This window comes from Paractinoplanes atraurantiacus (genome assembly GCF_900215205.1).
In the GTDB taxonomy this organism is placed as follows: domain Bacteria; phylum Actinomycetota; class Actinomycetes; order Mycobacteriales; family Micromonosporaceae; genus Actinoplanes; species Actinoplanes atraurantiacus.
In genome coordinates this window covers 1-56889 of sequence record NZ_OBDY01000033.1, presented here as the reverse complement: position 1 = coordinate 56889, position 56889 = coordinate 1, and the positions used below count along the sequence as shown (strand labels likewise).

51 protein-coding genes and 1 pseudogene (1 of these 52 only partly in view) are annotated in these 56889 nt (G+C 70.4%); 24 read left to right on the top strand and 28 right to left on the bottom strand.

What is annotated here, in order from left to right; translation table 11 throughout:
- Positions 1-686 carry the start of an MFS transporter gene (locus CRP55_RS43770; RefSeq protein WP_179855604.1) on the bottom strand. It extends 706 nt beyond the left edge of the window, so only the first 686 of its 1392 coding nucleotides appear in the window; the start codon lies at positions 684-686; its stop codon lies off the left edge, out of view.
- Between the two features lie 61 nt (positions 687-747).
- On the opposite strand from CRP55_RS43770, the gene CRP55_RS43765 reads away from it, so the two are divergent.
- From CRP55_RS43765 to CRP55_RS43735, 7 genes are all read left to right on the top strand, one after another.
- Complete coding sequence (locus tag CRP55_RS43765; protein WP_097327951.1) at positions 748-2364, top strand: ABC transporter substrate-binding protein; 1617 nt, start codon at positions 748-750, stop codon at positions 2362-2364.
- A gap of 2 nt (positions 2365-2366) precedes the next feature.
- Positions 2367-3269 (top strand): ABC transporter permease, encoded by a 903-nt coding sequence (locus CRP55_RS43760; protein ID WP_097328052.1) that lies wholly within the window; start codon positions 2367-2369, stop codon positions 3267-3269.
- 1 nt (position 3270) lies between these two features.
- Positions 3271-4116: an ABC transporter permease gene (locus CRP55_RS43755; protein ID WP_097327950.1), complete on the top strand. Its 846-nt coding sequence runs from the start codon at positions 3271-3273 to the stop codon at positions 4114-4116.
- A complete protein-coding gene (gene nikE, locus CRP55_RS55330) occupies positions 4113-5906 on the top strand; it encodes a nickel ABC transporter ATP-binding protein NikE (protein WP_097327948.1) in 1794 nt (597 codons plus the stop codon). Before CRP55_RS43755 ends, nikE begins: the two co-directional genes overlap by 4 nt.
- Positions 5903-6940: an LLM class flavin-dependent oxidoreductase gene (locus CRP55_RS43745; protein ID WP_097327946.1), complete on the top strand. Its 1038-nt coding sequence runs from the start codon at positions 5903-5905 to the stop codon at positions 6938-6940. Before nikE ends, CRP55_RS43745 begins: the two co-directional genes overlap by 4 nt.
- Entirely contained in the window at positions 6937-8055 is a 1119-nt protein-coding gene (locus CRP55_RS43740) for an LLM class flavin-dependent oxidoreductase (RefSeq protein WP_097327945.1), read from the top strand. Before CRP55_RS43745 ends, CRP55_RS43740 begins: the two co-directional genes overlap by 4 nt.
- 228 nt (positions 8056-8283) lie before the next feature.
- On the top strand, positions 8284-8922 hold the full coding sequence (locus tag CRP55_RS43735; RefSeq protein ID WP_097327943.1) for a trypsin-like serine peptidase: 639 nt from the start codon (positions 8284-8286) through the stop codon (positions 8920-8922).
- A gap of 4 nt (positions 8923-8926) precedes the next feature.
- On the opposite strand, the gene CRP55_RS43730 is transcribed toward CRP55_RS43735, so the two are convergent.
- The gene (locus CRP55_RS43730) at positions 8927-9268 is read right to left on the bottom strand and encodes an ankyrin repeat domain-containing protein (RefSeq protein WP_097327941.1); all 342 of its coding nucleotides are present in this window, start codon (positions 9266-9268) and stop codon (positions 8927-8929) included.
- Between the two features lie 144 nt (positions 9269-9412).
- Here CRP55_RS43730 and CRP55_RS54155 point away from each other — a divergent pair, with 144 nt between their 5' ends.
- Complete coding sequence (locus CRP55_RS54155; RefSeq protein WP_218854969.1) at positions 9413-9820, top strand: hypothetical protein; 408 nt, start codon at positions 9413-9415, stop codon at positions 9818-9820.
- Between the two features lie 83 nt (positions 9821-9903).
- Here the strand turns inward: CRP55_RS54155 and CRP55_RS43720 are convergent, their stop codons facing one another.
- Positions 9904-10491: a TetR/AcrR family transcriptional regulator gene (locus CRP55_RS43720; RefSeq protein ID WP_097327940.1), complete on the bottom strand. Its 588-nt coding sequence runs from the start codon at positions 10489-10491 to the stop codon at positions 9904-9906.
- 115 nt (positions 10492-10606) lie between these two features.
- Here CRP55_RS43720 and CRP55_RS43715 point away from each other — a divergent pair, with 115 nt between their 5' ends.
- Positions 10607-11425, top strand: a complete 819-nt coding sequence (locus CRP55_RS43715) for an SDR family NAD(P)-dependent oxidoreductase (RefSeq protein WP_097327939.1) — start codon at positions 10607-10609, stop codon at positions 11423-11425.
- 94 nt (positions 11426-11519) lie between these two features.
- On the top strand, positions 11520-12788 hold the full coding sequence (locus CRP55_RS43710; protein ID WP_097327938.1) for a diaminopimelate decarboxylase family protein: 1269 nt from the start codon (positions 11520-11522) through the stop codon (positions 12786-12788).
- On the opposite strand, the gene CRP55_RS43705 is transcribed toward CRP55_RS43710, so the two are convergent.
- Entirely contained in the window at positions 12785-13342 is a 558-nt protein-coding gene (locus CRP55_RS43705) for a CGNR zinc finger domain-containing protein (RefSeq protein WP_097327936.1), read from the bottom strand. The two genes, CRP55_RS43710 and CRP55_RS43705, sit on opposite strands and share 4 nt — an antisense overlap.
- 78 nt (positions 13343-13420) lie before the next feature.
- Between CRP55_RS43705 and CRP55_RS43700 the strand changes: the two genes are divergently transcribed.
- On the top strand, positions 13421-14431 hold the full coding sequence (locus CRP55_RS43700; protein WP_097327934.1) for an EamA family transporter: 1011 nt from the start codon (positions 13421-13423) through the stop codon (positions 14429-14431).
- A gap of 3 nt (positions 14432-14434) precedes the next feature.
- Here CRP55_RS43700 and CRP55_RS43695 read toward each other — a convergent pair whose 3' ends face one another.
- The 10 genes from CRP55_RS43695 to CRP55_RS53650 form a co-directional block, all read right to left on the bottom strand.
- Positions 14435-14779 (bottom strand): hypothetical protein, encoded by a 345-nt coding sequence (locus tag CRP55_RS43695; protein ID WP_097327933.1) that lies wholly within the window; start codon positions 14777-14779, stop codon positions 14435-14437.
- Positions 14780-14809: 30 nt separating this feature from the next.
- Positions 14810-16180: an LLM class flavin-dependent oxidoreductase gene (locus CRP55_RS43690; protein WP_097327931.1), complete on the bottom strand. Its 1371-nt coding sequence runs from the start codon at positions 16178-16180 to the stop codon at positions 14810-14812.
- A gap of 3 nt (positions 16181-16183) precedes the next feature.
- Complete coding sequence (locus CRP55_RS43685; protein WP_097327929.1) at positions 16184-16732, bottom strand: nucleoside/nucleotide kinase family protein; 549 nt, start codon at positions 16730-16732, stop codon at positions 16184-16186.
- Positions 16729-18429, bottom strand: a complete 1701-nt coding sequence (locus CRP55_RS53655; RefSeq protein WP_097327927.1) for a TIGR03618 family F420-dependent PPOX class oxidoreductase — start codon at positions 18427-18429, stop codon at positions 16729-16731. The genes CRP55_RS43685 and CRP55_RS53655 overlap by 4 nt, the downstream gene beginning before the upstream one ends.
- Complete coding sequence (locus tag CRP55_RS43675; protein ID WP_097327925.1) at positions 18426-19337, bottom strand: ABC transporter substrate-binding protein; 912 nt, start codon at positions 19335-19337, stop codon at positions 18426-18428. Before CRP55_RS43675 ends, CRP55_RS53655 begins: the two co-directional genes overlap by 4 nt.
- Positions 19334-20038: an ABC transporter ATP-binding protein gene (locus CRP55_RS43670; RefSeq protein WP_218854967.1), complete on the bottom strand. Its 705-nt coding sequence runs from the start codon at positions 20036-20038 to the stop codon at positions 19334-19336. Before CRP55_RS43670 ends, CRP55_RS43675 begins: the two co-directional genes overlap by 4 nt.
- A gap of 31 nt (positions 20039-20069) precedes the next feature.
- The gene (locus CRP55_RS43665) at positions 20070-20840 is read right to left on the bottom strand and encodes an ABC transporter permease (protein ID WP_097327921.1); all 771 of its coding nucleotides are present in this window, start codon (positions 20838-20840) and stop codon (positions 20070-20072) included.
- Positions 20837-21844, bottom strand: a complete 1008-nt coding sequence (locus tag CRP55_RS43660; RefSeq protein WP_097328049.1) for an ABC transporter substrate-binding protein — start codon at positions 21842-21844, stop codon at positions 20837-20839. Before CRP55_RS43660 ends, CRP55_RS43665 begins: the two co-directional genes overlap by 4 nt.
- A gap of 179 nt (positions 21845-22023) precedes the next feature.
- Positions 22024-22305, bottom strand: coding sequence for a DNA glycosylase AlkZ-like family protein (locus tag CRP55_RS43655; protein ID WP_097327920.1), 282 nt, complete (start codon positions 22303-22305; stop codon positions 22024-22026).
- Positions 22302-22514, bottom strand: coding sequence for a hypothetical protein (locus CRP55_RS53650; RefSeq protein WP_097327919.1), 213 nt, complete (start codon positions 22512-22514; stop codon positions 22302-22304). Before CRP55_RS53650 ends, CRP55_RS43655 begins: the two co-directional genes overlap by 4 nt.
- 123 nt (positions 22515-22637) lie before the next feature.
- Here CRP55_RS53650 and CRP55_RS43645 point away from each other — a divergent pair, with 123 nt between their 5' ends.
- Entirely contained in the window at positions 22638-23453 is an 816-nt protein-coding gene (locus CRP55_RS43645) for a DedA family protein (RefSeq protein ID WP_097327918.1), read from the top strand.
- Between the two features lie 261 nt (positions 23454-23714).
- Here the strand turns inward: CRP55_RS43645 and CRP55_RS43635 are convergent, their stop codons facing one another.
- Entirely contained in the window at positions 23715-25820 is a 2106-nt protein-coding gene (locus tag CRP55_RS43635; protein ID WP_245923737.1) for a molybdopterin oxidoreductase family protein, read from the bottom strand.
- A gap of 525 nt (positions 25821-26345) precedes the next feature.
- On the opposite strand from CRP55_RS43635, the gene ligA reads away from it, so the two are divergent.
- The 3 genes from ligA to CRP55_RS52525 all read left to right on the top strand — a co-directional run bounded on the left by ligA (position 26346) and on the right by CRP55_RS52525 (position 29760).
- Entirely contained in the window at positions 26346-28325 is a 1980-nt protein-coding gene (ligA, locus tag CRP55_RS43630) for an NAD-dependent DNA ligase LigA (protein ID WP_097327913.1), read from the top strand.
- A gap of 2 nt (positions 28326-28327) precedes the next feature.
- Entirely contained in the window at positions 28328-28957 is a 630-nt protein-coding gene (locus CRP55_RS43625; protein ID WP_097327912.1) for a DUF6891 domain-containing protein, read from the top strand.
- 74 nt (positions 28958-29031) lie between these two features.
- Positions 29032-29760: a serine/threonine-protein kinase gene (locus CRP55_RS52525; RefSeq protein WP_143235353.1), complete on the top strand. Its 729-nt coding sequence runs from the start codon at positions 29032-29034 to the stop codon at positions 29758-29760.
- 44 nt (positions 29761-29804) lie between these two features.
- Here CRP55_RS52525 and CRP55_RS43615 read toward each other — a convergent pair whose 3' ends face one another.
- From CRP55_RS43615 to CRP55_RS43595, 5 genes are all read right to left on the bottom strand, one after another.
- Positions 29805-30368 (bottom strand): histidine phosphatase family protein, encoded by a 564-nt coding sequence (locus CRP55_RS43615; RefSeq protein WP_097327910.1) that lies wholly within the window; start codon positions 30366-30368, stop codon positions 29805-29807.
- A 51-nt stretch (positions 30369-30419) separates the two neighbouring features.
- Positions 30420-30668 (bottom strand): hypothetical protein, encoded by a 249-nt coding sequence (locus CRP55_RS43610; RefSeq protein ID WP_097327909.1) that lies wholly within the window; start codon positions 30666-30668, stop codon positions 30420-30422.
- Positions 30669-30885: 217 nt separating this feature from the next.
- Positions 30886-32634, bottom strand: a complete 1749-nt coding sequence (locus tag CRP55_RS43605; RefSeq protein ID WP_097327908.1) for a potassium channel family protein — start codon at positions 32632-32634, stop codon at positions 30886-30888.
- The gene (locus CRP55_RS43600) at positions 32634-33020 is read right to left on the bottom strand and encodes a DUF6394 family protein (protein ID WP_097327907.1); all 387 of its coding nucleotides are present in this window, start codon (positions 33018-33020) and stop codon (positions 32634-32636) included. Before CRP55_RS43600 ends, CRP55_RS43605 begins: the two co-directional genes overlap by 1 nt.
- 9 nt (positions 33021-33029) lie before the next feature.
- The gene (locus tag CRP55_RS43595; protein WP_097327906.1) at positions 33030-36134 is read right to left on the bottom strand and encodes a diguanylate cyclase domain-containing protein; all 3105 of its coding nucleotides are present in this window, start codon (positions 36132-36134) and stop codon (positions 33030-33032) included.
- Positions 36135-36403: 269 nt separating this feature from the next.
- Here CRP55_RS43595 and CRP55_RS43590 point away from each other — a divergent pair, with 269 nt between their 5' ends.
- The 4 genes from CRP55_RS43590 (at position 36404) to CRP55_RS43575 (ending at position 41404) form a co-directional block, all read left to right on the top strand.
- On the top strand, positions 36404-37621 hold the full coding sequence (locus tag CRP55_RS43590) for a hypothetical protein (RefSeq protein WP_097327905.1): 1218 nt from the start codon (positions 36404-36406) through the stop codon (positions 37619-37621).
- A complete protein-coding gene (locus CRP55_RS43585) occupies positions 37606-39774 on the top strand; it encodes a beta-glucosidase (RefSeq protein ID WP_097327904.1) in 2169 nt (722 codons plus the stop codon). Before CRP55_RS43590 ends, CRP55_RS43585 begins: the two co-directional genes overlap by 16 nt.
- A gap of 63 nt (positions 39775-39837) precedes the next feature.
- Positions 39838-40392, top strand: a complete 555-nt coding sequence (locus tag CRP55_RS43580) for a pentapeptide repeat-containing protein (RefSeq protein WP_097327903.1) — start codon at positions 39838-39840, stop codon at positions 40390-40392.
- Positions 40393-40417: 25 nt separating this feature from the next.
- Positions 40418-41404: a DUF1963 domain-containing protein gene (locus CRP55_RS43575; protein WP_097327902.1), complete on the top strand. Its 987-nt coding sequence runs from the start codon at positions 40418-40420 to the stop codon at positions 41402-41404.
- On the opposite strand, the gene CRP55_RS43570 is transcribed toward CRP55_RS43575, so the two are convergent.
- The 3 genes from CRP55_RS43570 to CRP55_RS43560 are packed head-to-tail and all read right to left on the bottom strand — an operon-like array spanning position 41394 to position 43879.
- The gene (locus CRP55_RS43570) at positions 41394-41699 is read right to left on the bottom strand and encodes an STAS domain-containing protein (protein ID WP_179855603.1); all 306 of its coding nucleotides are present in this window, start codon (positions 41697-41699) and stop codon (positions 41394-41396) included. The two genes, CRP55_RS43575 and CRP55_RS43570, sit on opposite strands and share 11 nt — an antisense overlap.
- Before the next feature lies 1 nt (position 41700).
- Positions 41701-43083, bottom strand: a complete 1383-nt coding sequence (locus CRP55_RS43565; RefSeq protein ID WP_218854964.1) for an ATPase domain-containing protein — start codon at positions 43081-43083, stop codon at positions 41701-41703.
- Entirely contained in the window at positions 43076-43879 is an 804-nt protein-coding gene (locus CRP55_RS43560; protein WP_281260854.1) for an ATP-binding protein, read from the bottom strand. The genes CRP55_RS43565 and CRP55_RS43560 overlap by 8 nt, the downstream gene beginning before the upstream one ends.
- 193 nt (positions 43880-44072) lie before the next feature.
- Between CRP55_RS43560 and CRP55_RS43555 the strand changes: the two genes are divergently transcribed.
- Positions 44073-45242, top strand: coding sequence for a serine hydrolase domain-containing protein (locus CRP55_RS43555; RefSeq protein WP_097328046.1), 1170 nt, complete (start codon positions 44073-44075; stop codon positions 45240-45242).
- A 66-nt stretch (positions 45243-45308) separates the two neighbouring features.
- Here the strand turns inward: CRP55_RS43555 and CRP55_RS56125 are convergent.
- Together CRP55_RS56125 and CRP55_RS43545 are read right to left on the bottom strand one after the other, a co-directional pair.
- Positions 45309-46348 (bottom strand): annotated as a pseudogene (locus CRP55_RS56125) (IS630 family transposase).
- Between the two features lie 126 nt (positions 46349-46474).
- Positions 46475-47863: an FAD-dependent monooxygenase gene (locus CRP55_RS43545; RefSeq protein ID WP_097327899.1), complete on the bottom strand. Its 1389-nt coding sequence runs from the start codon at positions 47861-47863 to the stop codon at positions 46475-46477.
- Between the two features lie 214 nt (positions 47864-48077).
- On the opposite strand from CRP55_RS43545, the gene CRP55_RS43540 reads away from it, so the two are divergent.
- Positions 48078-50126, top strand: coding sequence for a cellulose binding domain-containing protein (locus CRP55_RS43540; protein WP_097327898.1), 2049 nt, complete (start codon positions 48078-48080; stop codon positions 50124-50126).
- On the opposite strand, the gene CRP55_RS43535 is transcribed toward CRP55_RS43540, so the two are convergent.
- Positions 50098-51003, bottom strand: a complete 906-nt coding sequence (locus tag CRP55_RS43535) for a hypothetical protein (RefSeq protein ID WP_143235349.1) — start codon at positions 51001-51003, stop codon at positions 50098-50100. The genes CRP55_RS43540 and CRP55_RS43535 overlap by 29 nt on opposite strands.
- A gap of 9 nt (positions 51004-51012) precedes the next feature.
- Positions 51013-52527, bottom strand: coding sequence for an alpha/beta hydrolase (locus tag CRP55_RS43530; RefSeq protein ID WP_097327896.1), 1515 nt, complete (start codon positions 52525-52527; stop codon positions 51013-51015).
- A gap of 146 nt (positions 52528-52673) precedes the next feature.
- Between CRP55_RS43530 and CRP55_RS53645 the strand changes: the two genes are divergently transcribed.
- Positions 52674-52832, top strand: a complete 159-nt coding sequence (locus tag CRP55_RS53645) for a hypothetical protein (RefSeq protein WP_179855601.1) — start codon at positions 52674-52676, stop codon at positions 52830-52832.
- Between the two features lie 42 nt (positions 52833-52874).
- Positions 52875-55853 carry a PAS domain S-box protein gene (locus CRP55_RS43525; protein ID WP_097327895.1) on the top strand — a complete coding sequence of 993 codons (2979 nt, stop codon included), beginning with the start codon at positions 52875-52877 and terminating at the stop codon, positions 55851-55853.
- Here CRP55_RS43525 and CRP55_RS43520 read toward each other — a convergent pair.
- Positions 55831-56394 carry a DUF998 domain-containing protein gene (locus CRP55_RS43520; protein WP_097327894.1) on the bottom strand — a complete coding sequence of 188 codons (564 nt, stop codon included), beginning with the start codon at positions 56392-56394 and terminating at the stop codon, positions 55831-55833. The two genes, CRP55_RS43525 and CRP55_RS43520, sit on opposite strands and share 23 nt — an antisense overlap.
- 211 nt (positions 56395-56605) lie before the next feature.
- Here CRP55_RS43520 and CRP55_RS56400 point away from each other — a divergent pair.
- A partial coding sequence (locus CRP55_RS56400) for a helix-turn-helix domain-containing protein (protein WP_143235347.1) occupies positions 56606-56889 on the top strand: 284 nt, incomplete at its 3' end.

Sequence of the window (56889 nt, the reverse complement as noted above, 5' to 3'; positions counted from 1 at the left end):
GTCGTCGCCAGTAGCCAGCCGGTGCCGGGAACGGTGAAGGGCAGCAGCACGCTCAGCGTCGCCGCCCCGAGCAGGGTGAGCCCCGGAAGGTCGAGGGTGGTCCGATTTATGCCGGCTGACTGAGGAAAGTAGCGGATGGCCAACGGGATGGTGATCAGGCCGAACGGCACGTTCAACAGCAGCACGTAACGCCAGCCGGCGGTGTCGATCAGCACGCCGCCGACCAGCGGGCCGATCACCCCGGCGATGCCGCCGACCAGGGCGTACGCGCCGAGCGCCCGGGTCCGCTCGCGACCGGTGAACATCTCCTGGAAGATGCCGAGGACCTGCGGGTTGACCGTGCCGGCGCCGACGCCCTGCAGCAGTCGCGCGACCGCGACGACCCAGGCCTCCTGCGCGGTGCCGGCCAGGATCGCGGCCAGGCAGAACAGTGTGATGCCGCCGATGAACAGCCACTTGCGGCCGTGGGCGTCGCCGAGGCGGCCGGCCGGCACGAGCGCCAGGCCGAAGGTGAGCGAGTAGCCCGCGATGATCCATTGCACCGAGCCCGCGCCGGCGCCGAGCGAGTCGCGCAGGGCCGGCACGGCGGTGTTGAGACTGGACTGGTCGAGCAGTGTGGTGAAGGCGGCGGCCAGGCACAGGGCCGTCGTCGGGGCGGGAGCGACTTTGTGAGAAAGGGCGGTCACCTCTTGCTTATATCCCATAGAGCCTATAGGAAAAAGGGAGTCCGTCCCGATGGAGGTATCGATGCGTCACCGTCTTTGGCTCGCCGCGGCTGCGTCTCTCGCGCTGCTCGCGGGCTGCTCCTCCAGCGGCGGCACCGCCACCGACGCCGGTGCTCCGGTCTCCGGCGGCTCGCTGAGCTGGGCCGTGGAGACCGAGCCGATCACCCTGAACCCGCATCAGTACGCGCAGGCCAAGGCGCGCCTGCTCGTCTGGAACAACTTCGAGGCCCTGCTCACCCACGACGACAAGGGCGGTTACGTGCCCTGGCTCGCCACCGGGTACGAGGTCTCGCCCGACGGCAAGACCTACACCGTCAAGCTGCGCACCGGCGTCACCTTCAGCGACGGCACCAAGTTCGACGCGGCCGCGGTCAAGGCCAACGTGGACCAGCTGCTCGCCGACGGCTACGCCCCGACCGTCGCCGCCGTACAGCTGAAGAACTTGAAGAACGTCGAGGTCGTCGACCCGGCGACCATCAAGTACAACCTGAAGCAACCCGACGTGCTGATTTTGGACTTCCTCTCCTCGCCGCAGGGCGCGGTCGTCTCGCCCAAGTCGCTCAAGGAGGCGAAGAACCTCAAGGCGGGCGGCCCGGAGCTGGCGGGCACCGGGCCGTTCATCCTCGACAAGTACACGCCCGGCCAGGAACTGCACTACGTCAAGAACCCGAACTACAACTGGGCCCCGGCCAACGCCGGCCACACCGGACCGGCGTACCTCGACGAAGTGACCTACCGATTCCTCAAGGAGTCGTCGGTCCGCGTGGGCGCGCTGACCTCGGGCCAGGTGCAGGTGATCGAGGGTGTTCCGGCCACCGATCAGGCGCAGATCACCGCCAACCCGCAGCTGACCCTGAGCAAGGGGCTCAACTCGGGCTCGGCCTACTCGTACTACTTCAACACCTCGCACGCGCCGTTCGACGACATCCGGGTCCGGCAGGCGTTCCGCGACGCGCTCGACGTCGACACGGTCCTGCAAGGCGTCTACCGGGGCACGGCCACCCGCGCGTGGAGCGTGATCTCGCCGACGAGTCCGCTCTACGACTCCTCGCTCGAGAAGACCTACGGCAACGACGCGGCGAAAGCCAATGCCACGCTGGACGCCGCCGGCTGGAGCACGCGTGACGCCGAAGGCTACCGCACCAAGGACGGCAAGCGGCTGACCGCCCGGCTCGTGCAGTCGGCGCCGTTCGTCCGCGACCGCCGCGACATCCTGGCCCAGGCCGTGCAGGCCGCGGTCAAGCAGAGCGCCGGCATCGACCTCAAGGTCTCCGTGGTCGACCAGGGCACCGCCACCAAGGCGATCGAGGACAACCAGTACGAGATCTTCGACAACTCCCGGGCCGACACCGACGCCGGCGCCGCGCTCAACCTGCTGCTGCGCTCCGACGGCGCGATCAACCGGACCGGCGTCCAGGACACCCAGCTCGACTCGCTGCTCGCGGCGGGCGAGGCCGGTGGGGACCGGGTCAAGACGTACGGGGAAATCCAGCAGAAGGTCATCGCCAAGGACGCGCTGATCCAGCCGCTCTACGCGCCGGCCGACCAGATCGCCTCGTCCAAGGCCGTCGGCGGCCTCGGCTTCGAGCCGACCGCGGGCGTACCGGGCAACGCGTACAACGTCTGGCTGAGCAAGTGATCGTGCTCCGCCGCATCGGCACCGGCCTCGTGGTCCTGTGGGCCGCCGCCACGGCGGCCTACCTGGCCCTGCTGGCCGCGCCCGGCGACACGGTCGACGCGATCATCGGCGACGGCGCCGACACGCCCCTGATCCGGTCGCAGATCATCCAGGAGTGGCACCTCGACCGCCCGGCCGTCGTGCAATACCTCGACTTCCTGTGGCGAGCGCTGCACGGCGACCTGGGCCGCTCCTACCTGCTGCAACGGCCGGTCTCCGAGGTCATCGGGGGCCAGCTGGCACCGACGCTGACGCTGGCCTTCAGCGCGGGTGTCCTCGGCATCGTCCTGGCCCTGGTGCTGGCGGTCACCACCCGCCGGCCCTGGGCCCGCCGGGCCAGCTCCACCCTGGAGCTCGTCCTGGTCTCCACCCCGCCCTTCCTGATCGGGATCATCCTGCTGAGCGTCTTCTCGTTCCGGCTCGGCCTGTTCCCGGTCTCCGGTGACCAGGGCGTCGCGGCCCTGGTGCTGCCGGCGGTCACGCTGGCCCTGCCGGTGGCCGGGGTGCTCACCCAGGTGCTGCGCGACGGCATCGACCGGGCCCTGGACGAGCCGTTCGTGGTCACCGCCCGGGCCCGCGGGCTGGGGGAGCGGGCCGTGCTCGTGCGGCACGCCCTGCGGCACGCGCTGCTGCCGACCGTGACGCTGATCGGCTGGCTGTTCGGCATCCTGCTCGGCGGCGCCGTGATCATCGAGACCGTCTTCGGGCGGCCCGGGCTCGGCCAGGTCACCCTCCAGGCGGTGACCAGCGAGGACATGCCCGTGGTGCTGGCCGTGGTGGTCTTCTCGGCCTTCGTCTACGTGCTGCTCAACACCCTGGCCGACCTCGCCTACCTGATCATCGATCCCCGGCTGCGGAGGAGTTGACATGACCATCGCCCTCGATCGGCCCGTGTCGGTACGTTTTCGCCGCCCGCGCGGCCTCGGCGTCGCGGCCGCGTCCGGCTTCCTGCTGCTGGCCTTCGCCGCCGCGGTCACGCCCGGCCTGTTCGCGGGAGACCCCCTGGCGGCCGATCCGCTTCACGTGCTGGAGCCGCCCAGCGCCGCCCACTGGTTCGGCACCGACCAACTGGGCCGCGACGTCTTCGACCGGGTCGTGCACGGCGCCCGGCACTCGCTGAGCATCGGCATCGCGGCCACCCTGGTCGCCGCTGGTCTCGGCGTCCTGCTGGGCCTGCTGGCCGGTCTCTCCCACAGGTACGCCGACGAGGCGCTGAGCCGCGGCTTCGACGCCCTGGCGGCGTTCCCGCTGCTGCTGCTCGCGTTGCTGTTCGTCGCGGTCGCCGGGCCGGGCACGGTCGGCCTGATCGTGGCCATCGGCATCGCGACGCTGCCGCACTACGCGCGGGTGGTGCGCTCGCAGACCTTCGTGGTCCGCCAGGCCGGCTACGTGACGCAGGCGGTCGCGTTCGGCGACTCCCGCACGCGGCTGGTGCTGCGGCACGTGCTGCCCAACGTGATCGGCCCGATCCCGGTGCTCGCCGTCATCGGGCTCGGCGAGGCCATCCTGGCCGCGGCCGGCCTCAGCTTCCTCGGCATGGGACCGCAACCGCCCTCACCGGAGTGGGGCGCGATGCTCTCCGAGGGCCGCGGCTATCTGAGCATCGCCTGGTGGACCTCGATCCTGCCCGGCGTGGTGGTCACCCTGCTGGTCATCTCACTGACCGTCGTGGGACGGCGCCTTCAGCGCCGGTTCGAGGGGAGGACGGCATGATTTCCGTACGGGATCTGCGCGTCTCCTTCCCCGTCGGGCGCACCGTGGTCCCGGCGGTCCGCGGCGTCGACCTGGACATCGCCGCCGGCGAATGCGTGGCGCTGGTGGGCGAGTCCGGCTCGGGCAAGTCGGTCACGGCCCGCACCCTGGTCGGCCTGACCGGTCCCCAGGCCACGGTCGCCACCTCCCACTTCGAGATCAACGGCCAGGATGTACGGGGTTACGCCGAGCGTGACTGGAAACGCCTCCGGGGCAGCTTCGCCGGCCTCGTCCTGCAGGACGCCCTGGTCTCCCTGGACCCGCTGCGCACGGTAGGCGCCGAGATCACCGAGGTGCTGCGAACCCACAAGGTCAAGGGCGACCCGGTCTCGTTGCTGGCCGCGGTGCACGTCCCCGAGCCCGCACGACGGGCGAGGCAATACCCGCACCAGCTCTCGGGTGGCCTGCGCCAGCGCGCGCTGATCGCCTCGGCCATCGCCGCCGGCCCGCCTCTGCTGATCGCGGACGAGCCGACAACGGCCCTCGACGTGACCGTCCAGGCCCAAATCCTCGACCTGCTGGCCGAACGCAAGGCCACCGGCGAGACCCTCCTCCTGATCAGCCACGACCTGGCGGTCGTCTCCCGCCTGGCCGACCGGGTCCTGGTGATGAAGGACGGCCGGGTGGTCGAGTCGGGCCCGACCTCCTCGCTCCTGGCCGCCCCTTCCCATCCGTACACCCAAGAACTGGTCCAGGCAGTGCCGTCAGCGGCCTCCCGAGGCCGTCGCCTCTCCTCGGCCGGCCCCGCCCTTCGCGAACCTGCCGCCCTCTATTCCGCGCCCCCGGCTTCTTCCGCCGCGCCTTCCGCCGCGCCTTCCGCCGCGCCTTCCGTCGCTGCGGCGGCGGGGGGAGGGGAGGGGTTTACGTCCTCCGTCTCCGCGGCGGCGAGGGGAGGGGAGGGGTATGCGTCCTCCGTCTCCGCGGCGGCGAGGGGAGGGGAGGGGTTTGCGCTCTCCGCCTCCGCGGCGGAGCGGGAAGAGGGCGAGAGGGCGACGCCTTCCTCCTCGGCTGACAGCGTTGTCGTTCGGGCGGAAGGGTTGACGAAGGCGTATGGGCGGCACACGGTCGTGGACGGCGTGGATCTCACTGTGCGCCGAGGGGAGATCGTTGGGCTGGTTGGGGAGTCGGGATCGGGGAAGACCACCGTTGCCCAGCTGGTGTTCGGGCTGGTGGCGCCTACGTCCGGGGCCGTGGCGTTCGAGGGCGCGCCATGGACCGGGTTGAAGGAGCGGCGGCGTCGTTCGCGGCGCCGCCGCCTCCAATTCATCGCGCAGGATCCGCTGTCGGCCTTTGATCCTCGCTGGACCGTGCGCCGCATCGTCGGGGAGGCGCTTCCCGATGGGGAGACCGCCGCGCCGTTGCTGGAGCGGGTCGGGCTCTCGGCCGATGTGCTCGACCGCTATCCGCGGCAGCTCTCCGGTGGGCAGCGGCAGCGAGTGGCGATCGCCCGTGCGCTGGCGCCCCGGCCGAGCCTCATCATCTGCGACGAGCCGGTGTCCGCTCTTGACGTGTCGGTGCAGGCGCAGGTGCTCGACCTTCTGGCCGACATCCGGGCCACCGACGGCACGGCGCTTCTCTTCATCTCGCACGACCTCGGGGTCGTGCACCACCTGGCCGATCGCGTGCTCGTCATGCGCGACGGCGCCGTCGTCGAATCAGGGCCGATCGACGACGTGTTCCACCACCCGCAGCACGAGTACACCCGCGCCCTGCTAGACGCGGTGCCGAACCTGGAGGTGTCGCAGGCATGAAGTTCCTGCTCATCACACTGATCGCCAAACCCGACCCGTCGATCTCGGACCACGCCCGCCTCCGCGAGGTGGTCGACAACGCCGTACTGGCCGAGGAACTTGGTTTTGACGGTTATGGGGTGGGTGAGCGCCACGAGCGCCCGTTCATCTCGTCGTCGCCGCCGGTCGTCCTCAGCCACATCGCGGCCAAGACCTCCACGATCCGGCTGTTCACGGCGGTCACCACGCTCAGCCTGCTCGACCCGGTTCGCGCGTACGAGGACTACGCCACCCTGGACAACCTCTCCGACGGCCGCATCGAGCTGATCATCGGCAAGGGCAACGGCGCCGCACAGGCCAAGCTGTTCCATGTCACCACCGACGACCAGTGGGATCGCAACCGGGAAAGCTACGAGCTGTTCCGCCGGCTCTGGCGCGAGCCCAAGGTGACGTGGGAAGGACGCTTCCGGCCGTCGCTGACCGAGGCCGAGACGTGGCCGCGGCCGTTGCAGAAGCCGATCCGGGTCTGGCACGGCAGCGCCACCAGCAAGGAGAGCGTCGACCTGGCCGCGCAGTACGGCGATCCGCTGTTCTCGGCCAACGTCACCAACCCGATAGAGCCGTACGCGGAGCTGATCCGCTACTACCGGGAACGTTGGGAGCACTACGGGCACGACCCGGCGGAGGCGCTGGTGGGTGCCGGCTCGGCCGGCTTCTACGTGGCCCGGACCTCGCAGGAGGCCGTGGAGACGTACCGGCCGATCTATGACGCCCGCATCGCGCTGTTCCGCAAGGTCGGCGTCGAGCCGGTCTTCCCGACGCTGGAGGACGCGATCGAGCGCAGCTCGATCCTGGTCGGCAGCCCGCAGCAGATCATCGACAAGGTGCTGCGCTATCACGCCGAGTTCGGTCACGAGGTCATGCACCTGCACGCCGACGGTGACGGCCTCACCGACAAACAGCACCGGGCGACGCTGGAGCTCTTCCAGTCGGAGGTCGCGCCGGCGCTGCGCAAGGACATTCCTAGCCGTCCGTTCGCGGGGAGCCTCGTATGACCGTCCCACTGTCCATCCTGGATCTGGCGCCGCTGGTCGACGGCGGTGACGCCCGCGACGCGCTGCGGCGCACGCTCGACCTGGCCCGTTCGGCCGAGGAGTTCGGCTATCACCGCTTCTGGGTCGCCGAGCACCACCTGACGCCCGGCGTGGCCAGCTCGCAGCCGGCCGTGCTGCTCGGGGCCATCGCCTCGGTGACCGACCGCATCCGGCTCGGGTCGGGCGCGCTGCAGACCGGCTTTCTGACGCCCCTGGCCGCTCTGGAGCAGTTCGGCCTGCTCGACGCGCTTTATCCGGGGCGCTTCGACCTCGGGCTGGGCCGGTCGGCCCAGCGGCGCAAATCGGACCTGTCGTCGTCTCAGCCGCCGCCCGAGGTCGACGCCCACGTCGTCGACGGTCTCCTGATCCCCAAGCATTACAACTATCAGGTGCTGCTCAAGTCGGGGAGCGCTCAACTGTGGTTCAAGCTGCTCAAACAGCCCGGCGCGGAACCGCTCGACCTGGACACGGTGGTCGAGGACATCGAGATCCTGCGCGCCGGCCCGTACACCGACGCCGAGGGCAACTCGGCTCGCGCCGTGCCCGGCGAGGGCGCCGACCTCGAGCTCTGGATCCTCGGCAGCAGCGGCGGCGAGAGCGCGCAGGTGGCCGGCGCGCGCGGGCTGCCGTTCGCGGCGAACTACCACGTCGCGCCGGCGAAGGTCCTGGAGGCCGTCGAGGCGTACCGTGCCGCCTTCAAGCCCTCGTCGTTGTTGAAAGAGCCGCACGTGATGGTCTCGGCCGACGTCCTCGTGGCCGACGACGACGAGACCGCGGTGGAGCTCGCCCTCCCGTACGCCCTCTGGGTCCGCAGCGTCCGTCAGGGCGGCGCCGTGCCGTGGCCGACGCTGGAGCAGGCGCGTGCCCACAAGTGGACCGAGGAAGACCGCCGGCTGGTCAAGGACCGGGTCGACACCCAGTTCGTCGGCTCACCCGAGACCGTGACCGAGAAACTGGAGACTTTGCGCCGCGTGACCGGCGCCGACGAGCTGCTGATCACCACCATGGCCCACGACCACCACGACCGCGTCCGCTCCTACGAGCTGCTCGCCAAGCACTGGCCTCCTTCTTGCTGACACCACTGCGGAAGCGGAGGAGGCCGGCATGACACTGGGAACCTATACGCGGCGCGGGACCCCGGACGCCGAGATCATCGGGCCGGACGATCGGCACCTGGTCACCAACACCCTTCAGATACCGTTCCGGTTCATCTGCTGCCTCGCTACGTCCGGTCCAGGAACCTGCTCGTCGCGCCGGCCCGCAACGACCGGAGCCTTCCGGCCGACGTCTCCACGGTCCGGACCGTGCGCGTCTCGCCGCAATGGCAGGCCACGGCGGACAGGCAGGCGGCCGGCGGCAACAAGCACCGCATAGCCGGTCCCCTCGAAGCGGACTACGCCCTGGTGACGCTGGAGAAGCCACTCGGCTCACGGCCCCAGCCGCTGGGTTGGTGGGCTCACCCGCGGCTGGGAGGCAACACCCGCATCCGGGCCTACGACGCCGCGCTGTGGCAGCGGCTGCTGAAGGAGAAGGTCACGCTCAACGTCTGCGGCTATCCGGCCGACAAGTGCCGCGATCAGCCCCCGCACGGCCCGGCGACACCCGCGCAACTCGCCGCCTGCACCGGCCACGTCCCCGGCCGGCCGGAGTGGCGCGACATCGGCTCGACGCAATGGCTCGGTACGGGCCGGCTGATCGACCCCGCCCGGGCGCCCGGGGTGCTGACCTACGACGCGGACACCGCCCCCGGGCACAGCGGCAGCCCGATCTGGCTGAACTGGGAGGGCTACCGCAACCTCGTCGCCATTCACACCGGCCCCGGCAACCGCGGCAGCGCCCCGCCGCATGCCTGGATCTCGAACCGGGGCGTCCCGATCAGCGAAGCGCTCCTGTGCCAGCTGCGGGCCTGGATGTGCCTCGACCGCGTACAGCCGAATTTCTGAAGGCTCAGCCCAGCAGAGCCGCCATCTCGGGCAGTTTGAAGAAGTCCGCCGTCGCCGTGGCCGAGGGCGACCCACCCTCCGGGTCGGCCCCGGCGCCGAGCAGCGCCTTCACGGTGGCGGCGTTCTGCCGGAACACCGCGGCGGCCAGCGCGGTCTGCCCCCGGTCGTTGACCCGATCGGGGTCGGCCCCGAGCTCGAGCAGCGCGTTCACCGTCACCGGGTGGTTGTGGTACGCGGCCAGGATCAGCAGCGTGTCGCCTTTGGCGTTGGTCAGGTTGACCGGCAGGCCCGCCGCGACGTTGGCGGCCAGCTCCTCGCTCTCCCCGCCCCGCGCCAGGTCGAACATGCGGTTCGCATACGCGATCGTCTCTTCATCCAGCTCAGCCACGGCGCCAGCTCTACCCCGTCCGTGCCCGGCTAATCCTGCCCGATGCGATCATCAACGGCGATGAAGTCTTTGGGGCAGGTGACGGCACCGTCAGGGACCGTTGTGCTGGCGGACGCGGGATTGCTCAGCGAGTGGGTGGAACTCGGCGAGCCGCTGTCCGTTCGCGCGCTCCGGGCGGCCGAGTCCGGCGGCGCCTGCCTGCGGGACTGGTTGGCCGAAGCGGTGGCGGTGCCGGCCCGAGACGGGCCGCTGATCGTGGCCGCGAGAACCCGGCCCGGAGCGTATGAGCCTGCCGACACGATCGCCGTCCTGCAGATCGATCTGGGCTTTCCCTGGTCGGGCGGAACTGGACCGGTCGTGCTGGGCGATCTGCCGGTCAGCCGTTGCGGGATGGTCATCGGCGATGCGCGCGCTCTCGACTCGTGGGTCGGGTTCCTGCCCGAGCCCCGGAGCGTCGACGGGCTGGCCGACCTACGGATCGCTCGAACTTCAGCGTTTCGGCGGGGGTAGGTCGTTCGGGCAGGTCTACCCGCTGACCCTGGAAGAAGTCGACGGCGGGACTGTTCTGCGGTGGACCATCCCGGCCGCCGAATTCACGGGCGGAACGCCTGGAGGGTGATGTCGACCAGGGCGTCGGCGTACTCCGGGGTCAGGGGGCCGGTGCTCAGCAGCCAGCGCTGGTAGAGCGGGGCGTACAGGAACTCCAGGAACAGGTCGAGGTCGGTGTCGAGGGGTAGCTGTCCGGCCTGCTGGGCGCTGCGCAGGCGGTCCTTTTTGGCCTCGTCGACCGGGGCGGCCAGCTTTTCGCGGTACTGGGCGGTCAAGGCCGGGTCGGCGATGATCTCCAGGTTGAAAGCTCGGACGGGCGCCTCGAAAGCGGGGTCGGCGAACTCGGCGACGGTGGCCCGCATGACGGTTTTGAGGTCGGCCTCGAGATCGCCGGTGTCGGGGAGGGCCATGCCGTCGCCCTGGTCGCTCAAGGCCAGGAACGCGTCGAAGATGACGGCGCCCTTCGAGGGCCACCAGCGGTAGATGGTCTGCTTTCCCACGCCGGCGCGGGCGGCGATGGCCTCGATGGAGACCTTGGCGTAGCCGAGCTCGGAGATCAGGGCGCGGGCGGCGTCGAGGATCGCCTGGCGCGATCGTTCGCTGCGCAGGGCGGGGTTCGGCGTTCGGGGCACGGGCGGAGCCTAGCAGAGGGCGAGACGAGACGGTCCGTCTTGACAGGCGGGGAGAGGTCGCGCAGACTACGCCGGTAGCGGCGAGACGGACCGTCTCGTCTCGAAGGGAGAGAACGTGACGGCGCGAGTGTGGTTCATAACGGGCGCGTCCCGAGGGCTGGGACGGGCGTTCGCCGAGGCGGCGCTGGCGTCAGGGGAACGCGTCGTGGCCGCGGCCAGGGACGTCGGGCCGCTGGACGACCTGGTCGCCGGATATCCGGAACGGCTGGTGCGGCTGACGCTGGACGTGTCGGACCGAGCGGCGGTACGGAAGGTCGTGGACGAGGCGGCGGCGGTGTTCGGGCGGCTCGATGTCGTGGTCAACAACGCCGGCGTGATGCTGCTCGGCATGGTGGAGGAGGCGACCGAGGAAGAGATCCGGGCGCAGTTCGACGTCAACTTCTTCGGGGCGGTGTGGGTGGCCCAGGCGGTGGTGCCGCATCTGCGTGCGCAGGGGTCGGGCCACATCCTGCAGGTCACGACCATGGGTACGGGTGGTGGGTTCGCGTCGACCGGGTTCTACGCGGCCAGCAAGTCGGCGCTCGACTCGATGAGCCAGGCGCTGGCCATGGAGGTGGCGCCGTTCGGGATCAAGGTGACGATCGTGCAGCCCGGCGGGTACGGGACGGAGCTGTTCACGCGGGGCACCACGACGACCGAGGCCCGGCCCGAGTACGAGGCGCTGCGGGAGCAGTTGGCCGCGATGTGGGGTGACGACGCCGGTCCCGACCCCAGCACGGCGGCGCCGGTCGTCATGGAGCTCGCCGGCCTGGAGCGGCCGCCGCTGCGCCTGATCGTCGGCTCCGCCTCGTACGACATGGTCCAGCAGATGGACCAGGCCCGGACCGAGGAGTACCGGACCTGGGAGCATCTCAGCCGCAAGGCTCCGGGTTGAGCGCCGTATCCGCCGCGTGAACAAACGGGCGCCCGGCGTCAACGCTGAATATCCGGGTGGATCTTTCCGGCGGCGCCGGGAGCAAGGTCAGGACATGACGCTCGCCGACATCGTCCCGTCCCTGCGCATCGCCCTGCGCCCGCCGCTCGATCCCACGGTCTGGCCGCTCTCCGCCCGCTGGGTGGGCCACGGCGACCTGCAGATCGGCGGGGTGCGGGCGAGCAAGCTCGCCCATTCCTACGGAACGCCGCTGCACATTCTCGACGAGCAGGACGTACGCGAGAGGAGCGCCGAATATCGGCGTGCGTTCGGGGAGCGCGCGGTCTCGTACAGCGCGAGGGCGGGCCTGACCCTGGAAACGGCGAAGTGGGTGGCGTCCTCGGGTCTCGGATGTCGTGTCTCGTCGGCCGCGGAGCTGCGGATCGCTCTGACCGCGGGCGTCGGAGCCTCGGAGATCGTGCTCGGCGGGGCCGGCAAGTCCCTGGCCGACCTGGACGCGGCGAACGCCTGCGGCGCCGCGGTGGTGGCCGGTTCCGTGGCCGAGATCGCGCTGATCGCGTCGCGGGCCGTGCTGCCGCAGCGGGTGTGGCTGCGGATCGTGCCGGCGCGGATGGGGCGGCGCCGGATCAGGTACGGGCTCAAGTGCGGCACCGGGCCCGCCCTGGCCGCGGTCGCGGCGATCCGCTCCCAGCCCGGCCTGGAACTGGCCGGGTTCGACTGCGACTGCGGGCACCAGCTCAGCCGGTTCCAGCCGTTCGAGTCGTCGGTGCGCGAGGTCCTGGGCTTCGCGACCGTGGTCCGCTCCCGCTACGGCATCACCGTGCCGGCGGTGAACCTCGGCGGCGGGCACGCGGCCTGCTACCGATGCGGGGACGACGACTTCGCGGTCGGTGCGTTCGCGGCGCGGGCGCGGGCCATGGTGCACCTGTCGGCCGAATACTTCGGGATCGCCGAGCCGCGGCTGACCGTCTCGCCGGGACGGTCCATCGTGTCGCGGGCGGGAGTGACCATCACCCGGGTCGCCGCGGTGTCGTCGAACCTCGGCGGGCTGACCGTCTCACTCGACGAGGGCGTGCCCGGCTGCGGGGCGGCGCCGTGCTCGGGACGGCACTCGATGGTGCTCGTGGGCCGCGAGTCGCGGTCGCCGCTGCGGCCGGCGACCGTGGTGGAGACGCCCGGGCCGGCGCGGACGGCGGCGGAACTGCCGGCGGACGTCGAGCCCGGCGACCTCGTCGCCATCGCGGGGACCGGCGGATATCACTACGCGGACTCGCCCTCGGTGGGCGGGGCGGCGCTGCTGGGCGTGTCCGGCGGCATGGTCCGTACGATCAAACGCCGCCCCACCCTCGAGGAGCTCGCCTAGCTCTGCTCGGTCGCTTTGCGCTCCCGGAAAGCGGCCATGTTCATCCGGTTTCCGCAGCGCACGCTGCAGAAACGCTTGGAGCCGTTGCGGGACAGGTCGAGCAGCAGGCCGGTGCAGTCGTCGGCTCCGCACTGCCGCAGTCGGCCGACCTCGTTCATCCGGATCACGTCGATGAGGGCGAGGGCGGCCTCGACCCGCATGCGCTCGGCCAGCGGGGCGCCGGGGGCGGTGGCGTGCATGTGCCAGTCCGAGTCGTCGTGCCGGGTGAGGTAGGGCAGGGCTTTCGCCTTCCGCAGCATCTCGTTGACGGCGGGCACCATGGCGTCGCGGTCGAGGAACCAGACGCGGCGCAGCTCGTCGCGGACCGCGCGCACCTCGCGCAGCTCGGCCTCGTCGTGGTCGATGCGCCCCGAGTAGTGCCAGCGGGCCAGCAGGGCGCCGAGCTGGTCCACCGTGGCCAGCTCGTCCTCGCCGGTGCGGGTCGCGCCCGGGTCGGTGTCGGTCAGGTCGACGATGAACTCCAGCGCCTCCTCCGTGTCAGGGGCAAAAAGCAATTTGACTCCTCACAGGTACGAGCCTAGCGTCAGGGGTATAAGCAATTTAGCTCATGACAGCGATCAAGGTGGGGTGCCATGAAGTTCTCGGCCAAGTCCGTGGGTCTGGTCATCGCCGTGACCTCAGCGGTCTCGTTCGGAACGTCCGGCGCGTTCATCAAACCGCTGCTGGAGGCGGGCTGGTCGCCGGCGGCGGCGGTGACGATCAGGGCCCTGACCGGGGGAGTGGTGCTGCTCCCGCTGCTGATCATCTCGTTGCGGGGGCGCTGGCCGGCGCTGTGGCGCGGGCGGTGGCGGGTCCTCGGGATGGGTGTGATCGCGGTGGCGTTCACGCAGCTCGCGTACTTCGCGGCGATCTCGCGGATACCGGTGTCGACGGCGCTGCTGATCGAATATCTGGCGCCGCTGCTGCTGGTGCTGTTCACGTGGGCGACCACACGGCGTACGCCCCGCCCGATGGTGTTGCTCGGCTCGGTCCTGGCGATCGGCGGCCTGGTGCTGGTGATCGGTCCGGGGGCGCTGCGGGCGGTGGACGTGTGGGGGCTGGCCCTGGCCTTCGCGGCGGCGATCGGCTGCGCGGTGTACTTCGTGGTGGCGGCGAGGCCCAACGACGGGTTGCCGCCGGTCGCGCTGGCCTCGTCGGGCCTGATCCTCGGAAGCCTGACCCTGGCGGTGGCGTCGGCGGTGGGCCTGGTCCCGTTCCGGACGGTCATGACGGACGTCACGGTGGTGAACTCGACCGCCCCGTGGTGGCTGCCGCTGCTGGTAGTGGCGATCGTGGGGACGGCTATCGCGTACGCCACGGGGATCGCGGGGTCGGCCCGGCTGGGCTCCCGCCTGGCCTCGTTCGTGGGGCTTCTCGAAGTGGTCTTCGCGTCGGTCTTCGCGTGGCTGGTCCTGGGCGAGTCGCTGAGCCCGCTGCAGCTGCTCGGCGGCGTCCTCATCCTGGCCGGCATCGCCTCGATCCCCTCCGAGCAGCCGGCCGCTTCACCTTCCGCGCCGCCCGCGCCCGCTTCGCCTGCCGCTTCGGTTGCCTTGTCGGCTGAGGCGCCGGCTGTCACGCGGGCGCCGGTCGTCGCCGCCGACTGACGGTCAGCGCCGGCGGATCACCTGCCAGAGCAGGCGGGCCACCGCGGCGTTGGCGAGAGCCGCGAGGCAGAAGACCACCACGACCCCGCCCCGGGCCACCGCCGCCTCGTGGCCCGGGCTGAGGCCGAGAATGGCTGTGGCGATGGAGTTCGCCCACAGCGCTGGGTAGATCAGGAAGCCCATCGGCAGTGTCAGGGCCGCGGCGGTGAGATAGAGCGCGGGCCCGATCGAGTCCCCGGTCAGCGACGAGACGGCCACGAGCACGGCCACGACGACGACATAGGCGCAAGTCGCGACGACGGCCGGCAGGCTTCGGCCGGGCCGCCATTCCGTGGTCCTGGTTGTCATCGGCCTTCTCTGCCCTCGATAGCTGCGATGTCAGAGCCGACGATATTGCGCCGCTGGGTGGTCGGCGCGGGCGCGGGTTACGCCCGGGCCGTGGAAGTGCTCGCGCAAGGTGCCGCCCTCGTAGTCGCGCCACACGCGGCCGCGGCGCTGAAGCTCGGGGACGACCAGGTCGGCGAAATCGCGGAAGGTGACCGGCGGGACCGGGTCGGCGATGTTGAAGCCGTCCACACCCGACTCGTCGATCCAGCGCTCCAGCTCGTCGGCGACAGTGGTGGGACTGCCGACGATCACCGGGCCGCCGCCGCCCACGCCGACGAACTCGGCGATCGCGCGCGGGGTCCAGGTGCGCGACGGGTCGAGGGTGGTGAAAAGCTCGACCATGCCGCGGATGCCGTCCGTGTCGACGTACTCCAAAGGCTTGTCGAGATCCAGGGCCGACAGGTCGATGTGCATCAGCGCGCTCCAGCGGGCCAGCGCGCCCTCGACGCTGGCGTATCGCTGATAGTCGGCCAGCTTGGCCGCGGCCGCCTCGTCGGTCTCGGCCACGATCACCGTGGCGATCGCGAAGAACTTGAGCGACAGCGGGTCACGGCCGTTCTCGGCGGCCCGCCGCCGCACGTCGTCGACCAGGCCGCGGGCCATCGACGGCAGATAGGTGGACAGGAAGACGCCCTCGGCGTGCCGGGCGGCGAACGCGCGGCCCACCTTCGACGTGCCCGCCTGGTAGAGAACGGGGGTGCGCTGCACGCCCGGCTCCGACAGGGCGATGCCGGGCACGCGGTAATACTCGCCCTCGTGCGCGACGGGCCGCACCCTCGACGGGTCCACGAAGACGCCGGCCTCCACGTCCTGCACCACGGCGTCGTCGGCCCAGCTCGACTCCCACAGCTTGTAGACGACGTCCATGAACTCCTCGGCCACCGCGTATCGCTGGTCGTGCGGGAGCTGCTTGTCCAGGCCGAGGTTGCGGGCGGCGCTGTCCAGGGCCGAGGTGACGATGTTCCAGCCGATCCGGCCGTTGGTCAGGTGGTCCAGCGTGGTCATCTTGCGGGCGAAGGCGTACGGCTGCTCGTAGGTCGACGAGACCGTGACCGAGAAGCCGAGCCGTTCGGTGGCCGCCGCCATCGCGCTGATCGCCAGCAGCGGGTCGTCGGTCGGGGTCTGGATGCCGTCGCGCAGCGCCGCGTCGACGCTGCCCTGATAGACGTCGAGCGGGCCGAGCGCGTCCGCGATGAAGAGCGCGTCGAAACGCCCCCGCTCGAGGATCCGGGCGGTGTCGACCCAGTAGGACAGGTCCCGGTACCGGTGCGCCTGGCTGTCCGGGTGCCGCCACAGCCCGATCGCCGTGTGCCCGACCGTCGACTGCCGCAACCCGTTGAGCCGGATCCGCTGCTCGCTCATCTCTTACCGCTCCACACTGCCGTCGATGATCAGATCGGCCCGCCCGCGCACGTCGTCGGTGCCGTAGAACTCGTCCTCCTGGCGCGCCCAGCGCTCCCAGTGCGGCTCATAGGTGGCGCCGTCGCGCGCGAGGGCCCGCTCCCGGCGCAGCGCGTCCGGAACCTCGATCCAGACCAGACCGCTGATGTACGGGGCCAGCACGCGCGCGCCGCACCCCACCCCCTCCACCACGAGGCTGTCGCCGCGCGGCACCTCGTGCCAGCCGGCGTACCGGTCCGCGGCCCAGTCCCAGCTCCGCCACCGCACCGGCTCACCGTCGGCCAGCGGCTTGAGCACCCAGTCGTGCAACGCGGTGACCCCACCGCGCAGCCCGTCCCACCCCGGATAGAGGTCGTCCATCCGGATGAGCGGCGCTGAGAGCGCGGCCGCCAGCCTGAGAGCCAGCTCGGTCTTCCCCGCGCCGGACCGCCCCTCGACCGCCACCACCCGTGTGCCACCCGCCGCCGGGGACAGCCCGCGCGCCCACGCGATCACCGCGTCCGCGCTCGTCATAGCTGCTCGACGACACGCTCGGGCACGATCCGCAGCACTACGCGGTCGGCTTCCTCACCGGGGTCGCCTATGACGTGATCCCGGCCGGTGTAGCGGCGGGCGAGCTCGTTCACCAGAGCCGAGCCGCCTTCGCCGACGACCGTGGCGTGGCCGCGGATCTCGACGTAGCGGGTCGGCGCCCGCCGGTCGTGGACGAGCACGGTGACCCGGGGATCGCGGCGGATGTTGCGGACCTTGCGGCGCCCGCCCTTCGTGGCCATGACCAGATTGTCCCCGTCGCGCCCGAGCCACATGACGCTGAGCTGCGACGACCCATCCGGCTCAGCAGTGGCCAACACCGCGAACTCGGGCCGGTCGACCAGCTCCCGCACGGCATCACTCAACCGCACGGCCACCGCCGCCCCCGCGGCAATCCGATGCGCCACCCGGTCTGGCGTTGCGCCGCTCTCGGCGGTTGCGGCCGAATCCGTGTGTGTGGCCGAATCTGTGGGTGCGGCCGAATCCGTGCGTGCGGCCGAATTTGTGCGCACTTCCGAATTTGCGCGCACGGCGGACTCCGGGCGCGCGGCGGGAGGAACGGGCTCCGGGCGCGCGGCCTGCTCCGGGTGCGCGGCCGAACCCGGGTACGCGGCGGGCTCCGGGCGCGCGGCCGGCTCCGGGTGCGCGACGGGAGCGGCGGACTCCGGGCGCAGGGCCGGCTCCGGGCGCGCCGCCGACCTCGGGTGCGCGGTCGAATCCGGCTGCGCGGCCGAATCCGGGTGTGCGGTGGCCGGGTGGCCGGGGGTGGGCTCGGAGCCGAGAGTGAGCGGCCGGGACGGGTCGGCGGACCACTCTTCGAGCGAGCCGTCGTAGAGGGCCACGTCGTCGCGGCCGGCCACGGCGAGGGCCAAGGCCAGGGCGGCGGCTGAGATGCCGCCGCCGCAGTACAGCCAGAGCGGGCGAGGGTCGTCGAGGAGGTCGCTGAGCACCGGCCGGAGCTGGCCGGGTGGGAGGAGGCGGCCGTCGGGGGTGTTGAGCAGGCGGGCGGGGAGGTTGCCGCTGCCGGGCAGGTGGCCGCGGCGGGAGTAGCGGGTGGGTACGTCGCCGCGGAACGCCTCCGGGTTGAGCGCGCACTGCACCGAGGCCTCGACGTCGCCGGCGAGCCAGCGCTCGAGGTCGTCGCGCGTGACCCAGCGACCGTCCTTCAGCCGCGGAGTCAGGCCGCCCGTCCGCACGGCAGGCTCGTCAGGCCGGGCGGTGGCCGAGGTGGGGTGGGTGACGGCTGGGGTGTGTGGGGTGCTGACTGACTCCACGGGGAGGCCGGCGTTGCGCCACGCGGCCAAGCCGCCGTCCAGGACCTGGGTGGGTATGCCTATCCAGTCCAGGAGGTACCAGAGGCGGGCGGCCCAGATGCCGCCCGCTCGGTCGTAGACGACTACCGGGGTGCCGGTGATCAAGCCCAACGCGGAAAGAGCCGCGGTCAAAGCGGCGGGGTTGGGGTGGGCGAAGTGGTACGGGGCGTCGGGGTCGCTGAACGTCGTGAGCAGGTCGGCGTGGTGGGAGCCGGGGATGTGGGCGGCCTGCCAACCCGGGAAGCCCGACGTCGCCCTGTGGTCGCCGTCGAACGTGGCGGACGGGAGCTCTACCGTCGCGTCGAGGATCAGGTGGGCGTCCGCTCGTACGGCAAGCTCTGTTGGGCTTATGAGCGGCGCTGTCACCGCGGCACCGCCCGGGGGACCTCGGCGATCGCGGAATGCCAGTCGAAGGTGGGCGGGAGGATGCCGGCGGCGGCCAGCCACGCGGTGTACGGGTCCATGAGCTCCGGGCGGATCTCGCCCCAGCGGCCCTCGTGCCACCACGTGGGGGCGATCAGCTCCAGTGAGCGGGCCAGCATGGCGCGGGGGAAGTACGGGATGACGTGGTCGAGGACGCGCAACGTCGCGGCCGGATCGTCCGTGGCGGCCCGGTAGCCGCGCTCGGTGACCTCCAGGAAGGTGGCCACCAGGTCGTCCTGGCCTTGCAGCGCGGGACCCGTGCCCAGCAGGTAGCTGTGGTACGGGGGAGCGCCGATCTCGTCGACCGGCCACACGATGCGCTGGTCCTGCGGCAACCGGGCGATCAGGGCGTCCCACGCCCAGTAGCCGCCGAACGTGGCGTCCACCTCGCCGGCGGCGATGTCGTCGACGCTCAGCTCGCGGTGGCCACTGTCGACCAGGACGACCTTGGACGGGTCGCCGCCGTCGGTGGCCACCAGGTGGTTGACCATCGCCACGCCGCGCGGGGTCGGGTTCAGGGCCAGGCGCTTGCCCTCGAGGTCGCGGGGGCGGGTGATTCCTCGGCCGGTGACCGTCTGGATGGTCTCCATCGCGCGATGGTTGATCGACGCGACTCCGCGCAGCGGCTGGCCGGCGGCCCGCCGTACGAGAAGCCGGTTTGTCGGAAAGACACCGAAGTGCACTTCGCCGCGGGCCAGGTGCTCGAGGGTGTCGCCACGCAGCGCGTCGAAGACGGTCAGTTCGACGTCGAGGCCCGCGTCGGCGTACCAGCCCTCGCGGCTCGCCACGTAGAAGCCGGCGGCGTTCGTCCAGGGGTGGAAGTACTCGAGCATCACACGCAGGTGGGTCATCGGGGACTCGCAGTCAACAGGTCGGTCAGCCGGCGGCGCAGGCGGATGAAGGTGGGATCGTCGACGACCTCGTCGCGACGCGGGCGGTCGAAGGGCACCTCGACACGTTCCAGGACGGTCGCCGGGCGGCGGGTGAACACGTACACGCTGTCGGAGAGCAGCAGGGCCTCCTCGATGCTGTGCGTGACGAACAGGATCGAGCGGCGGTTCTGCTCCCAGATGTCGAGCAGCCAGCGGTGCATCTCGGCCCGCAGCATGGCGTCGAGCGCGCTGAACGGCTCGTCCAGGCAGATCAGCTCCTTGTCGGCCAGCAGCGCCCGCAGGAAGGCGACGCGCTGCTGCATGCCGCCGGAGAGCTGATGGGGGTACGACCTGGCGAAGCCGTCCAGGCCGACCTTGCTCAGCCATTCCCGGGCAAGACCACGAGCTTCTTTCTTGCGTACGCCTCCAAGCTCCCGAGCGAGCACGACGTTGTCCTCGATCGTCCGCCAGGGCATGAGCGCCGGGGCCTGCGGCATGTAACCGATGAGGCCGCGACGGCCGACCGCATCCTCGCCACCGATGCTGATCTTGCCGGCCGTCGGTTTCAGGAGACCGCCGACCAGGTGGAACAGCGTGCTCTTGCCACTGCCGGACGGGCCGACGATGGAGACGAACTCGCCTTGCCCGACCCGCAGCGAAATGTCGGATAGAACATCCAAAGAGCCGAAGCTGTGAGAGAGCTCGGATACCTCAAGAGCGGCCACTGGCCCTCCCCCTGATCGTGAGCTTCTCGGCCAGGCGCACCAGGCCGAAGATGGCCAGGGCGAGCACCACGATGATCGCGATGGCGACGAAGAGCCGGTCGGCCCGGAACGCCGACTTCTGCGCGATCATGTAGCGGCCGATGCCCTCCTCGCTGCCCAGCCACTCGGCGATGATCGCGCCGAGCACGCTGTAGGTGGCGGCGATCTTCAGGCCGGAGAACATGGCCGGCAGCGCGGCCGGCCACTGGAGCTTGGTGAACAGCTGCCGGCGGTTGGCCCCGCTCATCAGCATGTAGTCGTTGATCGCGGCGTCGCTGCGGCCGAGCCCGTCGAGGGTGGCCACCGCGACCGGAAAGAAGCAGACCAGCACGATCACGACGAGCTTGGGGGCGATGCCGAAGCCGAGCCAGACCACCAGCAGGGGAGCGATCGCGATCGTCGGGACGTTCTGGCTGATCACCAGCAGCGGGTAGACGGCCGCCCGTACACCCGGAATCAGATGGAGCAGAACCGCGACGAGCAAGCCGGTGGCCACACCGGCGGCGAAGCCCAGCAGCGTGAGCTCGGTCGTGGCGAGGGTGTGGGTGGCCAGGACGTCGCGCTGGTCGACGAAAGCGTCCCAGATGTCCTTGGGGCTGGGCAGCAGCCAGGACTCGATGCCCGAGACCGTCGTGTAGACCTGCCAGAGGATCAGGAGCCCGACGACGGTGAGTGTCGGGGGGAGCCAGCGCCTCATGCCGAGGGCAGGCCGTCTCATTGGGGAAGGAAGGCGTTCGTGAAGGCCTTGGTGGCGTCCACCTGCTTCGTGAGGACCTTCTGGTCGTACAGCCACTGGGCGAAATCGGTCCAGACGGCGGGCTTCTGCTCACCCCAGCGGGCGGCGTCGTCCTTGTACTTGGGGCTGAGCCACTCCTGGCTCTTGGTGACGAGGTCCTTGTCCAGGTCGGGGGCGGCCTTGAGCAGGATCGCGGCGGCGTCGGCCGGGTTGTCGGCGGCGTAGCCGTAGCCCTGGGAGGTGGCGGCCAGGAACGACTTGACCACGTCCGGGTTCGACGAGATCTGCTTCTCGCTGGTGATCAGGATGGGGGTGTAGAAGTCGAGCACGGGCGCGTAGTCCTTGACGTACTGGATGTTCACCGGTTCGCCGCGCAGCTCGGCCTCGATGCCGGTCCAGCCGTAGAAGATCCACTCGAGGTCGATGCCCTTCTTGGTGGCCGCGAAGAAGTCGGCCTCGCCCACATTGACGACCTTGACCTTGGACGGGTCGCCGCCGTCGGCCTTGACGATCGTCTTGAGCAGCGGCTCCTCGACCGGGCCGCCGTAGCCGCCGTACGTCTTGCCGGCGTACTGGGCGGGGCGGGTGAGGTTGCGGTCCTTCGGCGAGCCGAAGCCGGAGGTGTTGTGCTGGATGATCGCGGCGATCGAGACGATCGGGGCGTCCTCGGCGCGGGCCTGGGTCAGGGCCTCCTGGGCGCTGATGGCGAACTCGAGCTTGCCCGCCGCGACCAGGGCCGACGGGTCGGTGTCGCCCGGCTGCACGATGTCGACGTCGAGGCCGTTGGCGGCGAAGTAGCCCTTCGACCGGGCCACGTAGAGGCCGGTGTGGTTGGTGTTGGGCGTCCAGTCGAGGGAGACCTTGACCTTTTGCAGCGACTTGCCGCTCGCCGACGCGGCCGGCTCGTCGTCCTGGGCCCCGCAGGCGGCCGCGGTGAGCGCGACGGAGGCGGCACCGAACAGGGACAGGGCGCGACGGCGGGTCATCGGGCTGTGCATGGCTATCAGGTCTCCACCGGGGTGTCGGTATACAGGCGTATGCAGATCAGACGCCGGAAACCTACGCCGGTTGATCATCCGGCAGAAGATCTACGTGACCCGCATTACACCCGTTTCCCACATGTTAGACCTGCCAGGTAGGAATTAACGACGCTGTCAGCCCCTCCTCAGGCGTGCGGACCCACGGTGACCTCGCCGACAGTCAGAGTCGCCTGCACGTCGAGGATGTGACCGAGCCGGGCCACGGTTGAGGGCTCGGGTAGAGGCGCGGCCCGGGAAGATGCGGTCTCTCGGGTGGGAGCCCACGCCGCGCCGAGCCACCGCGCCATGTGGGCCGGTGTGGCCGGTCCGCACGACCTCAGATAGTGGCGCATCAGCTCGTGGACGGCGTCCGAGGGCGGCATGGGCTGAAAACCCGGGATCCAGAGCGAGGGACTTGTGTACGTCACATTGCCGCCTTGACCAGGCTCCTCTCCTCCACGATGGCCCGCCGTACGCTCGCTTGCGTGCCCCCTTCGACCCGGACTGCCACCGACACCTCGGCCGCGCTCTGGATCTGGCAGTGCGCCCCACACATGGCGGCGACCGCCTCAGCAGCCGATTTCGCCGGCCCGATCAGGTGATGCCGCCGAAGCCGGCGGGCGATGATGGCGTCCATGCCCTCGACGGTAGATCCGATTGCGGCCGCTTCTTGACCTGATAGTGAGGCCTGCGAACCCTAAGGGTTTTCTCGGGGTAACGCCCGGAGGCTCCGAAAACGCCGGGGCGGCAGGCTGAAGCTGTGCTCACCGATCTCGCGAACGCCGCCAACGCCTTCGTCGACTGGCTGTCCACTCTCGACCAGTGGACGGTTCTGCTCTTCACGTTCCTGTCCTCCGGTGTCGAGATGACGTTCCTGGCCGGGCTGCTCGTGCCGGGCGAGTCGGTGGTCATGCTGGCCGGTTCGCTTCCGCAGGGGCCCGCCGGCTTCGCCGCCGTGCTCGTCGTGGGCACGCTGGGTGCTCTGGCCGGGCAGTCTCTGGGGTACGCGGTGGGCCGCGCCTTCGGTCCACGGCTGCGGGCCACGCGCCTCGGGCAGCGGATCGGCGCCGAGCGGTTCGACCGGGCCGAGGCCTACCTCCGGGACAAGGGCGCCCCGGCGCTGGTCGCGGTCCGGTTCGTCGCCGTCATCCACGCCGTCGTGCCGATCGTGGCCGGTGTCGTGGGCATGCCGTTCCGGCGCTTCCTGCTCTGGTCGGCCATCGGGACCACGCTGTGGGTGGGCGCGTTCGCGGGGGTGGGCGCGCTCACCGCTGGCGCCGACGCGACCGGCGGGCTGGGCCTGGTGCTGACCGCGATCGGCGCCACCTGTCTCGGCGTGGTCCCGTTCGCCGGGCGCCTGGTGCGCCGGCTCTCAGTCGGCTACTACCAGCGCCTGCGGGGCGGCCTGCTTCATTCTCGTTCGCAGCCAGGCCAGCTGAACCGCCGTCTCACCCTCGCTGTCGTCGACGACGCCGAGCAGTTCACGGTCGCGGGCCCCGTACGCGGCCTGACCGATCACCGTCCAGCAGATGTCACACTCGGACGCCATCAGGTAGAGGTCCTGCAGGTCGCGTAACAGCCCGATCCCGCCCTCGCGGGTGCCCGTGAACAGCGTCGAGTGCAGGCGGTCCGGCTCCTGGGGCGCCTCCTCGGCGTACCTCTCGGCAAATGGCCGCAACCGATCCGCCTGGGTCTCGCAGATCGTGGCCTGCCGGGTGCACAGGTGCTCGATGTCCGGTTCGTCGGCGTGAGCGGCGGCGACTTCCCGGAAGGCGCTCGCCAGATTTGTCTGTGACCGGTGCAGCAGCCCGAGATAGTGAGCGAGATGCATGGCGGTTCAGTCCCTCGGCTCGACGCGGACGGCCGCGATTTTGAACAGCGGCTGTTTGGAGACGGGATCCCACGCGGTCATGGTGAGCTCATTGGCCGCCTGCTGACCGTAATGGAAAGGAACGAAAACCGTTCCCGGCCGTACGCCCGTGAGCCGCGCCGGCACGACGATCTCGCCCCGCGGTGAGGTGACGGACACCTGATCCCCTTCGGCGACGCCCAGATGCGCGGCGTCGTCCGGGTGCAGTTCGATCCAGGGGTCCGGGGCGGCGGCGTTGAGTTCGGGGGCGCGGGCGGTCTTCGTCCGCGTGTGGAAGTGATAAACGGTCCGCCCGGTCGTCAGCGTCATCGGATAGTCTTCGCCGGGCGTCTCGGGGGAGGGCTGATAGTCCACGGCGTGCAGGAAGGCCCGGCGGCCGGGCTCCTTGGCCTTGTAGTCGTCGGCGGTGAATTCGGCGCCCGTGTTCAGGTCATGCCCGTACGTCTCGCAATAGTCCGGATCGGTGTTGAAGAAGCCGTCGCCGTAGAGGCGCTCTGTACCGACCGGCCATTGGATGCCGCCGTCGCGCAAGGCTTCGTAGGTGATGCCGGTGTAGTCGCACGGCCGTCCCTCGGAGCATTTCTTCCACGCCTCGAAGACCTCCTCCGGCGACGTCCACGGAACGAGCGGATCGCCGTCGCGGTCGCGGAAATCCATCCGCCGGGCGTAGTCGAGGAAGATGTCGAGGTCGGATCGGGCCTCGCCGGGTGGCTCGACGGCCTTCTCCGACAAATGAACGGTCCGGTCGGCGTTGGTGAAGGTGCCGAGCTTCTCGCCCCACGTGGCGGCCGGCAGGACCACATCGGCGAATGCGGCGGTCTCGGTCAGGAACAGGTCCTGTACGACGACGAACAGCTCCGGTTTCGACAGAATGCGCCGGATGCGCGCGAGGTCGGGCAATGTCACGGCCGGGTTGGTGGCGCTGATCCAGAGGAACTTGATCGACCCCTGTTCGGCGTACCGCCAGATCTGCATGGCGTGCGTCGGCGGCGCCCAGTGCGGAATGGTCGTCTCGTCGACGTTCCACAGCTCGGCCAGTTCCCGGATGTGCTCGGGGTTGTCCCAATTGCGGAAGCCGGGCAGATCGCCGTTGCCGCCGGCCTCGCGGGTGTTCTCGGCCGTGGGCTGCCCGTTCATTTGCAGCACCCCGGCGCCCGGCCGGCCGATCATCCCGCGGATCAGATGCAGGTTGTTGACCCCGCACGCCGCCGCCGTGGCCTGGTTGGACTGATAAAACCCTTGCAGCACCGTGGAAAGCAGCCGTTCCGAGGTGCCCAGCAGTTCGGCCGCCCGTTCGATGTCTCTTGCCTTCAGGCCACAGATGTCGGCCACGTGGCTCGGCGTGTAGGCGTCGACGGTTTCGGCGAGCCCCTCAAAACCGATCACATGCGCTTGGGTGTACGTGGGGTCGTACCACCCGGAATGAATGACCTGCCGAATCAAGCCGTTGACCAGGGCGACATTGGTGCCGGGCCGGATCGCCAGGTGAATGTCGGCCTCCTTGGCGACCGGCGTCTCGCGCGGATCGACGGCCAGCATTCGCGGCGGATTCGGCCCGCGCCGCCGGTCGAGCATCCGCATCCACAGCACGGTCTGCGTCGCGGCCACGTTGTGCCCCCACAACGCGATCGCGTCGCAATGGTCCACGTCGCCGTAGGAGCCCGGCTGACCGTCCGTACCGAAACTGGCCTTGAGAGCCGCCGCCGCGGTGGCGGTGCAGAGCCGCGTGTTCCCATCCATGTGCGGCGTGCCGAGACCGGCCTTACCGATGACGCCGAGCGCGTAATACTCCTCGAGAAAGAGCTGCCCGCTGGTGTAGAACCCGAAATGCCCCCACCCGCCGGGCCCTTGCGTCAGCTCCTTCGACCGTGCGACGACCCGCCCCATGGCCGTTTCCCAGTCGGTTTCCACAAGCCGGCCACCGTCACGGACAAGCGGCCGGGTGAGCCGGTCGGCGCTGTTGTTGGCCTGCCATCCGTACAGATCCTTCGGATCGAGCCGTCCCCGATTGACCCGGTCGTTCGCCCGCCCCCTGACGCCGACGATCCGCCCGTCCTTGACGGCGATGTCCATCGCATCCCCGTTCGAGTGCAGAATCGAGGCCGACGGCACCCACCGCTCAACCCCTTCGGCGGTGACATGCTCATCCGCCCGCACGGGCCATTCGAGCCCCTGCCCATAGGGTGTCCGCTCACCCCAGGGATCCAAGATCCGCTCATCCATAAGGCGCCGGATACCCGTGCACGCCCGCGTTAGTCGTAACCCGCCCGAATGACAAGCCGCCCTTCGCCATCACCGACCGGAGATCGTCGCCTACCACGTCGAAGCGCCGCCCTCGCCCCTGCCCTGGCCCACGACAAGGAGGCCACCGATGTGCTTCGCTCGACCCGGCCGCGCCTTCGGCGACAGGCACCTGCACCAGCTGCCCCACCCCGGAGTTCGCGCCGTTGTTGCACAGCGCCATAGTCGCAGGCCGACCGGCGGGCCCGGGCCCGAGCCGCGGCCCGAGGACCCTGAGGCGGTCGTGCGGGAGACCGCAGCCACCCCGACTCGGGCGGCGTCGGCGAAATTGTCGTACCCGGCACGTAGGTTGTCGGCATGACGGAGAGCGCCCTCACCGAAGCTGACTTCGCCGCTGCTGTCGAGCAGGCACAGACGGCCGCCAAGTCGTATTACGACACCGGCGACGTGCTGATGACCGATGCCGACTACGACGCGCTGCTCGACCGGATCACCGCGGCCAAGCAGGCGCATCCCGAGTGGGACGACCGTGGGGTGACCACGCGGGTCGCGGCGGGCGTGTCCGGTGGCGGCGACGTGCGCCATCCGGAGCCGATGATGTCGCTCGGCAAGGTCACCGGTGAGGACGAGGTGCGGGCGTTCGTCGCGAGCCTCGGCGGCGATCCGTGTCTGGTCGAGGTCAAGCTCGACGGGCTGGCCATCCGGGTGGCGTACGAGTCGGGCCGGCTCGTGCTGGCCGCGCTGCGCGGCGACGGCAGCACCGGGGAGAACGTGACCGGGCAGGTGCTGCGGGGCATCGCCGGTCTGCCCGGGCGGCTCGACAGCGCGTGGACGGGTGAGGTCCGCGGCGAGGTCTACATGACCGTCGGCGACTTCGAGGCGGCCAGCGCCAACCGGGTCGCCGCCGGCGGCAAGCCGTTCATCAACTCGCGCGGGGCGGTGGCCGGCTCGATCCGGGCCGCCGACCGGACGTACGAGGCACCGATGACCTTCGCGGCCTATGACATCACCGGTGATTTCGCCTCCCATCGGGAGCGGATGGCCCGTGCGGTCGAGCTCGGCTTCCGGGTGGCGGGGCGGCTCGCCACCGGCGAGGTTCAGGTCGCCGACGATGCCGACGCCGCGCTCGCCGCCGTCGCACGCATCGGTGAGCTGCGCAAGGGGCTCGAGTTCCCGATCGACGGGGCGGTGCTGACGGCCGATCTCGAGTCGACCCGGCGGCGGCTCGGTTCCGGCAGCCGTACGCCGTATTGGGCGGCCGCCTTCAAATATCCGGCCGACACCGGCTCCACCGTGCTGCGCGACATCGAGGTGCGGGTCGGGCGCACCGGGCGCATCTCGCTGCGGGCCGTGCTCGATCCGGTCTTCGTCGACGGCACCACGATCACCTACGCGACGCTGCACAACCCCAAGTTCGTCGAGGAGCAGGGGCTGGCCATCGGGCAGACGGTCGCCGTGTGGCGGGCCGGCGACGTCATTCCGCGGGTCACCGCGCCCATCGGCGAGCAGCCGCACGGCCTCACCCCGTGGGCGCCGCCCGAGACCTGCCCGCAGTGCGGCGAGCCGTGGGACAAGTCGAGCCTGCTCTGGCGCTGCCATACCGCCTCGTGCAGCGCCACCAACGCTCTCGAGTACTGGTGCAGCCGCGAGGCCATGGACGTCGAGGGTGCCGGCGAGGCGCTCTGCGTCGCCCTGGTCAACGCGGGTCTCGCGACCGACGTCGCCGATCTCTACACGCTCACCGAGGAGCAGTTGGCCGAGCTGCCCGTCGGCAACACCAAGGCCGGCGGGGTCGTCCTGCTCGGCAAGCTGAACGCGGCCAAGGTCATCGCGTCGCTCGAGGCCAGCAAGGCCCAGCCGTTCAACCGCGTCATCACCGGGCTCGGCATCCGGATGACCGGCCGCAGCGTCGGCCGCTGGCTCGCCGCCCGTTTCAAGACCATGGAGGCGCTGCGGGCCGCCACCGTCGAGGAGATCGCCGAGATCGACAAGATGGGCCTGATCAAAGCCCAGCATGTCGTCGACGGCCTCACCGCCATGTCCGGCGTCATCGACCGCCTCGCCGCGGCCGGCGTCACCATGAGCGTCCCCGAGACCGAGGGCGAAAAACCTTTCGAGGGCCGCACGTACGTGGTCAGTGGCAGCGTCCCGGGCTACACGCGCACCACGGTCAGCGAGCGCATCGAGCAGTTGGGCGGCCGTGCGAGCGGCAGCGTCTCGGCCACCACGACGGCGCTGATCACCTCCGAGACCACCACGGCCAAGGCGACCAAGGCGGCGAAACTCGGCATCCCCATCATCGACCCGGCCGAGTTCGCGCAGATGCTGGCCGACTGACCATGACCGACGAGTGGATCTACAATCGCCGGCCGGACGGCGCCCGGTTCCTGCCCGACCGGGTCGCCGAGCCGGCCCGCACCGAGATCGAGGACGACATCTGGTCATGGGTCGTGCGCGGCGAGGACGACGCCGACGAGTTCGCCGACTACCTCGACGGTGACGAGGTGCGTGACGGCATCACCGACGAGGAGCTGGCCTCGGCGTACGACCAAGCGCTGGCCGTCCGCCGAACCCAGCAGGCCGGCTGGGGGACCGTCCGCAGCAACCTCACCCTCGCCTTCGCCGAGCTCAACGACCTCGGGGTGCTGGCGCGGCAGAACTTCGCCTGTTGCGGCAACTGCGCCGCCGTCGAGATCCACGACGAGCGCGACGACTCCCGCCACTGGCACGGATATCTGTGGTTCCACGAGCAGGACACCGAGTCACTGATCGCCAGCGAGGACGGTTCGGTCTATCTGGGGTACGGGGTCTACGACGAGCAGGCCGACTTCCAAGCGGCCGTCGAGCGGCTCATGGACGAGGTCGTCTTCCCGGTCCTGCGCCGCCACGGGATGCGGCCCGAATGGAACCGCAACCTCGCCACCCGCATCCTTGTGACCGGTGCCCAGTGGTACGCACCAGTCGGATAGACCTCGCCCCCGAGGACCATCTGCGGGCGATCGGGACGATCTTCGCGGTGTTCGACCGGCAGGACTCGGGCAACATGTCGTACGGCGTCGAGTGGGACGGTGAGCGGCATTTCGTCAAGACGGCCGGACGCGCCGAGGACCCTGAGCAGCGGTGGGTGCTGCTCCGCAACGCGGCCCGGATCGGCGCGACATACCGGCACGAAGCCCTGCCCGCGTTGCGCGAGGTGATCGAGTCACCCCACGGCCCGGTGCTGATCTACGACTGGGCCGACGGGGAGTTGCTCGGCGTCCCCCGAGACAGACGCGACGATCCGGCGTCGGCGTTCCACCGCTTCCGTCATCTGCCCCCGGAGCGGATCGCGGCCGCGCTGGACAGTGTGGTCGAGGTGCATGACCTGCTGGGGAGGGCCGGGGAAGTGGCCGGCGATTTCTACGACGGGTGCCTGATCTACGACTTCGGCACGCACCGGATGTCGGTGGTGGATCTCGACCACTACCGGCCGGGGCCCTATGTGAACGAGATGGGGCGGATGTTCGGGTCGACCCGGTTCATGGCTCCGGAAGAGTTCGTCAAAGGGGAGACGATCGACCAGCGGACATCGGTGTTCACGCTGGGCCGGGCCGTGCTGGTTCTGCTCGGGGACGGCACGACGCACCGGGAGGCGTTTCGCGGGCCGGCGGCTCTCTGGGAGGTAGCGATCCGCGCATGCCAGCCGTTGCCGGCGGATCGCCAGCCGGATCTGGCCTCCTTCGCCGCCGATTGGCGTGAAGCGAGGTCGCTCGAAGGCGGCCGGATGGCTTGAAGCGGGTCGCTCGAAGGTGGCCGACCGGGGTGAGGCGGGGTCGCTCAGAGGTGGCCGGTGTCGTTGAAGGAGGTCAAGGTCGGTGGGCGGCCGGAGTCCCACTGGACGATCGTGAGGGCGCAGTTGTCCTGGTTGAGGCCGATCCAGCGCCAGGCCGGGGCGTCCAGGGCGTGACGGACGAACCAGCCGATCACGAAGTTGTGGGTGATCAGCAGCTCGTGACGGTCGGCGTCGCCGGTCACTCCGAAGTGGGCGACGGCGGCCTGAAGGGCGGTGGCGTCCTCGTCGCGCTCCTCGGCGGGAACGCTGTCCAGCCAGTCGTGCCAACGCGACGGGTAGACGTCGCGCTGGGCGGGGGAGGGAATCGGCGTCCGGTCGGTGACGTGGTCGCACGCGTGGCGGGGGACCTGCGGCAGGTAGGAGCCGACGATCTTCGCGGTCTGCGCCGCGCGCGGCAGTGGGCTGTGGTGGATCGCCGCGAAGGGGACCTCGTCGAGCCGCCGGGCCAAGCGTTCCGCCTGGTCACGCCCGCGCCGCGACAGGGCGCCCTCGGGCGAGGCGGGATCCTGCTCGCCGTGGCGGACGAGATAAAGCTTCGTGCGAGCCATGGCCAGCAGGGTAGATCACCAGCGCACGGCCCCGGACGGGAGCGGCGGGGATCAGCGGCCGGGGTTGCGGCGGACGGCGGGGAGGCGGCTGGCCCGGATCGTGGCTCGGCGGGGGCCGATGATCTGGCCCTGGTCGTTGACCTCGATGCCTTCGACCTCGTACCACGTCTCGCCGTCCTGCTGGAGGGGTGCGGAGGCGAGCACTCGGTCGATCCGGATGCGCAGCGGGCCGCTGCCGAAGCGGTAGTCAGCCTCGGCGAAAGTCCAGATCTGGCCGGTGGACGGGTCGTGGGTGGTCATCTCACCTCATCACCTCGGGGGCGGCGAGCGCGCCTGAAAGGAAGCTGAGACTCATCATGGACTCCTCATATGTGCGTGCCAAGGGCAAATGCACGTGCATATGCAATCGCCTGACGGAAGTTTGTCCGATTGGCTGGTTCGGCACCCCCGGAACGCGCCATCCATGCCGGGTCCGGTGATCGCGGGCCTGCTAAATCGGTTGACCTCGGAAGAGGCCTCAGCGGTGCGTGCTCGGCTTACGGCCCGTGACCTGCTGCCACAGCCACCCGGCGGGGACCGTGCGGCCATACAGGACGTACTCGCTGACCACATGATTGGTCATCGTGTCCAGCAGGTCGCGGCGGGCGATCCGGCGGCCCGCGAACAGAATCTGATCACCGGTCCGCAGGAGAGTGTCGTCGCTCGGGCCCAATGTCGACTCGTCGCCGCGCAGCAGGAGCAGCGGCACCGCGGCGATCCGCTGGTCACGGTCGTGCGGGCAGCGCATCAGGTCGCCGAGCGGGGCCCTGTCCGATCGGAGCCAGGCCGTCAGGGCCGGTGCCTCGCGCTCGGTGAGAGTGACCTTCCACAGGCCGTCCAGGCGGGAGCCGCAGTGGGCGTCCAGCATGGTGATCGTCTCGGCCGCCCAGTCGTCGCCTCGCGCCGGCATCTCCTGGAGGAAACGCCAGGTCAGTGGGGTGCTCAACTGGGCGTAGATCTCCCGGGCGGCCGTCTCGGCCGGCACCAGCAGCCAGTCGACGTCCATCGTGGCGAACAGGGGCGCGTTCCTCGGCCTGTTCTGCCGGGCTCCGATGAACAGCGACGGGTTCTCCTTGCGGGCCGCCGCCACCAGCGACAGGTTCGTCGCGTCGTTGTGCGTTCCGGCCACGAAACCGACCGCACTGGAGAGTGCGGCCTGCGCCATGACCGTCGGCTCCGACGCGTCGCCCTCGATCACGCCCGGCTCCGTGGCCGACAGGTCGATCACCGTCACCTCCAGGCCGTCCGCCCGGAGGTCGTCCACCAGTTTGTGCCCGAACCGCCCGTACCCGCAGACCACCCACCGGCCCGACGTCGGCGGGCGGCCCCTCTCCGGCAGCGTCGCCCCCTCGCCCTTGATCAGCCAGGCCAGGAGCTGGAACGACGACGGCTGGTGCAGGGCCAGGCGGATGTGGTCGCCGAACCGGTCGAACGGGTTGACCACCGTCGGCGAGCCGAACGCCCGCATCCGGTGCTCGATCACCGGCGACACCGTGCGGGCGATCACCGGCAGGTTCGGCCTGATCAGGGCGGCCGTCATGGCCACGGTCAGGTTGACCTCGTCGTTGTTGGTCAGCGCGACCACCCCCTCGCACTGGGGATGTTCGAGGCCGGCCGCGCCCAGCATGTGCGGGTTGGCCCCGTCGGCCACCAGCCCGGGCACGTCCGCGTAGTAGGCGTCGATGTCGAGCGAGTCCACATGCTCGGGCGTGTCGTCCAGCACGACCAGCCGGCGCCCGAGGGAGTCCAGCGCGTGCCCGAGCAGCTGACCGGTCTGCCCGTAGCCGACGATCAGCAGGAACGGCTCCCGCATGTGCACGACCTGCCGGGTGAAGCGGCGCAAGGCCAAAGCTTCTCGAAAGGCCCTGTCCCGTACGAGGGTGAGCAGCGATCCGATCGCATAGGCCCAGCCCACCACGCTCAGGTAGATCGACGCGATCACCCACAGGCGCTGGGCGCCGGTGAAGGAGTGCGGGATCTCCCCGTACCCGATGGTCGTGGCCGTGTAGCTCATGAAATAGAACGCGTCGAAGAAACCCATCCGGGTCGGGCGGCCCTCGGGGTCCTGGCCGGGCATCAGGGTCAGGCCGAGCACGCTGATCGCGAAGATGACGATCAGGACGATGAGCGGCGCCCGCATGCGGCGCAGGATCAGGAAGATCGTCGAGGACGGCTCGGTGGGGCGGGTGACCGTCGTGCGGCCCTTCGGACGAGGCTTGCCGTCCATCAGCGGCGGTTGAACGACACGGTCTCGATCACCAGGAGCGCGACCGAGACCAGGTTGGCCAGCAGCGCGCCGCCCGAGAGCGACACCACGCTCGCCGTCGCCTCCCCGGTCATGCCCGCGCCCGAGATCTGCGTGGCGTAGACCCAGGCCAGCGTGGCGGCGATGAGCTGAAGGTCGGCGACCAGGCTGGTGGCCAGGTGGACCGCGCCGATCTGGGTGCGGTCGCCGAACTTCAGCACGGTCGCGATCAGGTTGACCACGACCGCGGCGAACAGCTCGTACTCGTTGTGCAACGCCGGATCGGAGATGTCGCCGATGAAGAATCCGAAGTTGAGCGTGGCAGCCAGGAGCACGAAGAAGCCGAAGATGACCTTTTCGAGACTCACGGGTTCAACCTAACGGGGTGTGGCGTCGCGCGCGCGGTGGAACTCGCTGCGGCGGCGGCGCTTCTCGGCGTACATGGCGGCGTCCGCCTGTTCCAGCGCCGCCGCGAAGCCGTCCTTCGGGGTGACCGCGGCCCAGCCGACCGAGGCCGCGACGCCGGCCACCTCCATCTCCAGGTGCACCCGGGCGATGACCGTCTCAGCGTCGGCCTCGGTGCACTGCGGCAGCAGCACGCCGAACTCGTCGCCGCCGAGACGGGCGACGACGTCGGTGTCGCGGACGGCGCCGGCCAGGGCGGCCGCCGCGGCCCGGATGTACGCGTCGCCGGCCGCGTGCCCCTGCGTGTCGTTTATCGTCTTCAGCCGGTCCAGGTCGACCATGGCGACGACGGTCGGGTCGGCCAGCCGCTCGTACAGCGTCTCGGCCCGTTCGAGCAGTCGCTGCCAGGCGCGCCGGTTGGGCAGTGCGGTCAGCGCGTCGGTGTCGGCGCTGACCTGCTCGCGCAGCAGCGCCCCGGCCGAGCGGTCCTGGGCCCGGTCGGCCGACAGGGCCGCGGTGAGCAGCTGCCCGAGCAGGGCGAGCAGCGGTTCGGCCCCGGCCATCCGAGGGTCACCGGTGTGGCTCTGCGGGTCGAGGCCGCAGATCGCGCCGAAGACCGAGCCGTCGGGTTCGCTGATCACCGCGCCCGCGTACGTGTTGATCTCGATGAGGTCGTTGACAGCCGCCGCCGCGTACAACGGAATGGTTTGTGCCTCGAGGGCGACGGCCGGCGTCCGGCTCGCCGCCATGTGGATGCAGAAGCTCTGCTCCCACGGGTGGCTCTCGCCCTGCCGCAGTCCGTAGCCGTTGTCGGCGTCGAGGTAGAGGTAGGTCTGCCGGCCGTTCTCGACGCGGGTGACCGCCCAGAAGGCCAGCGGCATGTTCTCGTGCAGATAGTCGAGCACGAGGCGGGCGGCCCTGGCGAACGTGCCGGCCGGGGCCGGGGTGGGCGCCGACGACGGCACCGCCCGGCGCTCGGTGGTGACCTTGGGTGGTGGCTCCTGGTCCGGCTTGGGCGCGGTCGTGGCGTCGACGGGCAGCGTGAACGTGAAGCGGGAACCGTCGCCGGCCGGGTTGTCCGAGGCCTTGATCGTGCCGCCGTGCCGCTCGACGATCTTCAGGCAGATGCCGAGGCCGAGGCCGGTGCCGCTGTACCCGCCGCCGCGGTGGGCCCGGTGGAAGTTCTCGAAGACGCTGTCCTGCTGGTCGGCCGGGATGCCGATGCCGTTGTCGTCGAGCGTCACGGTGACCATGTGGTCGGCCCGCGAGGCCGCGACCGTGATCTCCGGGGTGACGCCGGGCGCGGTGTATTTGATCGAGTTGCTGATCAGGTTCTCGAGCAACTGCCGGGTCAGGACCGGGTCGGCGTACGCGGCGCCGAGCTCCCCGACGTGGAAGGTGGGCAGCGGGGCGCCGGTGCTCTGCGCCTGGTCGATCCGGGCCATCGCGATGTCGTTGACCACGGCCCCCAGGTCGACGACCGAGGGCGCGATCGTGGCGTCGCGGGCCGTCGTGTACGCCAGCAGATCGTTGATCATGTCGCGCATGCGGACCGACGCCCGCCGGATGCGGCGGATCCCGTCCTCGGCCTCGGCGGTGGCCGGATGGTCGGGGTAGTCGGCGAAGGCCTCGGCCAGCGCCTCGCTCCAGCCGTCGATCGTGGCCAGCGGGTTGAGCAGGTCGTGGGCGACGACGCCGGCGAAGTTGGCGAGCTCGGTGCGGTGCCGGCGCTCGGAGGTGACGTCGTGAAAGACGGTCACCGCGTAGCGGCCGCTGCCGGTGGTGGCCGCGATCGGCGTGGAGTTGACGTTGAGGATGCGCCCGTCCGGCAGCGCCGGGTTACGGATCAGCAGGTCCATGCCGCGCACCTCGCCGCCGGCCAGCGCCTGCCGATACGGCATGTCCTCGGGCTTCAGCGGGGTGCCGTCGGGGTGGAACAGCCCGTAGAACTCGGGGTGCCGCATCAGGTCGGACGGGCTGACCATGCCGCCGACCAGCCGCCGGACCGCCGGGTTGCGCAGCAGGATGCGGCCCTGCTCGTCCATGACGGTCAGGCCCTCGCTCATCGAGTCGACGATCGTGGTCATCAGCTTCGCCTGCGCGGCCGCGGCCTCCTCGGCCGCGCGCAACTCGCGCAGGATCGTGTTGCGCTCATCGCGGCCCAGCGCCAGAGCCAGACCCACAACGGCGATCATTCCCACGTACGCCTGTGCGACCAGCGCCCGGGCCGGGTTCGACCCGATGAGCGCGAACGGGCCGGTGCCGCCCAGCGTGTACAGCACCGCGACAGCGCCGAAGGTCAGGTCGTGCAGGATGACGAAGCCGGTGTGCAGGCGGGTGCCGGCCCAGACCGTCATCGCGATCAGCGAAAACGCCAGCGGCAGCCGGTTGTCGGTGCCGAACACGGCCGTGTACGCGGCGATCGACAGCACGATGACCAGCGCGTATTCCAGTTGCTTGCGCGGCGGCAGGTCGGTCCAGATCCGGCGCAGCGACGGGGTGCGCCGCCGGTGGACGAGATAGCCGATCCGCAGGCCGGCCGCCCCGATGAGCAGGATGCTGACCGAGTTGCGGGTGAGCCAGACCGCGGTGGCCGGCCCGGAGTAGACGCCGTTGACCGCCCACACGCCGGTCGGGCCGATCAGCGCGCCGACCGCGGTGGCCACGAAGGCGGCGGCGACCAGGCGCCACAGCTCCTGCGGCCGGGCCAGCGGCCGCTCGCCGCCACCACCCCACAGTCCGGGCAGCCAGCGCCGGAACAGGACGGCGAAGGTGCCCGCCTGGGCCAGGTTGGCCACCACGAACCACAGGGCCAGCGCCGCGGGCGCGCCGGTGGCGGTGTTCACGCCCATGGTGACGGCCGCGAGGGCGACACCGTCGAGCCAGCGCCACCGGGAGTTCCACTGGGCGAGGAACCAGATGGCGGAGACGCCGGCGGCCGGCCAGACCATGCTCAGGTTGGTCTCGTCCATGACCGTCTTGCGGCCGACGAACGTGGCCGCCACATAGAGGACGGTGAAGAGGAACGTGCGCAGCAGGGACGCGCGCAGCGTCTTACCCGCACGCAGCTCAGCCATCAGCGCACCGCCCCCTCAGAGGTCCTATCGACCCGTCCGGCGGTTCGATGAGCCGCTGTGCCAGGTGCGTTCTGTGCTACACCGCGTGCATCAAGTCCTAACGCCCGTTCTCAGCGACGACACAGGATGAGATCCAGAGCGGAAACACCGCCGAAACATCTTCCCCCGTACCCATGCGCCGAGAAGTCAGAGGCAGGGGTAAATGTGAAACGTATCAAGCTGATCATGCTCACGGTGGTGGTGGCCGTCGGTCTACCGGCGCCGGTGGAGTGGAGTTCAACCAGGTCTCCCTCGGCGCGGCCGCCTACGACCCGGCGCGGCACGACTGGACCAACGACTCGTGGGCGACCGCGATGAGGGCCACCTGCGACACCGGCCGCCGCAACGGCCTCCAGGTCGACCACATCTACACGCCCGGTTGGTCGGCCGGCACGACGACCGTCGCGCCGGACGGGCCCGGCTCCGCGAGCTGGACCGCGCCGCCCGTCGGCACCTGGGCCGTCGTCGGCAGCTGGATGATGGGTACCGGTCACACCGTCGGACTCGCCGGCACGACCAAGACCACCTACCTCGTCGACCACTTCTCGCTCGACGGCATCGCCGCGATCAACGAGCTGTTCCGCGATCACCACCTGAAACCCCTCGCCGCGTGGGCCCATCAGCCTGGTCTGACGCTGCGCGGCCAGCCCTACAGCTCGTGGGGACCCGCACCGGTCGCCATGCAGGAGCTGGCCGGGCTGCTCGACGTGGCCGAGGGCGAGGACCGCTCGTTCACCAGCGGCAGCGGCCTCAACCACCGGGAGAACCGCTCGTCCGGCGTCTGGCCCGGCTGCGGCGACACGACGCCGGGCGCGGCCCGCGACCTCTACTTCACCGACCAGTCCCTGGCCCGGGCCGGATACACCTACGGCTTCCTGGGCCGTACGCAGGTGAGCGACCCCGCCGCGACCGTGCGCGACGGGAAGCTGCTGATCGATCGGCTTCGCCGGAACAAGAACGTGCGCGAGGTGAGCAGCGAGTCCGCTGTCGCCCCGGCGCTGGCCGCGGCGGGAGTGCGGCCGGCGGCGTCCCTTCGCGCAGCCACCCGGCTGCCGGGCGGCGTGCGGATCGACATCTCGGCCACCAGCGGTAACGGGGTGCTGGTCGCCCTCACCAAGGGCAACGAGGACACCGTGCGCGCAGCGTCGCCGTGGATATCTACGGCCGTCATGTCGTACGAGACGGGTGAGACCCCCGAGACGACGACGAGGAAAGCGCTGGCGCCGATCTATTCGGTCGAGCTCAACGGCAGGAAACTGCCGCCGGCCGACCTGATGGACCCGTCGGCGATCGCAGTATCGCTGCGCCAAGGCGCCAACTCGTTGCGGGTGCACGTGGCGACATTGCTCGGCAACGCGGCCTACGGCTCGCGGCAGCCCTACGGCCTCATGGGACCTGTCCGAATTCATCAACCAATCAGGAAGGAAGTTGCATGCGTAAACGTCTGATCGGCGGGGCGGCGGTGCTGGCGCTGGTCGCACCGTTCTTCACGCCCGTGGCGGCGCAGGCCGCCGTGGACTGTTCGACGGTTCCGTGGATGAACAAGAGGAAGTCGCCCGAGCAGCGGGCCTTGGCCCTGCTCACGGCGAGCACGCAGCACCAGAGATACCGGTGGCTGGTGGAGCAACCGGCGAACAGCCCGGCCCAGACGGAATGGCAGGGCGGGGTCGTCTATCCGGTTCAGGTGCCGTGCACGCCGACCGTCGTCTATTCGGACGGGCCGGACGGGGTGCGGTTCACGCCCGGAGTGACCGCTTTCCCGGCGACCATCGCGCAGGCGGCCACCTGGAACGAATCGCTGGCCTACGCGAAGGGGAAAGCGCAGGCGGCCGAGGCGTTCGACAAGCAGAAGAACGTGCTGCTGGCGCCCGGACTGGCCAGTGGAAGGACGCCGCTGTCGGGGCGGACGCCCGAATATCTGGGCGAGGATCCGCTGCTCACCGGCCTGATCGCGGCGGCCGGATCGCGCGGCATCGAGCAGGACTCGCGGGTCCTGGCCACGCTCAAGCACTACGTGGCGAACGAGCAGGAGACCGACCGGCAGACCAGTTCCTCCAACGCCTCCGAACGGACACTGCGCGAGATCTACGACCTGCCCTTCGAGATCGCCGTCGACCGGGGCGCGCCGTCGAGCGTGATGTGCTCGTACAACCAGATCAACGGCACCTATGCGTGTGAGAATCCGCGCCTGAACTCCGTACTCAAGCAGGATGTTGGCTTTGATGGTTATGTCATGAGCGACTTCGGGTCGGTGCATTCGACCGCGGCGTCGCTGGTGAACGGAATGGACCAGGAGCTCAACCGGCCGATCTGGTACACGCCGGCCAAGCTGGACGCGGCGCTGGCGGCGGGGGAGATCACGCAGAAGCAGATCGACGCCGCGGCTTTCCGGGTCGTGCGGTCGTACATCAAGGGCGGTCTTTTCGACAATCCGCTGCCGGCGGCACCGGTGGCCGACGCCTCGACGGCGGCGCACAAGGCGATTGCCCGCACGACCGCCGAACAGGGTTCGGTGTTGCTGAAGAACAACGGGTTGCTGCCGTTGTCGCCGCGCAAGGGCGACGAGATCGCGGTGATCGGGCCGACAGCGTCCTCGACGCCCACGAATGGCATCAGCGCGAGCTCGGTCTGTTCGCTGCCGTGGCGTTTCGGCAATCCGACCACCCTGCAATGCGAGGACCTGGTGTCGCCGGAGACGGCCATTCGCGATCGGGCGGCCAAGGCCAAAGCGTCGGTCACGTTCGACAACGGCAGCGACATCGCGACCGCTGTGGCCGCGGCGAAATCGGCCGACGTGGCGGTCGTCTTCGGATATCAGCGGGCCGGCGAGTTCACCGACCTGGCCGACCTGCGGTTGCAGGGCAACGGCGACGCGCTGATCGCCGCGGTGGCGGCGGCCAACCCGCGTACGGTCGTGGTCCTGCAGACCGGCAGCGCGGTCGAGATGCCGTGGATCGCCCAGGTGCCGTCGGTGCTGGAGAACTGGTACGGCGGCGAGCAGATGGGCCCGGCGATCGCGTCGCTGCTGTTCGGCGACACCAGCCCGTCCGGCAAGCTGCCGATGACCTTCCCCAAGGCCCTCGCGGACACCCCGACGGCCGGCAGCGCGGCGCAGTACCCCGGCGTAGTCGACGCCAACGGCATCCGGCAAGTCGACTACAACGAGGGACTGAAGGTCGGTTACCGCTGGTATCAGAGCGAGGGCATCCGGCCGCTGTTCCCGTTCGGGCACGGCCTGTCCTACACCTCGTTCGCCTACTCCACGCCCAAGGTCACCGTCTCTCATGGCCTGAAGATCAAATTCACGATCAAGAACACCGGCCGCCGTACGGGCACCGAGGTGGCCCAGGCCTACGTCTCGCTGCCCGCCGCGACCGGCGAGCCGCCGTCCCGCCTGATCGGCTGGGAGAGGGTCACCCTGGCTCCCGGCCGGCACAAGACGGTGGAGATCGACCTGAGCCGTTCCGACCTGTCCGACCTGCACCTGCTCCAGTACTGGGACTCGTCCCGCTCGTCGTGGACCACCGCCCGCGGTGTCTACGGGCTGAGCGTCGGCGGTTCCTCGGACGCCAAGCAGCGCACGTCGTTCCGCATTCGCTGACCGTGGGACGGGGCGGCTCCGGCCGCCCCGTTCCTGTCGTACCCCACGGCTACAGTCCCTCCCATGGGAACGCTGCGCACCGACGGCCGCCACGACGGCGACGAGTTCATCGACCTCGACCTGTGCGAGTCCACACTCGAGGGCGCCGAGTTCGACAAGTGCACCTTCCGCAACGCCCGCTTCAACTGCGCCGAGCTGACCGACGTGGCCTTCCTCAACTGCACCTTCGTGGCCTGCAACTTCTTCGACGCCACACTGACGAGTTGCAAGCTGGTCGGCAGCACCTTCGACCGCTGCTCCTTCGACCTGCTGACGGCCGACGGCGGCGACTGGTCCTTCACCTCGCTGCGCGGGGCCGACCTGTCCACAGCCACCCTGACGGGCCTGCGCATGCGCGAGGCCGACCTGACCGGGGCCCGTTGCCAGGGCAGCACCCTGACCGGCCTCGATCTCTCCGGCGCCCAGTTCCACCAGGCCGATCTGACCCGCTGCGACCTGCGGGGCAGCGACCTGAGCACGCTCGACCCGGCGACCGCCTCCGTGCGCCACGCCATCATCACCGGAGACCAGGCGGTGACCATCGCGTCGGCCCTGGGCATGGAGGTACGCATGGCCTGAGCCCCGCCTGGCATCATGCTGGGCCATGGATGACCAAGGACGGTTTCATCGAGCGGCGCTCGAGTCGGGTATCCCCGACGACGAGATCCGCCGGTTCGCCGGGCACCTCCGCCTGTCGATCCGCCTGGGCGGCACCGGCGTCGCGGCCGGGTCGCCGCAGTCGCGCGGGGGCGCGGTCGGGCAGTTCGGCGTGTCGCCCCAGTCGCGCGGGGGCGCGGTGGGGCAGTTCGGCGTGTCGCCCCAGTCGGGCGGGGGCGCGGTGGGGCAGTTCGGTGGGGCGCCGCGGCTTCCGGTGGGCGTGGACTGGCCGAGCGCCGACGGGAGTCCGCTGCCCTTCGTCTTCTCGGTCGACTGTGCGGCCCTGCCGCGCGTCGACGGCTTCGCCCTGCCGGCCGGCGGCTCACTGCTGTTCTTCCTCGACCACGAGAAGGACCACCTGGCCGCTCCGGCCGGCGAGCACGGCTACGCGCGCGTCGTCCACGTGCCCGCCGGTGCCGAGACCGTGCCGTCTTCCGGTGCCGCGGTCGTCGGCGAGCAGTATGCCGTGGCGGCCACGGTGCTGGCCGAGCTGCCCGATTGGCTCGGGACGAATGAGGCCGAGGACGAGGAGGAAGAGGACGACCTGTCGCCGTTCCAGGAGCAACTGGCTCGTGACCTGGAGCGCGACCTTCCGCACCGGGCCGAGCTGAGTGCTCTGGCCGGGAGCCTCTGGCCGCCGTCCGAGGGGCTGGCCAGCGGCTACCTCGGTGGGTACGCCGACGATGACGTGATCACGAGCATCGCCGAGCAGACCCTCGCCGGGCGGGAGAAGGCCGGAGAGATCGTCATCCCGGTGGCGAACTGGTACTCGCACGTGGAGAGGGAGAAGCACCGGCTGATGAGCGAGTGGGTGTCGCTGGCCCGGTTCTCCCTGCCCGACGAGCTCTACTCCGGCAGCTTCGTGATCCGCCACGACGATCTGGCCGCCGGCCGGCTCGACCGGGCGTTCTCGGTGACCCGGTTCAGCGAGTAGAGCCGTCCCGGCAGAGGTTGGGCACCGTCGCCGGGAGGTCGAGCAGGTCGATCAGCTCGGCCGGGCCGGGTCGCAGGCTCGTGAGCCGTAGCCGCCCCTCGCCGAGCATTCCCGCGGCGTGGACCAGGACGGAGATCCCGGACGCGTCGATGAAGTCCAGTTGGGAGCAGTCGACGACGAGGTCGTGGCCCGGGCGCGCCGCCTCGCTGAGGGCGGCCGCCAACAGGTCACGGGTCGCGAGGTCGAGCTCGCCGACGAGGTGCACCGTGTGCGGATCGACGCGATCCCGGTGCACCTCAAACGGGGTCGAAGGGGGCTCTGATACTGATGCCATCGTGGGTGATCTCGAATTGGCGGGCCTGCGGAATGTGACGGCTCGCCCGGGTCTTCAGCACGGTCAGCGCCCGCCCGCCGCTGGCCCCGTCGCGCAGGTACTGGAGCAGGATCACGTTGTCGGACAGGTGTGACACCCCGCGTTCGGAAAGGCTGGTGTGGCCGTACAGTTCGGCCGACTCGAAGGTGAGCAGAACGCTGATGCCCGCCCGGGAACAGTGGTTGAGCAGCGCGTAGACGAACTCCCGAAACCTTTTCTCGTCGGGGCAGGCGGCCGCCAGGTCGCCGAGACTGTCGATGACCAGCCGGCGGGCGCCGGTCGACTCGATGGTGTCGAGCAGGTCGTAATACCACTCGTCGATGTAGATGTCGTTCGGCGAGTCGCAGCGCAGCACGGCCATCGGCTCGTCGACGTCCCAGCCGAATCCGGCGACCATCCGTTCGAGCTGAACGCGGTTCTCCTGCATCGAGGCGTACACGCCAGGCTCGCCCAGGCGCGCCCCGCCGTAGATGAACTGGAGCCCCATGACCGTCTTCCCGGACCCCGACGGGCCGATCACCAAGGTGGCCGACCCGGGCCAGTAGCCGTCGCCGACCAGCATGTCCAGGGCGGCGATGCCCGACGTGGCCCGTCGTTCACTCAGCTCGTACGACCCGGCGCCGACGTCGCTGAGCCGGGGGAACACCCGGATGCCGGAGCTTTCGATGCGATAGGCGTGTGCGCCCGAGCGGAAGTCGCTGCCCCGCAGCTTCAGCACCCGCAGGGCCCGGCTGTCACGCTGGCCGGCGTCCTCGGTGGCGAGCAGCACGGCCGCGTCGGCGACGGCGAACTCCGGACAGCCCTCGAGCTCGTCACGCCGGTACTCGCCCAGCCACAGCGCCATGGTGCCGGTCGCGGCCAGCCGGCCGGCCAGCTGATGGACGAAGCCTTCGAACTCCCGCTCGCCGACCGCGCGGTAGCGCAGCGCCCGGAAGCTGTCGATGATCAGCAGCGAGCACGGCTGCTTCGCGACCAGGTCGGTGATGTGGTCGAGCACGCCGGTCAGGCCGTTGTCGTCGAGTTCGCCGCCGAGGTCCTCGAACAGCACCGACCGGCCGACCCGGCCCGGATCGAAGAACGACAGGGCCTCTCCGAAGTAGAGGATCTTGCTGAGGGGTTCCGCGACGGTGCTCAGATAGATGGCCGGCCGCTGATCGGTCCCGTTCGCGAACGCGTACTGCTGGGCCAGGACGGTCTTGCCGCTGCCGGGAAGACCGGCGATGAGGGTGACGGACGGGTCGATCAGCCCTCCGCCGAGGATCGCGTCCAATCGGGGCTGGCCGCTGACCAGCCGCCGTTCAGGCACGGGGCACCTCGGGGACGGTGCCGGCGGGGGACGGCTCGGTCAGGCGCCGCGCCTCGGCCAGCACCTCCAGCGGGTGCACCGGCTTGCGCAGGAACCGGCTCGCTCGCAGGCCCTCCGGTGGCGGAAGGATCGAGATGGCCAGGACCGGAACTCCCGCCCGCATGAGGTCCTCGCAGAGCGGGACGGTCAGTCCGCGGGAGGTCGTCAGGTCGACGATCGCCAACCGCGGTGGGCTCGCCGCCGCGGCGCGGCCGGCCTCGGCCGAAGCCGCCACCGTCGTGGGGAAGCCTTCGGCGTCGAGGAACGAGGACAACGACCGCCCGGCGAACCGGTCCCCGTCGACGAGGAGCACCCGCGGCGGCGCCGACCCGCCCGCGGCCGTGCTCGCGCGCCCGGCCGGGACGGGCACCCGGAGCCGGACCTCGGTGCCCTGCCGGTCGCGCCGGCCCGGCCTGATCGTGACCTCGTCGGACAGGCCCAGGACGATCCGCAGGCCACGGCCGGGCTCGCCCGACCCGCCACCGGACTCGAAGACACCGTCATCGGACACGGTGATCCACAAACCCTGGTCGGTGTCCTCCCACCGCACGCAGACCACGCCGGTGGCGCCGTGCTCGACCGCGTTGGCCGACAGCTCATGGGTGACCAGCACCATCCGCTCCCGCTCCCGGTCGGTGAAACCCGCTTCCCGGGCCAGGCGGGTGACGAAGGCCCTGATGTCGCGCAACACCTCAGGACTAGCCGGAAAAAGAGATTCAACAGGCTCGCTGGCTCCCGAGCCAGGCGGCAATGACATGACCGGGCCTCCTTGGGGCCCTCCCGGCCCGCCTACCGAGGGTAACCTCCGCATCATCACGGCGCGAGGGGCACCACACGGCCGGGGAGACAGAGCTGCGGGAAGACCACTTTCCCCCTAAGTGGATCAATCAGGGTTTTGCCGGGACGTGACCCGGATGTCCGGGCCGGGGCGTCCCGGCAGGCTGGTCGGCATGAAGATCACTCGGGTGCGTATGGTCACCGTCTCGCTCGCCGCGGCCGTTGCGGCCGGTGTCGTCCTGCCGGCCTCGGTGCCCGCCTTCGCCACGACCCGGCACACCGTCTGCGACGGCGCCGGGGTCGACGCGAGCGGGATGCGGCAGGCGATGGCGGGGCTGCCCAACACCGTGGCGACCAGCGCCCAGGTGCGTGTCACCACGCCGGGCGGCTGCTGGACGGGGCTCTCGGGTGTCGCCGACTTACGTACCGAGGCCCCGGTGCCGGCGAACGCGCGGTTCCGGATCGGCAGTGTCACGAAGGTCTTCACGGCCACCGTCGTGCTGCAGCTCGCCGCCGAGCACCGGCTGAGCCTGGACGCGCCCGTCCAGCGCTATCTGCCTGAGCTGCTACCCGCCGAATACCCCGAGGTGACCGTACGGCAGTTGCTGAACCACACCGACGGCCTGCCGAGCCCGGCGTTGCCGGACGACCTCGAGTGGATCCTGGCCCATCGGTACGACCGCTGGACGCCGCGCCAGATCGTCCGGGACGCGCTGCGCAACCCGCGCGAGTTCGAGCCGGGCGCGAAGCAGCACTACACGAACATGGGTTACATCGTGGCCGGCCTGCTGATCGAGAAGGTCACGGGACGCCCGTACGCCCAAGAAATCGATCGTCGAATTGCCAGGCCCCTCGGGTTGCGCGACACGTATGTGCCCGGCGCCGATCCGGCCATCCGCGGCCCGCACGCGCACGGCTACCAGGTGGTGACCCGCGAGGGGGTGACCAGCCTGATCGACGTGACGAACTGGAGCCAGACCCTCACGCCCGCCTCCGGCGACATGATCTCGACCCTGGCCGACCTCGACACCTTCACCGCCGCCCTGTTCGGCGGCCGGCTGCTGCCGCCGGCCCAGCTCGGCGAGATGTTCACGCTGCCGCCGGTGAAGGACGTGTCCGGCGGCCCGGCCACCCACAGCGCCGGCCTTGAGGCGACCACGTTGCCGAACGGCGAGGTGCTGTGGGCGAAGTCCGGCGCCCGCTACGGCTACTCCAGCGCGATCGGCGCCAGCCGCGACGGCCGCTTCCGCCTGGTGTACTCGGTGACCTCCACCGACGCCAAGGGCGAGGGGCAGATGAGCACCGCCGAGGGCATCATCCACGCCGCGCTGGCCATGCGCTGAGCGGGCCGCCGAGCTCGCCCTCCGGATCAACGCGGAGGAGACGGCCCGGCGGCGGTGCTCGAATTCCTAAGCACCTGGCCAGAAGTCTTGTCCGTGTTCCGGCGGGAGCCAGGGTGAGGTCCAGGGCGCGGCGGTGGTCAGGTTCTGGTCATGGGTTCGGTGCTGGAAGAAGGCATGGGCTTGACGGATCCGATCGGCCATGGTCGCCGGGGCGGTGTTCGCGATCTGTGCTTTGAGCGCGGCCCAGATGCGTTCGACGGGATTGTCTTGCGGGCTGTAACGGGCGCCTCGGATCAGGTGTAGGCGGGGGTGTTCGTCGAGCCATTGCTGGGTGATGCCGGATAGGTGGGTGCCGCCGTTGTCGCAGATCACGGCGACGGCGGCGGCGTTCGGGTAGGCGTCGAGCAGTTGTTGCAGGAAGTAGCAGAAGACAACGGATACGTTTTTCACTGAGATGTGGTGGTGGACCTGGCCGGTGGCCAGGTTGATCGCGCCGTGAACGGTGCGGCGAACGTTTTGCCGGGTGTCATGATCCGGTGCCGGATCCCCTGCGGCATCCAGCAGGAACGGACACGGGCGAGCAGGTCGAGGTGGGTTTCGTCTTCCGCGAGGACGACTGATCCGGCCGGGAGGGCGGTGATCTGGTCGCGGATGCCGGCGCAGATCTGGTCGTGGTCGGGGTCGCTTTTGGCGATCAGTCGGGGTCTGGACCAGCGGGCTTGTTGGCGGATGCGCCGTCGCAGGGTGTCCAGGCTGATCTGTGGGCGGCCGAGGGCGCGCCAGAGGCGGGCGGTGGTCCAGGGTTTCGGGGTTTGCAGGAGTCTGCCGATGCGTTCGCCGAGGCGCTGGCTGCCTTTGCGGGGTCGTCCGGTGCGGGGCCGGTCGGGGAGCCCGGCCAGGCCTTCGTGGTGGTGGCGGGTGATCCAGCGGCGCACGGTGACCGGGTCGTAGTGCAACAGTTCGGCGATCTCGCTTGCGGTCATGCCCGCGGCGGAGAGCACGACGATGACCATGCGAGTGGCGGTGCGCCAGGGCCCGTGTAGGGCGGTAATCAGTTCGGTGTATTGCTCGGCCGGGATCCGGGCGTAGACGTGCGCAGGGCGCATACTGGTCGTGACCTCGTCGGGGGTTTCGGTCTGGTGTGGTAACTCGATCCGAACCCACGACGAGGTTTTTACGTCGGTACGTCCCTCATCCCGAGTGAGTTACGTACAGAACTTTTGATTAGGCGCTTAGAGCGTCTCTGAGCCGAACCAGCGGGCGAGGTGGTCGTTCAGATCCCGCTGAGTGTCGCCGATCCAGGCGACGTGGCCGTCGGGGCGTACCAGCGCGGCGGGTACGTCCAGGCCGGCGGCCGGGTCGCCCCGGTAGTCGACCCGGTCCGACCAGCCGCCGACGGTCAGGCGCCCGGTGCGGTCCAGCAGCAGGCCCCGGCCCCGGTGCAGGCGGGCGTAGACGTCGCCGACGTCGGGCAGGCGGCGGCCGAGCAGGCCGGGGCCGTCGCCGAAGTCGTAGCGGACGCCGATCGCGCTGATCTGTTCGAGCAGGTAGCGGTTCACCTCGTCGAAGTCCATCAGCCGCGTCAGCAGCCGGCGTACGGCCCGCGCGCCCGGTTCGGTGGACAGCAGCTCCGTCTGGGCCCGGGTGTTGTCGAGCACCGCCGCGGCGACCGGGCGGCGCTCGGCCTCGTACGTGTCGAGCAGGGTGCCCGGCGCCCAGCCCCGGATCTGCGCGGCCAGCTTCCAGCCCAGGTTGAACGCGTCCTGCAGGCCGAGGTTGAGGCCCTGCCCGCCGATGGGCGGGTGGATGTGGGCCGCGTCGCCGGCCAGCAGCACCCGCCCGAGCCGGTAGTGGTCGGCCAGGCGGGTGGCGTCGCCGAAACGGGACATCCAGCGCGGGGAGTGCACCCCGAAATCGGTGCCGGTGAAGGCGTACAACTGCTGCTGGAAGTCTTTGAGGACGGGCGCCTCGGTGCGATCGCCGCTGACTTCGGCCGCGGGGACGATGACCTGATGGAACCCGGCACCGGCGGGCCTGATGTTCACCCGGCGATCCGCCGTCGCGGTCGGCGGCGTCGCGAATGCCATCTCGCCCATCAGGGTGTCGTTGCGGGAGGGCTCGCCGGGGAAACCGACGCCGAGCAGTTTGCGGACCGTGCTGCGGGCGCCGTCGCAGCCGACGACATAGCGCGCCCGGAGCCGTTCCCCGTCGGTCAGTTCCACGGTCGCGCCGTCGTCGTCCTGGTCGAGGCCGGCCACCGTGCAACCGTGCCTGACCTGCGCGCCGAGCCCGATCGCGTGCTCGGTGAGCACCTCGACGACGACCGGTAGGTGGATGCCGAGCAGATAGGCGTACGGCGAATCCAGACCGTCGGGTGCGGGCTTGTCGATGGCGGCGAAATACGCGCCGGCCGGGCGCCGCCGGCCGTGCGGAAGCAGACGGTCCAGCAGCCCGCGCATCGCCATGAGCTCGATGCTGCGAATGTGCAGACCGACGATGCGGGCGTACGAAACGGGTCCGGTCTCCTTCTCCAGGACGAGAACCCGTACCTCATGGAGCCGCAACTCGGCGGCCAGCATGGCGCCGGCCGGACCGCCGCCCGCGATGATCACGTCGTACATCAATGGTGCCTTTCGGGAGGGCGAAACGCGCTCCCGGCGACGTCTATGTCAATCGCCCGGCCGTGACGGCAAGGGGGAGCGCCCACAGCTTCACAGAGTTCATGGGTCTCACCTCCTCGGGCAGTGTCGCGGCGGAGACAACCTACCACGCCGCCCACTCAACCAATTGACAACCATCATTTCGATGCCGAAGATTGGGAGCGCTCCCAAGCGGATGGAGGCGGTTGTGCGGTTAATTCGGCGTGTCCTGACCGGCACGGTTCTGGTGGTGGCGGCCGCTACCGTGGGCGGTGTGCCGTCGGGGGCGAGCGCCGCGGCGGAAAGCGCGGTCCGGGTCGATGTCGACGCGCGGGCGGGACTGGCGAAAGTCGGTGACGTCGCGCTCGGTGTCAACCACGCGATCTGGGACTCCCAGCTCGGCACGCCGGCGGTCGCCGACCTGCTGGGCGACGCGGGTGTGCGGATGGTGCGGTATCCCGGTGGGTCGTACGCGGACATCTATCACTGGAAGGACCACACGGCCCCCGGTGGTTACGTCGCGCCGGACACCGACTTCGACACCTTCATGGCGGGAGCGCGCCGGACCGGCGCCCAGCCGATGATCATCGCGAATTACGGGACCGGTACGGCGCAGGAGGCGGCCGACTGGGTGCGATACGCCAACGTCACCAAGGGGTACGGCGCCAAGTACTGGACGATCGGCAACGAGAACTACGGCAACGGGCACTACGGGTCGGCCTGGGAGGCCGACGACCACGCCGACAAGAGCCCGAAAGAATACGCGGCGCACGTCGTCGCGTACGCCCAAGCAATGAAAGCAGTTGATCCCACGATCAAGATCGGCGCCGTGCTGACCATGCCCGGCAACTGGCCCGACGGCATCGTGGGGGCGGGGGACGAGGGCACCTGGAACCAGGAGGTGCTGACCCGGGCCGGCGCGGCCATCGACTTCGTGGACGTGCACTGGTACCCCGGCGGCAGCACGCCGGCCGAGGCGCTGACGAAAACCGCGCACATCCAGGACGCCGCTTACCTCTTGCGGCAACAGATTCGGTCGTACGCCGGGGACGCCGCCGACCGGATCAAGATCAGCATGACCGAGACGAACGTCGACGTGGGGCGCAACACGCAGCCGGGCGCCCTCTTCCTGGCCGACGTCTACAGCGGCCTGCTTGAACAGGGCGTCTTCACGGTGCACTGGTGGAACGTCCACAACGGTCTTGGGACGGTCTCCGAGGTCGCCGGGCACACCGACTACGGCGATTACGGACTGCTCTCGAGCGGGAACTGCAACGCCGACAACACGGTCTGCCAGCCGCCGATGAACACGCCCTTCGCGCCGTACTACGCGCTGTCGCTGATGGGTTCCTTCGCCCGCACCGGCGACCAGTTCATCGGTACCGGCACCGACGACGCGTCGGTCAGCGCTCACGCCGTGCGCCGCGCCAACGGTGACCTGGCGGTGTTGCTGATCAACAAGGACCCGTCGGCATCGCGGTCGATCACGGTGAACTACAACGGTTTCACCCCGGCCTCGGGCGCGCCGGCGGTCTCCTCGGTCGGCAACGGCGACGACGCGATCTCCACGGGAGCGAGCGGCTCCGCGACCGGGCAGACGCTTGCCCCGTACGAGATCAAGCTCGTGACCCTGCACCCGGCCGCGCCGAATGCGGCCGGGCCGAAGGCGCCGGCTCAGCCGGCCGCGACCGTGACCGACCGCACCGCGACCATCTCGTGGCCGTCGGCCGGCGCCGGACTGAAGTACGAGGTGTACCGCCAGAACGGCGGAATCAGCGAGCAGCTGGGCGAAACCACAGCGACATCCCTGACGGTCCGTAACCTGGAGCCGGGCCGCCGTTACACGGTGAACGTGCTCGCCCGTGACGCAGCGGGACGCCAGTCGCCGAGCTCACTGCCGGTGACGTTCACGACCGGCACCCCGGCGTCCTCGTCCTGCACGGTCAAGTTCCGCGACACCAACGACTGGGGCAACGGTTACGTCGGCTCGATCGACATCACGAACAACGCGGCGGCCCCGGTCAACGGCTGGACCCTGACCTACACCTGGCCCACCGCATGGCAGACGGTGAGCAGCGGCTGGAGCGCGACGTGGGAGCAGACCGCCCGCACGGTCCGCGTGACCAGCGACGGCAGCCTGGCCGCGGGCGCGACGGCAACGGTCGGCTTCGTCGGCGCCTACAGCGGCCCGAACGTGCTCCCCACGGCCTTCACCCTCAACGGGACGGTGTGCACGAGCGTTTAGCTTCAATTCCGGCGGCTTTCAGGACGGCGCGAGCGTCCGCCGTGACCCATGGGTTGGGCCGGCGGGCGCTCACGCCGCCCCAGTCGACGGCGTCGGGGCTGGAGCCGGTGTAGTAGCGGGCCTGCGCGGGCCAGCCGCCTTCGATCCGCAGCGAGTCCAGCAGGTCGAGGGCGTCCGCGCAGCGCGGGTCCCCGAGCAGATCGAGATCGGACAGGGCCTTGAGGCCGCCGAGAATGTCGTAATGCCAGTAGAGCGGGTAGTGCAACTGAACGAACGACGGGTGGATCAGGCTGCCGTCACTGATCCGGAAGGCCAGACGCCGGCTCAGGAAAACCTCGGCGGCGCGGCGGGCCTCGGCGACCAGCCCGTGCGCGGCCAGCCCGCGCATGGGCAGCAAGGTCTCGTGGAACGACGACGTGGCGGCGGCCGGACTCTTGTCGCAGTTCCAGCCGCCGTCCGGCCACTGCCAGTGCAGCAGCCGCTCGGCCAGGGCGTCGCAACGCTCGTCGGCCAGGCCGAGCCTCGTCAGATACCAGAGGGTGTTGCCCTGCTGAGACGCGCAGCGCCGGTGGCGCCCCGCCATGACCGGCACGCCCCGCCTCCGATAGGCCGCCGCCTTGGACGTGGCCTCGAACTCCACGTAGTAGGACTCGTCGAGCCACGCGGCCAGAACCCGTTCCCGTAACGGGTGCAGGGCCTCATCGCCCGGGGGATAGCCGAGGTCGGCCAGGGCCGCGAGGGCCCAGTGGGCGCCCTGCCACTTGGCGTAGACGCCCGGTTTCTCGGCCGCGGCCAGAATGCGGCGCACCCGCTCGGAAGAACGGATCTCGTCCCGGTCCACGGCCTCGCCCATTTTCCAGCGGAGAGCCGGCTCCATCCATGCATGCTAAGCGTTCGGGAAGGGTGGCCGGTCCTGCTGGCAGACGGTGCCCTTCGGGGGCAGGGCGCCGCCGATCAGGTACCGCGTGTACCAGTCGGTGACGCACGCGCTGAAGCTGCTCGTGTGGCCGAAACCCGTCATGGTGAGCAGGCGGGCGTTGCCGAGCTCGCGCTCCATGCGCTGGGCGAAGGCGTACCGGGTGGCCGGATCGTACGTCGGGTTGACCAGCAGGACTGTCGACGACGTCCTCCGGTTCCACGGGCCGTTGTAGCGTTCGGTGGTCCGCGGCCAGTTCGCGCAGCCGACCTCGCCGAACGCCTCGGCCCGCCCGAATGTCGGGTGTGCGGCCTCGAAGACCTTGGCGAAGCCGGGGTAGAGGGCCGGGTCGCGCGGCAGCGGGGCGTCGGCGCAGTTGACGGCGTAGAAGGCGTCGTTCCCGGTGTACGAGTACGCGTCCGGCAGGCCACCGCGGGCCGGCGGTGCGCTGATCTTCCCCGGCCGCGCCCGGAGGGTGGACGGCGCCCCGGTGATGGTGTCGTACGCGAGCCGCAGGATCTCGGCCGTCTCCGGGAAGGAGGCCACGTCGTACATGCTGGAGGAGACGTAGCCGGTGAAGTCGTCGAGCGTGATCTCGCCGTACCCCGGAAGCGTCACCGGCCCCTGCCGGAACCGCAGCCGGACCTTCTCGTATTTGCCCCGGGCGTCGCCGGAGAGCGCGCAGGCCGGGCCGGCGCTGTCGCAGGCCCGCAGGAAGCCGTCGAGCGCGATCTCGAAGCCCCCGGCGCGGTCGAATTTGTTGGCCAGTCGCCGGTTCGTCCGCTGATCGGGGTCGACGTTGCCGTCGAGCACGACCGCGCGGACCTTGCCGGGGAACAGGTTGACGTACGTGGCGCCGAGGTGTGTCCCGTACGAGTAACCGATGTAGCTCAGCTTGGCGTCACCGACCGCCTGCCGCAGCAGGTCGAGGTCTTTGGCGACGTTGAGGGTGCTCATGTGCGCGAGCAGCGGGCCCGCGTCGCGCTTGCAGGCCTCGGTGTACTCGTAGTTCGCGCGCAGCGTGCTCGCGATCTCCGGCTTGGTCAGCGGGACCAGTTTCATCTGGGCGAGCAGCGCCTCCGCCTCGGCGTCGGTGGCGAAGCACTGCAACGGGTCGCTGGCCCCGATGCCGCGCGGGTCGAAGCCGACGATGTCGAAGTGGGCCAGCACGTCGGCCGAGACGAGCTGGCCGGCGATGGTGACCATGCCGCGCCCGGCGCCGCCGGGACCGCCGGGGTTGACGAAGATGGTGCCGATGCGGTGGGCGGGATCGCCGGCCGGGCGGCGGGCCAGCGCGATCGTGGTGGTGGCGCCGCCGGGCCGATCGTGGTCGAGCGGCACCTGCTGGGTGGCGCACTGGTAGCCGGCGAGTTCTTCTTCGGCGCAGGCGGCCCAGGTGAGCCGGGGCGCGGCGTGCGCGGCCTGAGGCGCGGCCACGAACGCGGCCAGGACGGTGAGCGCGGTGGCGACCTTCGCTAAGGACATCTCGTCATCGTTTCATGGCATCGACCTTGATCGCTGTCCCGCCGGTGTGCGTGACGGCCGTCTCGCGCACGCATCAGCGCCGCCGCGCCCGGGTATGACCAACCCCGTACAAGCAAGATCAAGATCTTTAGTTCGGGAGGTACGTCATGAGCGACGCCGAGAAGCGTGAAGAGCTCGAGGAGCTGGCCAAGGAGCGCGTCGAGGAGCTGCCGGGCGAGACCGCGCTCGGTCACCGTGACCCGGAAGCGGGCGGCGAGGGTGACCCGCAGGACTACGAGGGCAACCGCGACGTGAAGCTTCCCTGACGCTTCTCTCAAGGTCGCCGGAGGCCGACCGATACAGGCGGCATGGTTCTCCGGCACCCAGGTCAGCCCGCGGCCGCCCTGTCCTCCCGTCTGCTCGACGGTCAGGCACAGGGCGGCGGCGTGCTGGACCGGCTCACCCGCCTGGCCGCACGCCTGCTGAACGCCCCCGTCGCGGCGGTGTCGCTGGTCGGCGACGACCGGCAGGTGTTCCTCAGCGCGGTCGGCGAACCACCCGGCCTGGCCTATTCGCCCTGCCGGCACGTGGTCGAGGCCGACGCGCCGCTGATCATCGGTGACATCCGGGCCGACGGCCGGGTCCGCGACCGGGCCGAGCTGACCGCGCTCGGCGTCGCCGCGTACGCCGGCTTCCCGTTGCGCAACCCGCGCGGCGAGACCCTCGGTTCCTTCTGCGTCATCGACGTCGAGCCCCGCGAGTGGACCGCCGAGGAGCTCTCCACCCTCGGCGACCTGGCCGCGGCCGCCGAGTCGGAGCTGGCCGCGCGCCTGGCCGACACCGAGATCCGTACCCGGGCCGCCCGCGCCCAGGCCCAGCTCGACACGGCCAAGGCGGTCACCGCCGACGGCCTCGAGGCCCGTTTCCGCTCGATGTTCGAATCCTCACCGATCGGCGTGGCCCTGGTCGGGCTGGACGGCTCGTTCCTGCGCGTCAACGCCGCCATCGCCACCATCACCGGCTACAGCTTCGACGAGCTGCTGGCCAGCAGCTTCCAGGCGATCACCCACCCGGCCGACCTCGAGGCGAGCCTCGACATGGTCACCCGGATGGTCGCCGGCGAGGCGCACACCATGCGGGTGCACAAGCGGTACATGCGCCGCGACGGCACCCCCGTCTGGTGCATGGTCTCGGTGGTGCTCCTGCGCGATGACGACAACCGCCCGACGCAGTTCCTCATGCAGATGGTCGACATCGACGTGGAGCGGCGCAGCCAGGACCAGGCCGAGGCGCTGGCCGCCCGCGAGACCTACCGCCTGCGGACCACCATCAGCATCCAGCGTGAGGTGGCCGCGGCCGCCTCCGACCGCGGCGCCGCCCTGCGCCTGATCGCCGAGCGGACCCTGACCGCCATCCCCGCCGACGGCGCCGTGGTCGGTCTCGTCCACGGCACGGTGCTGCGCGCCGCGGCCAAGGCGGGCTCCCTGGCCAACCGGGAGATGTTCGAGGCGCCGGTCAGCAACTCGCTGTCCGGGCTGGCCGTGCGCACGCGGACGACCCTGCGCTGCGACGACACCACCGCCGACCCGCGCGTCGAGCCGGCCATGTGCGAGGCCCTCGGCATCCGCTCGCTGATCGTCGCGCCGCTGCTGGTCGACGGGAATCCGGTCGGCGTCCTCACCGTCTCCAGCGGCCGGGCCGGCGCCTTCGACGAGGCCGACGAGCAGCAGCTCACCCTGCTGGCCGACGCGCTGTCGGGGGCCCTGCGCCACGCCGAGGAGGCCGAGCACCGGGCCCGCCTGCTCCAGCAGGCCAACGACGCGGTGGCGGCGTTGCAGGACAGCGAGGCCCGCTTCCGTTCGGCGTTCGACAACAGCCCGCTCGGCATGGCGCTGACCAGCCTGCACCCGGACAACCTGGGCGTCGTGCTTCAGGCGAACGCGGCCATGGCCGCCATCACCGGATACCGGATCGACGACCTGGTCGGCGGGCACGTGCACAAGTTCCACCACCCCTACGACCACATGGAGACCGACCGCAGCCTGGCCGCGCTGTGCGCCGGCGACGTCGACACGGCGATCGTCTCCAAGCGTTACCGGCACGCCGACGGCCACATCGTGTGGGTGCAGATTCATGGTGCGGTCGTACGGGACGAGCACGGCAAGCCGCACTATCTCGTCACCCAGGTGCAGGACGTGACGACCCGCCGGGAGATCGACGAGCAGCTCCGGCAGCGCGCCCAGCTGCTCGACCTCACCCAGGACGCGGTGATCGTGCGCGACCTGGGCGGCCGCGTCCTCTACTGGAACCCGGCCGCCGAGCGCGTCTACGGCTGGCCGGCCGACCTCATCATCGGCCACGACCTGGACCGCCTGCTCGGCACCGAGTGGACCGACGGCTCCGACCGCCGCTCGGTCACCGACACCCTGCTCCGCGACGGCCTGTGGACCGGCGAGATCGACCACAAGCGGGCCGACGGCCGCCGCGTGCGGGTCCTGTCCCGCAAGGCCGTGCAGTGCGACTCCGAGGGCAACCCGTTCGCCATCCTGTCCATCAACACGGACGTGACGGCCAACCGCGAGGCCGAACGGGCCCGCGACGCCGCCATCGCCGACCTGAACGAGCGCAACCAGGAGCTTCAGGACGCCAACCAGCTCAAGCAGGACCTGATCGGCATGCTCGGCCACGAGATCGGCAACCCGCTGTCGTCGATCCTCGGCTACACCGAGACCATCTCCGACACCTGGGGCGTCCTGCCGAGCGACCGCCAGCGCGCCATGCTGGACGCCATCGACCGCAACGCCCAGGCTCTCAACGGCATCGTCCGCGAGGTCCTGGCCATGGTCACCCTCGACGCGGGCAAACTGACGGCAACCCCGGAGCCGGTCACCGTACGACCCCACCTCGAGGCCGTCGTGGCTTCGGCCGACCCGGGCGTACGGGCTCTGGACCGTTTCGGCTCGTCGAGCCGCACCCAGGCCCGCGTCGAATGCCCCGAGACGCTGACGGCGTCGGTCCAGCCCGGCCACCTCGACCAGATGCTGACCAACCTCATCTCCAACGCCGCCAAGTACGGCGGAGGCGCCACCGCCCTGACCGCCGAGCCCGTCGACGGCCGGATCCGCATCGTCGTCCGCGACAGCGGCCCCGGTGTCCCCGCGGAACTGCAGCCGAACCTGTTCACCCGCTTCGCCCGGGCCGAGTCGACAGCCCAGACGGTCAAAGGCACCGGCCTGGGCCTCTACATCGTCCGCGAGCTGGCCCGCGCCAACGGCGGCGACCTGCGCTACGAGCCGGCCCCCGGCGGCGGCTCCATGTTCGTGATCACGCTGCCGCGCGCAGATTGAGCACGACGAGCCACGCCCACCCGACGACAATGGTCACCCGCTGCCAGAACCCGCTGGTGTTCGTGACGGCCCCCGCCGTCACGAACAGCACAGGCACGGCAACCCCGGTGACCCGGCAGTACCACCGCCACCCCGCGGTGGGCCGCCAGCGGGCCGCGGTGAAGCAGGCCCCGGTCAGAGCCGCGAAGACCATCACCGAAACCACATTGTGGACGACCCCGTGCCAGGCGCTCTCGTCCTGAGGCACAGGATCGGACACGAATACCCCGGCCGCGATCAGCCCCACCCCGACGACACCGACGAGAACACCGGTCCAGCGCCCCACCACCCGCGCCAGCGCGACACCCGACAGCGCCAGCAGCGTCCCCGCGACCACGAAGTTGGCGATCTGCACCCACCCACCGGCCCCGATCGCCGCCTCACTCACAAAGTCCCGCACCGGCTCATACCCAGGCTTGACCGCGTCGTTGACGAAGACGACCGCAACGAACAGCCCGGCCCCCCAGGCCCCGCCGAAAAGCAACGCGCGCTCCCGCGACATACCCGCACCGTAACCCCTTGTCCCTGAGGCCGACCTGAGTGCGCGTCTGCCTACGCGGGCCCATCATTCTGGCTGTTGGAGCCACTAGTGTCGCTCCCTGAGGCCGACCTGAGTGCGCGTCTGCCTACGCGGGCCCATCATTCTGGCTGTTGGAGCCACTAGTGTCGCGTGTCTGAAGTGATTTGACGGTGGTGGTGCGGGACAATGAGGCATGTCAGTTGCTGCGCCGTTGGTTCTGCGTCCTGGTGATGGTGCGCGTCTGCGGGAGCTGACGCGTTCGTCGACTGCGCCGGCTGGTCATGTGCAGCGGGCGCGGATGGTGTTGCTGGCGGCGGAGGGCTTGCCGAACGCCGAGATCGGCCGGCAGGTCGGGATGACCCGGCAGACGGTGATCGCGTGGCGGGCCCGATACGAGACCGGCGGGATCGACGCCCTGGCGGATCTGCCTCGTTCGGGCCGGCCCCCGGTCATCGACGAGTCGGCGGTGATCTCCTC

What these genes read in the sequence shown, in the direction of transcription:
- CRP55_RS43585 (WP_097327904.1), top strand. Translation starts at nt 37,606, where the DNA reads ATGCGTAAACGTCTGATCGGCGGGGCGGCGGTGCTGGCGCTGGTCGCA.
- CRP55_RS43685 (WP_097327929.1), bottom strand. Translation starts at nt 16,732, where the DNA reads ATGACGAGCGCGGACGCGGTGATCGCGTGGGCGCGCGGGCTGTCCCCG.
- CRP55_RS43710 (WP_097327938.1), top strand. Translation starts at nt 11,520, where the DNA reads ATGACGCTCGCCGACATCGTCCCGTCCCTGCGCATCGCCCTGCGCCCG.
- CRP55_RS43525 (WP_097327895.1), top strand. Translation starts at nt 52,875, where the DNA reads ATGGTTCTCCGGCACCCAGGTCAGCCCGCGGCCGCCCTGTCCTCCCGT.
- CRP55_RS43765 (WP_097327951.1), top strand. Translation starts at nt 748, where the DNA reads ATGCGTCACCGTCTTTGGCTCGCCGCGGCTGCGTCTCTCGCGCTGCTC.
- CRP55_RS43700 (WP_097327934.1), top strand. Translation starts at nt 13,421, where the DNA reads ATGAAGTTCTCGGCCAAGTCCGTGGGTCTGGTCATCGCCGTGACCTCA.
- CRP55_RS43535 (WP_143235349.1), bottom strand. Translation starts at nt 51,003, where the DNA reads ATGGAGCCGGCTCTCCGCTGGAAAATGGGCGAGGCCGTGGACCGGGAC.
- CRP55_RS43740 (WP_097327945.1), top strand. Translation starts at nt 6,937, where the DNA reads ATGACCGTCCCACTGTCCATCCTGGATCTGGCGCCGCTGGTCGACGGC.
- CRP55_RS43555 (WP_097328046.1), top strand. Translation starts at nt 44,073, where the DNA reads ATGAAGATCACTCGGGTGCGTATGGTCACCGTCTCGCTCGCCGCGGCC.
- CRP55_RS53645 (WP_179855601.1), top strand. Translation starts at nt 52,674, where the DNA reads ATGAGCGACGCCGAGAAGCGTGAAGAGCTCGAGGAGCTGGCCAAGGAG.
- CRP55_RS43695 (WP_097327933.1), bottom strand. Translation starts at nt 14,779, where the DNA reads ATGACAACCAGGACCACGGAATGGCGGCCCGGCCGAAGCCTGCCGGCC.
- CRP55_RS43745 (WP_097327946.1), top strand. Translation starts at nt 5,903, where the DNA reads ATGAAGTTCCTGCTCATCACACTGATCGCCAAACCCGACCCGTCGATC.
- CRP55_RS43615 (WP_097327910.1), bottom strand. Translation starts at nt 30,368, where the DNA reads ATGGCTCGCACGAAGCTTTATCTCGTCCGCCACGGCGAGCAGGATCCC.
- CRP55_RS43540 (WP_097327898.1), top strand. Translation starts at nt 48,078, where the DNA reads ATGGAGGCGGTTGTGCGGTTAATTCGGCGTGTCCTGACCGGCACGGTT.
- CRP55_RS43730 (WP_097327941.1), bottom strand. Translation starts at nt 9,268, where the DNA reads ATGTTCGACCTGGCGCGGGGCGGGGAGAGCGAGGAGCTGGCCGCCAAC.
- CRP55_RS43545 (WP_097327899.1), bottom strand. Translation starts at nt 47,863, where the DNA reads ATGTACGACGTGATCATCGCGGGCGGCGGTCCGGCCGGCGCCATGCTG.
- CRP55_RS43595 (WP_097327906.1), bottom strand. Translation starts at nt 36,134, where the DNA reads ATGGCTGAGCTGCGTGCGGGTAAGACGCTGCGCGCGTCCCTGCTGCGC.
- ligA (WP_097327913.1), top strand. Translation starts at nt 26,346, where the DNA reads ATGACGGAGAGCGCCCTCACCGAAGCTGACTTCGCCGCTGCTGTCGAG.
- CRP55_RS43755 (WP_097327950.1), top strand. Translation starts at nt 3,271, where the DNA reads ATGACCATCGCCCTCGATCGGCCCGTGTCGGTACGTTTTCGCCGCCCG.
- nikE (WP_097327948.1), top strand. Translation starts at nt 4,113, where the DNA reads ATGATTTCCGTACGGGATCTGCGCGTCTCCTTCCCCGTCGGGCGCACC.
- CRP55_RS43625 (WP_097327912.1), top strand. Translation starts at nt 28,328, where the DNA reads ATGACCGACGAGTGGATCTACAATCGCCGGCCGGACGGCGCCCGGTTC.
- CRP55_RS43675 (WP_097327925.1), bottom strand. Translation starts at nt 19,337, where the DNA reads ATGACCCACCTGCGTGTGATGCTCGAGTACTTCCACCCCTGGACGAAC.
- CRP55_RS43575 (WP_097327902.1), top strand. Translation starts at nt 40,418, where the DNA reads ATGGATGACCAAGGACGGTTTCATCGAGCGGCGCTCGAGTCGGGTATC.
- CRP55_RS43665 (WP_097327921.1), bottom strand. Translation starts at nt 20,840, where the DNA reads ATGAGACGGCCTGCCCTCGGCATGAGGCGCTGGCTCCCCCCGACACTC.
- CRP55_RS52525 (WP_143235353.1), top strand. Translation starts at nt 29,032, where the DNA reads ATGTCGTACGGCGTCGAGTGGGACGGTGAGCGGCATTTCGTCAAGACG.
- CRP55_RS43560 (WP_281260854.1), bottom strand. Translation starts at nt 43,879, where the DNA reads ATGTCATTGCCGCCTGGCTCGGGAGCCAGCGAGCCTGTTGAATCTCTT.
- CRP55_RS43610 (WP_097327909.1), bottom strand. Translation starts at nt 30,668, where the DNA reads ATGACCACCCACGACCCGTCCACCGGCCAGATCTGGACTTTCGCCGAG.
- CRP55_RS43520 (WP_097327894.1), bottom strand. Translation starts at nt 56,394, where the DNA reads ATGTCGCGGGAGCGCGCGTTGCTTTTCGGCGGGGCCTGGGGGGCCGGG.
- CRP55_RS43660 (WP_097328049.1), bottom strand. Translation starts at nt 21,844, where the DNA reads ATGACCCGCCGTCGCGCCCTGTCCCTGTTCGGTGCCGCCTCCGTCGCG.
- CRP55_RS43605 (WP_097327908.1), bottom strand. Translation starts at nt 32,634, where the DNA reads ATGGACGGCAAGCCTCGTCCGAAGGGCCGCACGACGGTCACCCGCCCC.
- CRP55_RS43690 (WP_097327931.1), bottom strand. Translation starts at nt 16,180, where the DNA reads ATGAGCGAGCAGCGGATCCGGCTCAACGGGTTGCGGCAGTCGACGGTC.
- CRP55_RS53650 (WP_097327919.1), bottom strand. Translation starts at nt 22,514, where the DNA reads ATGGACGCCATCATCGCCCGCCGGCTTCGGCGGCATCACCTGATCGGG.
- CRP55_RS43635 (WP_245923737.1), bottom strand. Translation starts at nt 25,820, where the DNA reads ATGGACATCGCCGTCAAGGACGGGCGGATCGTCGGCGTCAGGGGGCGG.
- CRP55_RS43580 (WP_097327903.1), top strand. Translation starts at nt 39,838, where the DNA reads ATGGGAACGCTGCGCACCGACGGCCGCCACGACGGCGACGAGTTCATC.
- CRP55_RS43530 (WP_097327896.1), bottom strand. Translation starts at nt 52,527, where the DNA reads ATGTCCTTAGCGAAGGTCGCCACCGCGCTCACCGTCCTGGCCGCGTTC.